The following is a 41,471-nucleotide window of genomic DNA, read 5'->3' as shown; positions in this document are numbered from 1 at the left end:
CCTGTGTCGCGCCAAATGATTATTGGAGGCAACCCTCTACATATAGTGGGCGGTTGAGTTAACTGCATACCCAGTAATCTTTAAAACCCAAACCCGGAACTTCCCCCTTAAAACCCAAGGCGCGAAAACTGACGTCACACATACTCAATTTGGCTTTTCCGATGAGCTTGATAAAATCCGGCGACTGGGTGAGGCGGACCCCATTGCCGGTAAAGAAAATCTCAACTTCTTTACCTTTAGCATGTGCTGAGGTGGTCAAGTTGATGATATGATCAAGGTGCTTGTCTGAACTCACCAGAATTCCCAAAGTTTTATTCATGGTGTTCTTCTTCCATTTATTGTCTAAGCGATCGATTCAAGAAAAATCCCATGCGTCCAGGAGGCATGTTGGATAGCAGACGCAGTTAATCCGATAGCGACAGAACAAATTACCACCAGGAAATGACTTTATCATGCGAGAAAATTTCATCTACTAGGTGTGACCAGTCCACTTTGCCACCATTCAGGGAAACAACGTTGACCATGTTGTCTTTGGAAATGACTTCCATAATTTTGTTTACGGTATCATCAGGTTCATTTCTGAGAATATTGAGTATCTTCATGTTGTTTCCCCTTTAGAAAGGAATGACGAGGTCAGCCTCCCGAAGCATGGCGGCGATCTCGTCAATGGTTTTAAATTTAAATCCGTATTTTTCAACATTTGCGAGATTATTGGAGAATCGTTCACCTTCCATTTCATCTAAGAATCCCATGTTGTCTTCATAGGCCTCGTCCATGCTGGCGATTTCGTGGTTGAGGACAAACATTCGAACCTGAGTGTTGTAAAGCAGCATTCCCAGGCTGGAACGCAATCCCTCATACTGCTGGTTTACATCATTAATGAGCACCGCTACCTTGCGCATCTTTTGCAATTTCCTCCATTATTGAATCGGACTGACCCTTTTGATCTTACGTTGATAAAATACCACATAGTGACATAATAGTCAATCCCCACATATTCTGGTTCGACGGTCTATTCGCGCTTTTTTGAACGGTTTGGTCAGGGGATCGCCGCTTGTTAAGCCTCGGGTTCTACGGCTCAGTAACAACCCGGACTGTTTCGGCATTGGCAGTCTGTAGTCGGGTTTTCCCTACTCTCTCACTCTGGTGATGTTGCCGGCAAAAGGTAAGTCGGTGAGTCAGGGATTGACAGCCATAAAATTCATTTGATTATTCAGGTTGATCCTGATACATATACGTTCCATTTGACGGGATGGTCCCGTCTTAGGGCCGGAGTTAGCCTACTTTTACAGTCTGCTGCATCGTGCCGAACAAAAGCCTTCCTTGCTAATGGCCTCCTTTCGGCCGGTCCGTTTTGTCTGGAACAATTTTCAGGTGATCAGATCGGTTCGTCTATATTCCCAATCAACATTTTTACCACTTGCACTTATGCATCGTTTGATCTTGGCTGGTAAAAGTATGGACCGGACGATGCAAAGAGTACAAGAAGCATAAAACCCGTGGCATGAAATATCTGAGCATGACGCGCAAGGAGACGAGTTACGATGGATACTATCAGCATTATCATTCTTATGATTTTGTTAGGGGGGCTAGCGGTTTACATTCCGGTGGGTATTTGTCTGTTTATGACCGCGACCATTGGGATATTGATCTTTGGAGGCATGCCCATGCTGATGCTGGTGCAGACCATGTTCCGCAGCATGGACAAGTTTGCCCTGGTGGTGGTGCTTTTTTTTATTCTGTGCGGCAATATCATGACAGCCGGCGCCATTGTCTCAAAGCTCATCAAAGTTGCCAACGCGCTCGTCAGCTGGCTGCCGGCGGGCTGGGAATGGCCGGTGTTCTTGCCTGCGGACTTTACGGCGCCATCTCAGGATCCACTGTAGCCACTGTCGTGGCGCTCGGCGGATTCATGATTCCGGCGTTGCTGTCGTACGGCTATCCTGAGAAGTACACCATCGGGCTGATGACATCGGCGCCGAATCTTGGAGTGATCATACCCCCCAGCATCAGCATGATTCTTTACTGCATGGTCACCAACGTATCGCTTGAAGGCCTGTTTCTGACCGGGTTCCTACCCGGTATCCTGATCATGATCGGGACTTGTCTCTATACCTATTTTATTTTTAAAAATGACAATCGGATCCCGCGTTCATACCTATCAAGCCCAAGGGAACTGCTGCTCATTCTGAAAGATGGATTCTGGTCATTAACGTTGCCGGTCATCATTTTCGGCGGCATCTATTCCGGCATATTCACTGCCAATGAAGCTGCCGTGGTGGCATGCGTCTATGCTTTTTTCTTGGAGCTTTATATTCACAAAGCAATCAAATTGTCTGATGTGAAACGCATTACAGTGCAGTCGGCGGTTACTTCTGCAACCCTTCTCTTTATTGTTGCCGGTGCAAGTTCCTTTGGCATGCTGCTTACCATGAAAGACATCCCAAGCAAGGTTTCGGAAGCCATTCTTGCAACGGTTCATTCCCCGGTTGTTTTCCTGCTGGTTATCAATGTGATGCTGCTGGTGGACGGCATGTTCATGGATATCATCTCGGCGACCCTGATCCTTACCCCGGTGTTTTTGCCGATGCTCAAAGAATTCAACGTGGACCTGATGCACTTTGGTTTGATCATGACCGTCAACATGGCCATCGGAAATTGCACGCCGCCGGTCGGTGTCAGTCTTTACATAACCGGAGCAATTGCCAACCGTGATATCATCTACGTCACCCGTGCCGTGATACCCTTCCTGATCATTCAGTTGATTGTGCTTTTTCTCATGACCTATCTGCCGGATTGGGTTTTGTGGCTGCCGCGGATACTGGGTTTTTCAAGTGAGGGAGGTTCTGTTTAACTTTATTCCATGATACGTTCAGTCGGAATAAAAACCGTTCTGATTTTTAAAATACCTTGTTTAATTTTTCCTTATATTTACTGCAAAAAACCGAATCAAGAAAAGCCTTTACCTTTGTGAGGTCCTTTATGCCGGGAGCTTTTTCCACGCCGGAACTGACATCCACGGCTGCCGGACGGCAGGCGGCGATGGCCTGCGAGACATTATCAGGCGAAAGTCCGCCGGCTAGGATGAGGGGGTAGGTTTCGCTGATTTTTCGGGCCTGCTGCCAGTCCCATGTCAGGGCATTGCCGCCGGGCAGTATCCCGCTGCCGCATTCCACCAGAAAGGCCGATGCCCGGTATTTTTGAGCGTCCGAAAAGGACGGGACGCCTGCGGTAAAAAGGGCCTTGATGACCGGAATATTTTTATTGAGTATCTCATGGACCAATTCCGGTGATTCCTGACCGTGCAGCTGAACGACTGTTAATCCGCAGCGTTCCACCTTTTGCATGATATGCAAGTAAGTTTCGTTTACAAACACGCCCACTTTCTTAACTTCCGGAGGCAAAACAGCGCAAATTTCCCTGGCCTGCCTTTCGCTCAAATGGCGTGGGCTTTTGGGAAAAAATACACACCCGATGGCGTCGACACCCAGTTCCGCGCAGGCCAATGCTGCTTCCGGGGAGGTTAGGCCGCAGATTTTGACTTGAGGTCTATATAATTCAGTTGGTGAAGGTTTCATATTGTTTGTTCCAGTATAGAAAAACTGGTCCTCGGGCCACGTCAGAGTTAACCGGTTTATCCTTGGTTTTTGTGTATAAAAATTCAAATTTCAAGTACCAAATTACAAACAAATCTCAAATTCGAATGTTGATGAATTCGTAAAAAGTACTCCAATTGTCATGCCGGACTTGATCCGGAATCCAGAACCGTCTGAAATTATTGGATTCCCGCCTTCGCGGGAATGACGAAAGAGGCGCATTTTCGACTTTTTACAAGATCATCAATGTTCAAAACTTTCCGGAACGAATCATTATTTGGATTTTCGAATTTTGGTCATTGGTAATTATTTGACATTTGGAATTTGATACTTGTAATTTTAACAAGTGATGGAGATTACATCAATGCGAATCCCCTCCGGGGGAAACAAAAGCCGGCATTTTTGATGCCTGATATTTCAGCCTGTATCCGGCATCAGTCTCTTAAGAAACCTTTCCGGATCATTGGCCCGTACCAGGCTCTCACCGATCAGAAAATTCCATATACCGGCCTGTAGATTTTTTACGATGTCCAGGCGCGTGGCGATACCGCTGGCAGCAATAGCCACTTGCTGCGGCTGCAGGAGCGATTTTATCCGGACGGCGGTTTGGATGTCGGTTTTAAAAGAACTTAAATTGCGGTTGTTGATACCGATAAGTTCGGCGCCGGACCAATTGGCTGTTTCAATATCCTTTTCAGAATGCACTTCCACCAGGGCATCCAGTTGAAGCAGGCGGCAAAGATCAAGATATTCCTGCAATTGCTGCCGTGAAAGGATTCGTACGATCAGGAGAACCGCATCGGCGTTGAGCAGCGCGGATTCATATAGCTGGTAGGTTGAGACGATAAAATCCTTTCGCAGGACCGGCAGCGAAGTCGCTTCGCGTGCGGCAGTCAGATCTGTGACGCTGCCGTGAAAATAGTGCTTTTCCGTCAGAACCGAGAGCGCGGCAGCGCCGCCGCGCTCAAAAGCCCGGGCATACTGCACCGGATCCAGGTCCGGACGGATCACCCCCTTTGAAGGTGAGGCCCGTTTGATTTCGGCGACGATGTTAATGCCCGCCGGACCGGGCTGTGTAAAGCGTTCCCTAAACGGTCGGCGCGCTCTGGGTTGGAAAGCATCGTCCCGCAGGCGGTTCTCAGGGGTTTTCTTTTTGGCTGCCGCCACGGCCAGTTTTTTATCTTCAATGATCCGGGTTAAAAAATCTGTTTTCATGTTTTAAGCGTTGTCTTGGGTAAAACGGACCAGCGCTTGCAGCTTGCCCAGCGCGGCGCCCGTATCAATTGAATTTTCAGCCAACCGAATACCCGCTTTGAAGTCTTGGGCCTTGCCGGCGGCCACCAGGGCGGCGGCGGCATTCAGTAGCACAATGTTCCGTTTGGGGCCTTTTTCGCCTTTCAGAATCCTGTTTGTGATATCGGCGTTTGTTTGGGGATCCCCGCCGGTTAATTCAGCGGGGCCCGCCTGCTTGATATCGAACTGCGCGGGGGTAATATCGTATGTGCGGATCATACCACCCGTGAGCTCGGAAACCCGGGTAGGAGCGCAGGTGCTGATTTCATCCATGCCGTCATGGCCGTGAACAACGAAGGCTCTTTTGGCCCCCAGCAGCTTCAGGGCATTTGCAAACATTTCCGTCAGTTCGGGCCGATACACGCCTAAAAGCTGGCAGTTGGCTGCTGCCGGATTGGTGAGGGGACCCAGCATGTTGAAGATGGAACGAAGCCCGACTTCTTTTCTGGCTTTGGCGGCAAAGCGCATGGCGCCGTGGAAAATGGGTGCAAATAGAAAGCCGATGCCGATTTCAGCAACCGCTTCTTCCACCAGTTCAGGTTCCGTATCGATCTTTACACCCAGGGCTTCCAGCAGATCGGCACTGCCGCACCGGCTTGAAACCGAACGGTTGCCGTGCTTGGCGACGGTTACACCGCAGCCGGCCACCACAAAGGCGGTGGTGGTGGATATGTTGAAGGTGTTGGCGCCATCGCCGCCGGTTCCGCAAGTGTCCACAACGGTAGCTGAAGAATTCTGAATCCGGCGGGCCTTGCGCCGCATGGCTTTGGCTGCGCCGGCCAGTTCTTCAAAAGTTTCGCCCTTGGTTGCCAGAGCGGCCATGAATGCGCCGGTTTGGGCATCGGTTATGTCGCCGGAGAATATTTCCGTTATCATTTGCGACATTTCTGTTTCATTCAGGTTTTTTCTTTGAATAATTTTATTCAGATTTTCGCGAAACATGCGGGGTGTCCTCCTTTGTCAAATTAAAAAAATTTCTGAGCAGCCGTTTACCCACCGGCGTCATGATGGATTCCGGGTGGAATTGAATCCCTTCAGTGGCGTGTTCCCGATGACGGATTCCCATGATTTCGCCGTCTTCGGATTCCGCGCTGATCATCAAACAGTCCGGCAAATTATCCCGGGAGACGGCCAGCGAGTGATAACGCATGGCCTGGAAGGGATTATGGATTCCCTGGTAAATGCCCTTGCCGTCGGCACTGATTGTGGACGTCTTTCCGTGCATCAGTCTTTTAGCAGGGACAACCTTTGCGCCAAAGGCCTCGCCAAAGGCCTGATGTCCCAGGCAGACCCCGAGAACGGGTATTTTGCCGGAAAAATGCTTGAGCACGTCTATGGATATCCCTGCGGATTCGGGGCGCCCCGGTCCCGGAGAAATGACGATCCCGGCAGGCTGCAGCGCCTCGATTTCGGCGACCGTGATCTTGTCGTTTCGAAAGACGCTTACCGGTGCACCCAGTTCTTCAAGGTATTGCACCAGGTTGTAGGTAAACGAATCATAGTTGTCAATCATAACAATCATCGGTTTTCCTCCATCAGGCCCGAATCAGCTGCAATGCTTTTTGAATGGCCATGGCTTTATTTTCAGTTTCAATGCGTTCCCGTTCCGGATCGGAATCCGCCACGATGCCGGCGCCGGCCCGAACCGTCAAATGATCATTCTCAACGCAGGCGGTGCGGATCGTAATGGCCATGTCCATGTTGCCGGAAAAGGATACATACCCCACGGCGCCGCCGTAGGGGCCTCTGGGGCCCTGCTCCTGTTCCGCGATAATTTCCATGGCCCTGACCTTGGGCGCACCGGACAGGGTCCCTGCCGGAAAGGTTGCCTGTAATAAATCCCAGGCATCGAATTTCGGTTTGACGTCGCAGCAGATGTTTGAGACCAGATGCATCACATGTGAATAACGCTCCACAACCATCAGGTCCGTCACCTGAACGGTTCCGGTTTCAGCCACGCGCCCCAGGTCGTTGCGGCCCAGGTCCACCAGCATGAGATGTTCGGCCCGTTCTTTTACATCGGAGAGCAGTTCATCCGCCAGGGATCGGTCTTCCTGCTCGGTTTTGCCTCTGGGTCGGGTTCCGGCAATGGGGCGCAGGGTGGCGATGCCGTTTTCCAGGCGAACCATTGTTTCCGGAGATGAACCGATCAGGGTGGTATCGTCCAGATGGAGAAAGTAAAGATAGGGGGAAGGGTTGATAAATCTCTGGGCGCGGTATAGCGACCAAAGATCAGGGGCCGGGCTGCAGCCAAACGGCTGGGAGATGACCGTCTGGATGACATCTCCTGCCAGAATGTATTCCTTTACCTTGTGGACCAGCGAACAATAGCGGTCATCTTCCCACAGCGCCGCAAGATGACATCCGGCCGGGTTCGGATGTTTTTGTTTTTCCGGCAAGTGCTGTTCCATTTTGTCCAGGAAGGCGTTGATTTTTTCCCGGGCTTCCCCAAAAACCTTATCAAGATTTACCTGCTCGTCCAGAAAACAGATTCTCACTGCAAGCAGGGTGTGGCGGATGTTGTCAAAAATCAGGAGGCCGTCCGGTATAATAAAATGGGCAATGGGCTTTTCCGGAGGCATTCGGTTGGGGATCGCTTCAAAGAAGGATACCATTTCATAGGTCATATACCCCACCAGCCCTCCCCAGAAACGGGGCAGGCCGGGCACCTGGGCTGCCCGGTATCGGCTCATCAGCATCCTTAAAACCGAAAGCGGATTTCCCCCATGGGGGAGTTGTTGTTTCTGACCTTCCTGCTCTATTTCAACGTATTCGGCGTATACCCGCACATGGCTACGGATGGAAGTGCTCAGAAAACTGTAACGCCCCCAGCGTTCACCGCCTTCAACACTCTCAAAAAGAAAAGCGGGCTTTTGGCTGTGGTGTACTTTTCTGAGCAGCGAAACCGGCGTTTCAGTATCCGCCAGAATTTCAACACATACCGGTATGACATTAAACTGTTGTGCCAGTTTTTTAAATTCGCTCAGTTCCGGAAATTGTGAAAGCAGCATGGTGTTCCTTTCTTTTAACGACAAAAGGCCGTGTGGTTTTCCACGGCCCTTTGACCAAACAAAAAGGACCGTGGGGTTGACTGCCCACGGTCCTTGAATTGTTTGCCTATGTGTTGCATCAGGCTTAAGCGGTTCCGTCGGCAGACCCCTCCCTGTGGTTCCACCACCACCAGCCCTTAAAAGTATTTCTGCTGTTTCTGCTTGCGCTCATCGTTGAAATCAATTAGTTTTACTCCTGAATTGAATGTGACCATATGAAGTTCAGGTGAATTTGTCAAGTATATATTTTACGATCTGCAATTATCGGTGAAGACGGCCAACACATAAAGAGCACCGGTTGATCGCGTTTTGAAATTCGCTGAAAATTGCTGTTACGGTCGTATCACCAGATAATCGGGGTATAAATTCAGCTATGATTGCGGAAATACTTTCAACACGCGAAGAAATCCGGTCGGGTGCAACAGTGGACACCAATTCCGCTTATATTGCCCAAAAACTGGAGCAGGCAGGAATGGATGTGGTGCGGCATACCTGTGTGGGTGATGATATGGCAGCCCTGGTTTCGGTGTTGCAAGAAATCGGTCGCCGAGCGCAAACCGCTGTGGTTACCGGCGGCCTCGGGCCCACGGTTGACGACTTGACCGCTGCCGCTGCCGCCCGTGCCGCCGGGGTTGAACTGGTGCTCAATCCTGGAGCGCTCGATGCCGTCAGGTCGTATTTTAGCTCGCGCCAACGGACGATGAGCCGTTCCAATGAAAAGCAGGCGTTCTTCCCCGCAGGCGCTGAACCCCTCATGAATCCGATCGGGACAGCCCCGGGATTCTGCTGTCAAATTGATGGCTGTCGCTTTTTCTTTCTTCCCGGAGTTCCTGCTGAGATGCGACGAATGCTTTCGGAGATTGTACTGCCGCGGCTGGAAATCATTCAAGGCAAAGACAAGGCGTATGCCCTTTCACGAACCATAACGACGTTCGGGTTGACCGAATCGGCCACCGGTGAGCGTTTGGCCGGATATGAAGCAATGTTCCCCGGGGTGAAGCTGGGGTTTCGGGTCAAGTTTCCGGAAATTCATGTCAAACTCTATATGCGCGGTCAGGATGAGCGCTCCCTTGCCGCAACGCTGCAAACAGCCACGGATTGGGTGACAACGCAGCTGGGGGAAAAAGTGCTTTGTGTTGACGGCAGCTCCATCGAAAAGGTGGTGGGCCGTCTTTTAAAACAACAGGGGGCTACTCTGGCGGTTGCGGAAAGCTGTACCGGCGGACTGATATCGGACTGGCTGACAAATGTTCCGGGAAGCTCGGACTACTTTCTCTTTTCAGGCGTCACCTATTCGAATGATGCCAAAACCAAAATTCTGGCTGTATCTCCGGATACGTTAAAACAATATGGCGCCGTCAGCGAAGAGACGGTCAAGGAAATGGCGGCAAGCGTTCGACGAATTGCCGGGGCGACTTACGGCCTTGCCACCAGCGGCATTGCCGGACCGGACGGCGGAACCGCAGAGAAACCGGTGGGGACGGTCTGCATCGGGCTGGCGACACCCGATGCACTCACAGGGCAGCGCTACTATTTTCCGTTCGGCCACCGGTTGAGAAACAAAGAGGTCTTTGCTGCAAGCGCATTGGATGTGCTGCGGCGAGCGCTGATGAAATCCTTTTTGGACCGGTACGTCTTTTAACGGGATTCTATGAGCAGCCCGCAAAAATCCAAGGACTTGCTGACGATTTGCGCCGGATGGGTGATTGACGGCAGCGGAGACGCTGTTCAGGAAAATGTTAGGCTTCGTATTCAAAACGGGTTGATTGCGGCCATCGGGGCATCGGCGCAAAGCTGTGAAGAGCGGTCGGCAGTTCTGGACCTGAGCGGAGATACTATTTTACCCTGTCTGGTGGACAGCCATGTCCATCTCTTTATGTCGGGCACATCGGATTTGAATATTCGGGCCCGGCAGATGGATGCCCCCTTCAGCGACACAAAAAAAGTGATTGCCCGTCATATCGCGGCCCATCTGATGTCCGGTGTCACTGCCGTCAGAGACGGCGGCGACCATCACGCCCATGCGCTGCGCTACAGAGATGATTGCCTGGATAAGGACGCAACCCCCTTTCAGCTTCAAGCGGCCGGCAGGGCCTGGCATCGTCAGGGCCGCTACGGCAGGCTGATCGGCCGGGCGCCTGCTGACGATCGTTCACTTGCAGAAGCCATCGCCGCAGAAGATGCAACAATCGACCATGTTAAAATCGTTAATTCCGGGTTGAACAGCCTGGTCAAGTTCGGGTATCAAACACCCCCGCAATTCAGTCTCGGTGAGATGAAAGCGGCTGTTGGGGCCGCTCGGCGTAAAGGGCTTTTTGTCATGGCTCATGCCAATGGAAAAATTCCGGTTGAAATATCAGTTTCAGCCGGCTGCCATTCGATTGAACATGGGTTTTTCATGGGAAATGAAAATTTAAAGCAAATGGCTGAAAAGGACATATTCTGGATTCCCACAGCCGCAACCATGAAGGCCTATTGTGAGCATTTGGAGCGGATCGGTGAAAATCAGGATGTGGCCCGCCGGAATCTGGAAGACCAGATGGAACAAATCGCTGCTGCAAGGAATCTGAGGGTTCCCATTGCGGTTGGCACAGACGCCGGCAGCATCGGCGTTCAGCATGGCAGTGGGATTGTTCAGGAGTTGATCATTCTGAAACAGGCCGGTTTGTCTATCCAGGAGGCGATCCAGTGCGCCACCGCCAATGGCGCCCGGCTTTTAAATCTGCCGGCCCCCTCTTTGCTGTGCCGGGGTTTGCCGGCGTCGTTTATTGTTGTAACGGGCGGCCCGGATGGATTGCCGGACAGCCTGCTTTCAATAAAAAAAATATGCATTAAAGGGGTTTTTTACGATTCCGCAGCTGTGCCGTCCGGGACTTACTAAGGGGTACATAATTAAATGTACATAAGGCGACCGGGGCGGCCGCGTTTCGAATCGTGAAAAACTCACGCATAAGCGCGCGTAGGGCCGAACAGGACCCGGACCGACAGAGGGTATTAGGAGGTTCATTGACGCCAGTCTTTTATGCGGGAATCCGTCGCGCTGTTCGGCCCAACGCGCTCTAATGCGTTCAAACAGTTTCCCGCTCCGAAACGCGGCCGCCCCGGTCACCGCTTACGCGGCCATGTCTAAATAATTTCGCACCCATTAGTAATTGACTGAGACGGGGTAATAAGACGGTTTAGTTCGGAATTTCATAAATACGACAACATTTTAAAATCTCTCCCGGCCTCCACATTCGGCGAGCCCTTCGGCCGTGAGCTCAGGGCCGAACGGCTAATGTCGAGCCGCTTTATGAAAGGGAGCAAGGGGGATTTTTTCTGAATATTAGATTTATTTGGAGATGAAGATATGTCCCATCATATTGTTGAAGTGCGTGACCTTGAATATGCCTATCCGGACGGAACGCCGGCCCTGCAGGGGGTTTCCTTTCGGGTTGCCCATGGTGAATCCATGGCCATCGTCGGCGCCAACGGCGCCGGCAAGTCCACCCTGCTGCTGCACTTAAACGGATATCTGGCGCCGGCAAAGGGCGCCATCCAGATCGGGGATTTTCCGTTGACCAAGGAGACTCTCAAACTGGTCCGTCGGACCGTCGGCATGGTATTCCAGGATCCGGACGATCAGCTGTTTATGCCGACCGTTTATGATGATGTGGCCTTCGGTCCTCTGAACCTGGGGCTTACCCCCCGGGACGTCGATGCCCGGGTCACGAACGCTCTTTCCATCGTAGGCGCCGGCCATTTGAAAAATCGTCCGCCCTACAAACTTTCCGGCGGTGAAAAACGGGCTGTTTCGATTGCAACGGTTCTTTCCATGTCACCGGATATCCTGGTGATGGATGAACCCACTTCGAATTTGGACCCCAAAGCCCGACGGCAGCTGATCGAACTTCTGAAAACATTCAAGCATACCAAAATCATCGCAACCCACGATCTGGACATGGTGATCGATCTGTGTGAACGCACCATCGTGATGCACAACGGGCGCGTGACCGCCGACGGACCGACTACTGAGATATTCCAGAACGATGCGCTTTTGGCGGAAAGCCATCTGGAAAAGCCGCTGCGGATTCAGGGGTGTCCGGTGTGTTGTAAATAGGAAATAGGGATCAGGGGTCGGGGCTAAGGTTTTGGATGCCAGGGATTCAAAGCGAATTTTCCTTTCCCTGACACCCGACCCCTGATCCCTATTTCCTATTACCCCTTGTACATCTTTTCAATCAAGTCGCTGAACGCCTTATTGACGTACTTGCGTTTGACCTTCATGGTGGGGGTTACTTCGCCGTCTTCCTCGTAAAGTTTTTTGGGCAGCAGCGTGAATTTTTTTACCTGTTCCACCCGGGAAAGGGATTGATTGACCTCTTCCACTTCTGCGTGAATCAACTTGATGATTTCCGGGTGCTGGGTGAGATCTTTGTAGGTTGAGAACTGGATTTTATGATCCTGGGCGTATTTGACCACGTTGTCTTCGTCGATCATGATCAGGCTGGCAAGATATTTGCGGCCGTCGCCGATAACGACGGCATCATTGATATAGGGGCTGAATTTCAGCTTGTTTTCAATGTATTGAGGCGTGATATTCTTGCCGCCGGCCGTAACAATGATGTCCTTTTTGCGGTCGGTAATCTTTAAGAAACCGTCTGCGTCAATCTCGCCCACATCGCCGGAATGGAGCCAGCCGTCTTTAATGGTTTCGGCCGTGGCTTCCGGGTTTTTGAAATACCCCTTGAAAACGCCGGGGGATTTCAGCAGGATCTCGCCGTCCTCGGCAATCTTTATCTCTGCCCCCGTGAGGGGAGGTCCCACATATCCGAATTTTATTTTCCCCATCCGGGAAATACAGGTGACACCGGTGCCTTCGGTCTGGCCATATCCTTCGATCAGGTTGACGCCGATGGACTGAAAAAACAACAGCACGTCGGGTGAAATGGGGGCTGCCCCGGAATAAGCCACCCGCAGCCGGTCAAAACCCAGCCGTTCCTTTAATTTGCGGAAAACCGCCAGGTAGGCCAGCCGGTATAAGAGTTCCAGGGGAAGGGGGATTTTTTGAAAATTCATTTTTAACCCCGCCCGTTTTTTTCCGATCTTAAGGGCCACATGAAAGATCATCCGTTTAAACCAGGTGGTGTCCGACATTCTGATGTAAATGGCGGAATAATATTTCTCCCAGATGCGCGGCACGGCATATCCCACCGTCGGTGAGACCTCCTTCATGTTGTCGGTAACGGTGTCGACGCTTTCGATGAAATTAACGATGTATCCATGGGTGATATGGCCCATGACCGAAAAAAGCTGTTCAAAAACGTGGCAAAGGGGAAGAAATGAAAGGACCTCATCCTTGTCAAACATGGGATTGTCGGTGGTGATGGCCTGACCCATCCACATGAGATTGCGGTGGGTCAGCATGGCGCCTTTGGGCGGACCGGTGGTGCCGGAGGTATAAATCAGCATGGAAGTGTCTTCCGGCGCGATCCCATCGATGCAATCTTCAATCAACCGGGGATTTTTTTGGAGGACGCGGCTTCCTGCCGTCAGCAATTCATCGAAGCTGATCACCATGGGGTCATTAAAATTCCGAAGGCCTTCCAGATCCCAGACGATCATCTTTTTCAGATGAGGCGCGCTGTCCCTGAACATCAACCATTTGTCCAGCTGCTCCTCATTTTCCACAAAGAAAAATTTGGATTCGGAATTCTGGACGATGTAGGCCACCTGCTCCCAGGCATTGGTGGCATAAACACCGGCGGTTATCCCGCCGGCGCACTGGATGCCCATATCGATAATGACCCATTCCGAGCAGTTGTCTCCGATGATCGAAACGCAGTCGCCCTTTTCAAGCCCCATGGAAACCAAGGCGGCGCCGACCTGGGCGGCCATCCGGTAATAATCGTTCCAGCTGATGTCGTGCCAGAGGCCGAATTCCTTTTTACGCATGGCGGTGCGGTCGCCGTATTTTTGGACGGTGTCTTTAAAAACCCGGGGAACGACGGTTTCGACGGTCACGGTATTATCTCCAGCGTTTCTTTCTTTTCCAGCGTTGATACCCTTTGGCGGACGCTTCCGAGCGGACACCCATATAAAATTCCTTAACGTCCTTGTCATCCATGAGTTCCCGGGCGCTTCCTTTCATGACAAAGCGGCCGTTTTCCAGAATGAGACCAAAATCGGAAATGGACAATGCCATGCGGGCGTTCTGCTCCACCAGCAGAATGGTAACGCCTTCATTCCGGATGGCGGTGATGATACGAAATATTTCTTTAACCAAAATGGGTGACAGGCCCAGAGAGGGTTCGTCCAGAAAAAGAAGTTTGGGGCGGCTCATCAGGGCGCGGCCGATGGCCAGCATCTGCTGTTCGCCGCCCGATAGGGTTCCGGCCCATTGATGCTGTCTTTCCATAAATATGGGGAAATAGCGGTACACCCGCGCGATGTCTTCTTTTATTTCCGACCGGTTTTTGCGGGTGTAGGCGCCCATCATCAAATTTTCTTTGACGGTGAGCTCTTCAAATACCTCGCGTCCCTCGGGAACATAGGAAATGCCCATCCGGACGATTTCATCCGTATCCCTGCCATCGATGCGGTTGCCCATAAACTCGATGGTTCCCTTGTCCGGCTGGTCTTTCAGCAGCCCCATGACGGTTTTTAATATGGTGGATTTGCCGGCGCCGTTGTTTCCCAGAATGGTTGTAATGGTCCCTTCGACGACCGTCAGGGAGACGCCGCGGATTGCGTAAATTAAATCATAATAGGTCTCAATATTTTTAATTTGGAGCAGTGCGTTCAAGCTCTTCTTCTCCCAGATACGCTTTGAGGACCTCCGGGTGCTGCTGCACGGCCCGGGGCGGTCCTTCCGCTATCTTGCTGCCGAAATTTAAAACGATGATCCGATCGGAAATGTCCATGACCATGTTCATGTCGTGCTCGATCAGCAGGATGGTGACACCCAGTTCATCCTGGATATCTTTGACCCAGAAGATCATGTCCTGCTTTTCCTCCGAATTCATGCCGGCGCAGGGTTCGTCCAGCAATAGCAGCTCCGGTTCCAGGGCCAGGGCCCTGGCCAGTTCAATCTGCTTCTGGGTGCCGTAAGGAAGACCCCCCACCAGCTTGTTTCGAACGGACTGAAGATCCAGCAGGTCGATGATTTCCTCAACCTTGCGCCGGTGTATAATCTCTTCCCGGCCGGCAAAGGAGCGCCTGCCCCACATCAAAGCGCCCCGGATGAGGCCGGTTTTGATGTAAATGTGGCGCCCCAGCATGATATTTTCCATGGTGTTCAAGTGGCTGAAAAGCTCGATGTTTTGAAAGGTGCGGGCAATTTTCATCCGGGCGATTCTATCCGGTTTTCGGCCCTGGATGGATTGTCCCTTAAAGCGGATCTGCCCTTTGTTTGGGCGGTAGATGCCGTTGATACAGTTAAACAGGGTGGTCTTGCCGGCGCCGTTGGGGCCGATAATGGCAAGTATTTCACCCTGCGCTGCCTTGAAGGAAATATCGTCCAGGGCCATCAGGCCGCCGAATGAGATCGAAAGATTGTCGACTTGAAAAAAATCCACAATTGGTTCCTATAGCGAATTTCGCGAAACGTGCGATGTCCGTTGTCAGTTGTCCGTAGCAAATTCCTTTAGAAGGTGAAAGTGACGAGTAACGAGTGACAAGTGACAAGGATCAGACGCCCGGTTTTTTCTCGTCACTCGTCACTATTCACTTGTCACTTTATAAATTTGATAAACCTTCAGCCTTCAGTCTATCCACCTTCAGCCCAATTGCCTTTTCCTGGCCCCTGAACCCCGACCCCTGGATCCTGTTATTTGATCTCCATCCAGTCGGTGAGTTTCTTGCCCTTTCCGTCCGCTTCGCATTGAACCAGGAAAACTTCCTTCATGCCCTGCCGGGACATGGGATCTTTGGGATCAAAGGGTTTGTAGCTGATGCTTCCGCCGATTCCCTTAAAATTGGAAAGTCCCTCCATGGTCTGCACCAGTTTCTCCCGTGTCAGATCCCGGCCGACACGCTTGAGACCCTCCACCAGCGGTTCGGCAAAGAGGATCCCGGCATAGTAGAATAATCCCCAGCGTTCGTCCTTGGCGGCAAATTTATCAAAAGCTTCCTTTTTATACTTCTGCAACAGCGGATCGGTTGAATCCGGCAATTCGCCGAACGTGGCCGCAATCACGCCGGCCCACAGGCCTTTACTGATATGGATCATGAGGGGAAAGTCCGAGCAGGTGCTGGTGCTCATAAATTGCGGTTTAAACTGCATGGCGGCGCTGGTTCCCACAAGCCGAACCGCATGACTGACGCTGGTCCATAAAAGAACCACATCGGCGTCGGAATTTTTCAGCTCCATTACATGGGGTTTTACGTCCGTATCGGTTATTTCCACCGGAACACTGGCCACCAGCTTCAGCCCCAGGCGGGCCAGTTCTTCCGTGGCCCCCTGCAGTCCATTCTTGCCGTAATCATCGTTCTGATAGGCCATGGCGATCCGCTTTTTACCCAGATTGTTGACGGCATAGCGGCACAGGGCCTGGGCTTCGATGTAATAGAGGGGGTAGACCGCAAACAGATTTTTTTGCGGCGGGGTAATCCAGTGCTGGGAACCGGCCGATGGACCCACCCACGGGATTTTGCGCTCCATCAGATAGTCCTTTACTGCCAGCCCGGGGGCGGTGCCGACACCGGAAACCCAGGCGAACATGCCCGTGCCTTCCTGCAACTCCTTGACACCGGCCATGGTCTTGGCCGGGTTATAGGCATCGTCAAACATGTGGTGAATCAGCTTGCGGCCGTGAATGCCGCCCTGGTCATTGATCATTTTAAAGTAAGCATCGGTGCCCCTGGCCACCGACCCCCAGGCCGCGGCCGGACCTGTTTGGGGCCCCCACTGGCCGATGTGAATTTCGGTATCGGTCACGCCTTCTTCGGCGACCGCGGCAACGCCTAACCCGGCGATCATGGCCACAACCAACAGTATCACCCAAAGTTTCTTTTTCATGGCTGCACTCCTTTCCTGATAAGTGGTTAAGAATGTAAAGGACCATTATAACAATACGTCAGGGCTTAAACCTTTTTAGTATAATGCCGCGCGAAAAGCCCGCTGGGTTTAAAACAAAGCACCAAGACGATAATGACAAAGGCCACGATGGATTTGAACTCAATGGACACATAACCCCCGAACAGGTTTTCGATTATCCCCAGCAGATAAGCGCCGAAAACCGACCCCGGCAAAGAGGTCATGCCGCCCATCACCGCCGCTGCAAAGCCCTTGAGCATCGGATCCCACATCATGTACGGGTGTAGAATAACCGGGGCGATCAAAAGCCCGGCGCAGCAACCCACTAGGGAGGAGATGCCCCAGGTGATCATCAAGATCCGGTTGGTGCGGATTCCCATGATACGTGCGGCCGTGAGGTTTTGCTGGGTCGCTTTCATGGCAACTCCCAACTTGGAAAACCGGAAGAATAGAAAGAGGGTCAGCATCAGGACCAGGGCGACCAGCAGCGTCAGTAATTCCAGCTTGCTGATGAAAATCTTGCCCATGGCAAGGCTGTCGTATGGTGAAATCGGAAAGGGCATGGATTTATGATCGGCGCCGAATTTCCAGGAGACAACGCCCATCAGTATCATCTCCAGCCCGATGGTGATGATGATCATCCCCAAGACCGTGGGCTCCTTGGCGCGCCGCAGGATCGTGAATTCAAGTAAAAATCCCAAGAGAACGGAAAAGACGAGGGTAATGGGAATTGTCAGGTAAAAGGGGATCTGGTGGTATTCCAGCAGCATAAATGTAAAAAATGATGACAGCAGCGCCATTTCCCCCTGGGCGAAATTTACGACCTCGGAGGTTTTGTAGATGATTACCATGGCAAGCCCCATGAGGGCGTAAGAACTTCCCACGGCAATTCCACTGACAATCATTTGCAAAAAGTCGATCATGTTGCTCCTTAGAACGGCCAGGTTTTCCAGTATTTTTTCGTTCGTATCCAGAACCCGAATATTCCATAGGGCTCAAACAGCATGATCAGCACCATTATCAGCCCGAAAATGATAAATTGAATGTTGGACACCCCGGTAATGGAAAAGTAGCTTTTGGATAATGCTTCCAGCCAGTCTCCAACATAGGGGATGCTCAGGATGTTGCGCAGCTGCAGATCCAGCCAGCTGAGCAGGCAGGCGCCGGTAATGGCGCCGAAGATGGAGCCCAACCCCCCCACGACAACCATGGCCAGAAAAAGAATGGACATGAGCAGGGTAAAAATTTCCGGTTCGATAAACCGCAGGACAAAGGCATACAGTCCGCCGGCGATGCCGGCATAAAAAGCGCTGACCGCAAAGGCCATGGATTTATAAAGCATCAGGTTGACCCCGATGGTTTCCGCAGCGATATCGGCATCGCGGATAGCGATAAATGCCCGACCGACGCGGGTTTTTACCAGGTTTCTGGCACCCAGGGCAAGTATGACCGTTAGGGTCATCAACAGATAGTAAAAGTCGCGGTCGGAATCGAGATGCCACGGACCGATCCATAATTCAGGGGCGTGCAGACCCTGCCGGCCGCCGAAAAGATTGATTCTGCCGATGACCTGGGTAATGGTCAACCCGAAACCGAGGGTGGCAATGGAAAGATAGGGCCCCTCCAGCCGCAGGGCCGGCAGCCCCAGCAGCAGGCCGAAAAGCGCCGCCACCAGCGCCGCCGCCGGCAGGGCAACCAGAAAGGGGAGGTGCAGTTTGGTCATGAATATAAGCGTACCGTATGCACCGATGGCGAAAAAGCCGGCATGTCCGAGGGATATCTGGCCGGTATAGCCCACTAAAAGATTGAGGCCGATGGCGACGATCACATTAATCGCCATGTAGTTGGCCACATAAACGTAATAGTTTTTAAATAAAAAAGGGAATGCGGCCAGGAAAACAATCAACAAGCCAAACCAGAAGACGGCAACCCCGGAGGTAAACAGTTGCACATCTTCATAATAGTCCCGTTTCATGTCCATGGCCAACGTCTCCTACATAAGATTTTCAAAAAGAAAAAGTTTCGCCGAAAACGTAAATATGAACGATTGGGAATTAAAAGCGAGGGTCTTGTCCTTTATAGAAAGAACGGATTGAAATGTCAATGGGATATCTGCCGGCGGCAGCATGGATTTAAGGCGGGTTCTATAAATCTTTTCTTCTTTTTTCTTCGCTGCGGATTTCACGGCGCAGCAGTTTGCCGACTTTTGATTTGGGAAGCATGTCGCGAAATTCGATGTACTGGGGGACCTTGTAGGAAACCAATGTCCGGCGGCACCACTTGAGGAGATCATATCCGGTGATTCCCTTGATGTCTTCTTTTAAAACCACATAAGCCTTGATTCGCTCTCCGACCTTCTCGTCCGGCACGCCCACCACACAGGTGCTGATAACGGCCGGGTGTTCCTGGAGCACGGCTTCGATCTCCGAGGCGGAAACCCGGTAGCCTTTGTGTTTGATGGTGTCTACCGTGCGGTCCACAAAAAACAGGTTGCCGGCTTCGTCCATAGTCATGATGTCCGCGGTACGATACCAGCGGCAGCCATCCTGCTCAATAAAAGACGATTGGGTTTCCTCGGGTTTGTTCAAGTAGGCCGACACCATGTGTTCGGAATGAACGATCAATTCTCCGGGATCTCCCGGGGCCACCGGTTCCAGGAAGGCCGGGTCAACGATTTTAACCCGCTTGCTCGCCACAATTTTGCCGACGCTTTTGGGCGGGTTGTCGCAGTCCGCGGGGCACATGGACACGCCGCCGCAGGTCTCGGTGGCGCCGTACCCCTGGTAGATGCATTTGCCGAATTTTTCAAACCAGCGTTTGCCGACCTCAACCGGCAGAACGTCGCCGGCGCTGTACCAGTATACAACGGAGCTGAGGTCATATTGATCCAGGCGAACATGTTCCAGCATCATGCGATACAGGGTGGGGACGCCTATCATCGTTTTGGCTTTAAACCGCCGGATGGCCTCAAAGGTCGCATCCAGGTTGATCTTTGGCTGAATCAACAGCGTCCCGCCCACCAGAAGGGTTGCCAGGCTGCAGGTCTGTCCCAGAATATGAAACAGGGGCGCGTTGCCGAAAATTATGTTTTGCGCCACCGGCACGAGGGGTTCGCTGACACGGATTTGCTCCAGGGCCGACACCAAAAACAGGTCATGGGTAATGGGGACGCCTTTGGGGAATTTGGTGGTTCCGCCCGTGTAGAGAATCTCGGCCGCTGCCTGGCCGTCGGGAGGGATATGCGGGGGAGTTACGTCCTTGTATTTGGACAACAGTTTGCGGATCGAATGGGTTTTTTCATCCCGGGCCACTTTGCCGGTGGGGGCAACATCAAAGAGTGTTCCGAAAAACCGCTTCCACCAGGGGAGCAGGCCGGTCATGCGGGCGACGATGATCCGTTTTAAACTGGTTGAGGCCATCACATTTTGAACGTAACCGTAGTTGGCGTCGGCGCAGATGATGGTTTCGGCGTTGCAATCCGTGGCGATATAGTTCAAGTCATGGGGGGTGTAGATGGGGGTGATCGGTACACAAACAGCACCGGCGCGCAGCGCCCCAAGCCAGGCGACAACCCACTGGATGCTGTTGGGAAGGTAAATAATCACCTTTTCCCGGGGGGCCACGCCCAGATCGATCAGCGCAGCTGCGAATCTTTCGGAAAGGTCCTTTACCCGGGCATAGCTGAAACGGGTTCCCAGATAGATGACGGCCGTGGCCGTCGATCGTTCGGCCGCCATCCTTTCAAAGGTCGTGTATATGTTGCGTTCGATATTTTCCTGCATGGACTAAACCCCGAAATAGGCTGCCTTTATTTCCGGATTGTTCATCAGCTCCGTTCCCGTTCCACTTAACGTCAGCATGCCGTTTTCGACGACGTAGCCCCGATCGATGATGGGCAGGACGGGTCTGGCGAACTGCTCACAGATGACCACCGTAATTCCGGAAGTTTCTTTCAGTCTGACAATGGCATCGACAACGGCCTTTTGCAGGAGCGGGCTCAGACCCAGCAGCGGCTCATCCAGCAGCAGCAGCTTGGGACGAACCACCAGGGCCATGCTGATGGCCAGCATCTGCTGCTCTCCCCCGCTTAAAAAACCGGCTTTTCTTTTTTGCAGTTTTTTAAGGGCGGGAAAGAGTTCAAAGGCGTAATCGATGGACTCGGCGATTTCGTGTTTTTTTCTCAGGTATCCGGCGATTTTGAAATTCTCCAGAACGCTGCTTTCCGGAAAGACCGGATGCCGTTCCCTGGAGAGCACGATCCCTTTGCGTACCCGGACGTCCGGGGGAAGCTCGGTTATCTCTTCACCGTTGTACGTTACCGAGCCGTATACGGTAATGCGCTCACCGCCCTTGCGCTTTTCCTTGATCCGCATATCAATGATGAGTCCTGAAACGGTGTTCATCAGAGTGGTCTTTCCGGCACTGTTGGGCCCGATGACCCCCACAATTTCATCCTTGTGGACGGTCATGCTCAACCCGTTTACCGCCAGGGCGTTTTCAAAGAATACCATTAAGTTTTCGATAACCAGCACGGCGATACCGTTTCTTTCTTCGCAAACGTAAAGTTGTTAAAACTATCTATTTATAATTGAATTAAAAACCTAATTAACCAGATGTCCGTGGTCAATTGTCAGTTGAAAATTTATATTTTTCCTCCAGCCTAAAGATAATTCTGAGGCTGGAAATAACTCAAGTCACGCTATCTCAGTTACGGACAACAGACAACCCACAACGGACATTGATATCGCTTTGCTCGATTGGGGTCTTAATAAAATGATAGCGCGAAGTCTGTAAGTTAAGATAACGTACTATTATTCACTCCCCAAATAAGCGCTTTTGACCGCGTCCTGCTCCATGACATCCTTGGGCGCTCCGTCGGCGATTTTCTCCCCGTAGTTCATGACCAGGACGCGATCAGCGATCCTAAACAGCTCCTTCAGGCGGTGCTCGATCATAATGATGGTTTTGCCCTGATGCCGGAGCTTTTCAATGATCGGAACCATACCGGCGACTTCGGCCAGACTGAGTCCCGAGAAAAGCTCATCGAGAATGATCAGATCCGGTTGCAGGGCGATGGCTTTTGCCAGTTCCAGGCGCTTGAGATATCCTTGGGGGAGGGCGCCGGCCGGTTTGTAGGCAACAAACGCATCGCGTTCAAAACCGACCTCCTCCAGCAAGTCCAGGGCTACGGCGTTCCGATCTCCATACTTGCCGCCCACAAGTTTCTTCACCCGCGGCGAATACAAAGGAATGATCATGTTTTTGTACGCCGGCAACTGGTAAAAGGGACGTACCATCTGAAAGGTACGGGCGATTCCCAGCCGCACAATTTCAAATGGGGCCAGGTGCTGAATCGGCCGGCCTTTGTACAGGACCTTGCCTTTGCTGGGCTTAACAAAGCGGGTAATCAGGTTGGCCAGCGTGGTTTTGCCGGATCCGTTGGGACCGATTACTCCCAAAAGTTCGCCTTCATAAAGGTCAAAATTGACCAAGTGTACCGCCTGAACCCCTCCAAAGGACTTGCATAACTCCATAACCTGCAAAAGCGGCGTCCGGTTCATTATTCAACCTCGACCCATCGTTCAAATTGATGATATTTTCGCTGGATGTAATGAAAAATGCCTTCGGGCAGGGCCACGATGAAGACGACCAGAAATATTCCGTAAAAAACAATGCGCAGCCCTCCGATGCCTCTCAGCAGTTCCGACAGGGGTACCAGTATGGCGGCGCCCAGGGTCGCACCGGCAAAGCTTCCAGGGCCGCCGACAACTGCGGCGGCAATGGGAAGAATAGAGTAGTCCAGCGCAAAGACCGGCATACCGGTGAACAGGTACACATGGGTCATGCACGCTCCGGAAAAAGCGCCCACGGTACTGGCCAGGAAAAGCGCCTGGGCTTTAAACCAGTATATGTTGATGCCGGCATTGGTCACGGAACGATCATTGTCACAGATCCCTTTCAGCACCAGCCCGTAATCCGACGCCATCATGCGCCTGAATCCGAACAAGAGGCAGAGTAGAACAATGATAACCAGATACAGTTCTACCCATTTTGACGGCAGCGGGGTCATGCCGGTCAACCCTTCGGTTCCGCCAAAGATACGGGTTGCCTCGATAATGCGCACCAGCATGAGCGGGATGACCAGGGTAACCATGGAAAAATAGATTCCCCGAAGCCGCAGCACCGGCAATAGCAACAGGGTGCTGGCTGCGCCGCCCAGTATGGATGCCAGCGGGATGGCAACCAGGGGCGTTAGCCCGAAATAGTGATCGGCGATACCCGAAAGATAGGCGCCCATACCGAAAAAGAGGGCCTGGCCCAGAGATATCATTCCGCTCTGGGCCAGCAAATCCCAGCTGATCGCCAGGAGGGCAAAAACCGCCAGAGAAATGAACACTTTCTGCCAGTATACGCTCAATAAGGGCGGAAGGAGCAGAAAAACGATGATGGGCAGAAGCCGCGGGAGGGCCAGATAAAGCATCTCACGCCAGGAACAGAGGGTGAAGACGTCTCCGGAACGGGCTTTAATTCCCCGATCGATGCGTTCTTTGCGCTTTTTCAATCCGTCTAAATCCTTTCCTCTAGTTCTTTTTGCTTTCCGAACAGACCGGACGGCTTGATCACCAGGACCAGCAGGATCGCCATCAGGCTGATAATCATGGTCCAGTGGCTGCCGATGTAAGTGTCTGTGAAACGTTCAGCAAAACCGATGACGAAGCCGGCCACAATGACGCCGCCGCTGCTGCCGAGCCCCCCGATGATGCAGACGGCCAGGGCCTTAATGAGCACATCATAGCCTTCGGCCGGAGCGATGCTTCCCAGGGGGAAGATGATGGTGGCGGCGATGGCGGCCAGGCCGGCCCCCAAAGACATGCTCAGGGTGGCGATGCGGTCCGAGTCGATCCCGAACGTTAACGCCGTGCGTTCGTCCTGGGCAATGCCGCGAAAGGCCAGACCGATTGACGTATGATGCGTGAACAGCCACAGGCCCAAGACCAGAACCAGACCGATGCCCACGATAAAAAGCCGCTGGGCGTCCACGTAAGTTCCGGCAATCAGGAAGCTGTGGTCTATAAAGACCGGAAGGGTATATTCAAAACCGACCAGGCCGAAGTAGCTGAACAGTTCCACAATCGCCAGGCCGATGCCGAACGTGGCGATAACTTCAGACAGGGCCTGCCCGCGGACCCTCACCAGTACCAGGCGGTATATCAGGCCGCCGAGGAGCGCCGTCAGCAGGATTGAAATCATCACAGATAGTAAATACGGCATTTTCAGCAGGTTCAAGAGAATCCAGCTTGTATAGGCGGAAAGCACGTAAAGGGCGCCGTAGGCAAAATTGGCAACACCGCTGATGCCGAAGGTGAGATTAAAGCCCATCGCCAGCATAATGAGTATAAAACTGTTGATGACGGCGTAGATGATCGTACCGATAAACATGAACAAACTCCATCGCAGGGTCGGACCCAAGCGACCGCCGGCACCATCAGAGGCCGGCGGCCGCCGGAGTAAGGCAGGCTATTTTAAAGATTTAAGCCCCTTGGGGAGTTGAATTTTGCCTTCGGCAATCGTTTCGGGAAAGACAATGACCCGCCGGCCGTTGTCGTTCCATTGAAAAACGGTCGACACGCTGGCTTCCTGGGGATCAAAGGCGTAGACCACCTGATGTCCTGCATCGAATTTGACGCGGCCCATCACGCCGTTGCGGTCGGTCTTTTCCAGTTCAGCCACGATTGCGTCCGGATCGAGACTTCCCGCCCGCTCTATGGCCTCCTTGAGGATATAGACCGATTCATAGGAGGGGGCCGGGCCGTGGCCGGCCTGGATTTCTTTGCCGTATTTTTTCATGTAGTTATCGTAGAAATCTTTGGACGGCGGGTGTTTGTCGGAACCGATTCCGCTGCCCAGTTCGAAAATCGTGTTGGTGGCGCCGCCGATTTTTCCGTCAAACGTATTCCATGCGCCCGAACCGGCCAAAGGTGAAATAAACCCGGAAAGAATAGCAGGGACCTTCATGGCGTTCCACTGTTTGACCAGGGTGCCGCTCTGGGGCATATCAAAAACCGGCATGATGACTTGCGCCCCCTGGGACCGGATCTTCATTAAGGCGGAAGAAAAATCGGACGTGCCGGTGGGATAGCTTTCCAGTCCCACGACGGTCCACCCGGCCGTGTCGAAATAAAGTTTTTTTACAAGCTCGGCGGTGGCCCGGGCCCAGGCCACGTCCTGGTGCATGATATAGACCTTGTTGAATCCGAATTCCTTGTTGATCAGTCCCATGGTCCCGGAAAGATATTTGACCAGATGGACCGCGTTCAAGCAGGTCCGAAAAACATACTTGTACTTTGCCGGATCTTCCTGGATCTTTTTCTCGGACCCCGGCGACATGGCGATGGTGCCCAGCAGGGGGACCTTATATTTTGCAATAATGTCCATGCCGGCCATCAGGGCCTCGGAGCGAAAGGGACCCACCACGAGGGCCGCGGGCTTTTTTTCCAGAATTATCTTTTCAAGACCCAAAAGCGCTTCGGGAACCGGAACGCCGGGGGCTGCATCACGCAGGTCGATGGACTCGACTTTAAAGGGCTTTTTTGAAGCTCCCACCTTGACGCCGCCGGCAGCGTTAATTTCATCCACCGCCATCTCAACCGCGCTTAAAGACTCTTTGCCCTCCAGAAATCCCAGAGAGGTTGGGATACCGATAACAATCGGCTCCTGGGCATTGCCGACGCTGCTTAAAACAGAACAGACCAGTACGATTGAAAATAAGAAACCCAACAACCTTACATGCATTTTCATGAGCGTTCTCCTTTTTTTGTATGCTTCGGTAAAGTGTGAGGGAATTCACGTTTTAAAAATGAACAAGTATGTTGCAATAAAAGGAATGCGCCTGCAATCAGAAGCGTGCAGTCTATAATGTGCGCTGTTTATTATAAGTTCTATTGTGAAGAGGCCCCAATAGTTCTTGAGAACAATGAATATTTTTACTGGATGCTATGGTCTTCATAAATGTCAATTCCATCTGTTTTTGTCAAGAAGAATTAACTCTACAAAGTGTCACCTGAATGAGCGTTCCAGATTATAAAAAAACAATTTTGTTATATATTCAGTGGAACCTATCGATCTCTTAGCCGATCAGCCAGCCGCGACAGGCGTCGGCGGGGCTTGTCGTTTGCCAGGGCCAGCTGGAGCGCTTTGGTCGAACCGACGAGCACGACCACCTTCTCTCCCCGGGTCATGGCCGTGTACAGCAGGTTGCGTTGCAGCAGCGGAAAGTGCTGTGTGGTGAGGGGCACAATCACGGCAGGATATTCGGAACCCTGGGATTTGTGAACGGAGATGGCATATGCCAGGGCGAGTTCATCCATTTCGCTCATTTCGTAGGGCACACTTCTACCGTCATAATCCACCGACAGCAGGCCGTTTTTCCTATCCATGGCGGTGATGACGCCGATGTCACCGTTAAAGACATCCTTTTGGTAGTTGTTTTTCAAATGCATGACCTTATCGCCGGGTCGAAACGTGCTGCCCATGTTTTCAATGCCGGCGGGGTTCGGATTTAAAACTTTTTGCAGGACCTGATTCAGGTTGATGATTCCGGCGGCCCCTTTGTGCATCGGGCTTAAAACCTGAATGTCGTTGAAGGGGTCCAGGGAAAACCGTTGCGGAATGATTCGGGTAGTCAGCTCAACAATGGCGTCAACCACTTTTTGGGGATGAGGTTCTTCCAGAAAACAGAATTCTGAAACCGCGGCGGGGTCCGTCAGGGCTGTCAGATCCAGGGGGTTTCCCTGGCGGACCCTGTGGGCGTTCATAATAATGGGACTTTCTTGCGACTGCCGGAAAATCTGGTTGAGGTAATATGCCGGAATTCTGGCTGAGGAAATGATATCGGCGAGCACATTGCCGGGACCCACCGGCGGCAGCTGGAAAATATCTCCCACCAGAACCAGGTGGGCCGTAAGCGGCATGGCCCGCAGCAGATGGAACATCAGGAGCGTATCCACCATTGAAGCTTCGTCGACAATTAAGGCGTCTGCCTCAAGGGGGTAGTCCGGATTTCTGTCGAAATGCCCGGTTTCAAAATTATATCCCAATGCCTTGTGAATGGTCCAGGCCTCCCTGCGGGTGATCTCCGACAGGCGCCGGGCCGCCCGGCCGGTTGGCGCAGTCAGCAGTACCTGTTTGGACAGCGTTTCAAATATGGCATTGACGGACCGTATCAGGGTCGTTTTGCCGGTTCCAGGGCCGCCGGTTATGACCACCGCCCGACGGGAAAGGATTGCTTCCAGGGCGTTGAGTTGTTCGGTCGAAAGCTTGATGGTCAGTTTTTTCTGGACGGCATGCAGAATATTTTCAGCATCAATGCCAACCGGTGGAACCGGAACCGACAGCAGGGCCTTCAATCGGGCTGCCAGGCCGGTTTCGGCCAGGTGAAGTGTTTTAAGGAATACGGCGGCGGTGTTATCTTCCCCGGCAGCTTCTAAAACAAGCTCCTGGGAAGCGACCATGGCGCTGACGGCGGCTGCGGCGGCATCCGGGGTAACGTTGAAAAGCTGCAGAGACTGTTCCTGGAGGCGTTCCTGGCTTATAAACATATGACCGTCTTTTACGGATTGCGCTATGAGATGGCGGACACAGGCTTGGATGCGCTCCGGTTCGGTTTCCGCCATTCCCAAATTCTGTGCAACCGCATCCGCCATAAAAAAACTGATGCCGCCGATGTCATGGGCCAGACGATATGGGTTGGCGCGAATGATTTCCATGGCTTCGCCACCGTATGCCTTAATGATTTTGGCGCAAAAAGCATTTTTAAGACCGACGGTCTGTAAAAACTGCATTAAGCTGTCGATGACGTGATGGTCGTTCCAGGCTTTGGCGATAATTTCGGCAGTTGCTTTGCCGATACCGTCCACTTCACATAATTTTTGCGGATGTTGCGCGATGATGTCGAGGGTATCGGGTCCAAAACGGTCCACCAGTCGTCGTGCAGTGACCGGACCGATACCCTTGATGATACCCGATTCCAGATATATTCGAATGTCTTCGGAAGCGTCCGGCAGGACCGTGGCGTATGAAGAAACTTTAAACTGCTGGCCGAAACGGGGATGGGTCTCCCATGTTCCGGTGATTTTCAGCGTTTCGCCGGGGCGCAGCGTCGCCATGAAGCCGACAATCGTTACCGGGTTTTGGGACTGGTGGGGTTTTAAAACTGCGATGGTATAATGGTTTTCCGGATTAAAAAAAGTGATCCGTTCCAGCCGTCCTTCAAGCGTGCTCTGGGTCATGAGCTATTATCCAGCTTGCAGCGTCATCGAGGTCAGCGGCTACATAATCAGGCAATATGTTTTTTCGGGTTAAAATCGTTTCAGCTTCAGCGCCGTTGCCGGTTTGCACCAAGATTGCATAACCGCACCCGGCATTTCGAGCGCACTCGACATCCTTGGCGCTGTCGCCCACCATATAAGCGCTTTTTATATCAAGGGCATAACGGCTTTGGGCCTGGTGTATCAGTCCCGGTTTGGGTTTGCGGCAGCTGCAGTGATCATCGGGGGTATGGGGGCAGAAAAAAATATCGTATACTTTGCCGCCGTTGGCGTTGACGGCCGAACGCATATTGGAATGCATGAATTCCAAATCTTTAATCGGGATCATCCCGCGGTTGACAGCCGATTGGTTGGTAATGACAATGATGGTAAACCCTTTTTGTGTCAGCCGCTTTAAGGCCCCCAGGCTGCCGGGCAAAAAATCGAATTCGGACCAGCTTTTGATGTAATCGGGCGAATCCCGGTTGATCACGCCGTCGCGGTCGAGGAAGACAACCTTGTGAGGCTTTTGTTTGGCGGTTTTGCGGCTTTGCATAATTCTTAATATTTCTTCCCTTGGATAAATAGGAAAAAGGGTTCAGGTGTCAGAATTAAATAGTCACTCCAGCCCCGCATCAAGTGCGGGATAAACTGCGGAGGGGGCCCAGAAAAATGATAACTGGATTCCCGCCTGCGAGGGAATGACGGACTTACTTATTTCAAGAACAGTCAGGAATAATTTACACCAAAAATCTGGGACGCGACACGAACGCTCCTGATCCCCGGCCCCCGACACCTTTATTTCAGGTCTTCGGCAACGGCGAATGCGTCCTTAAAGCCTTCCTTGATCATAACGGCTTCATATTCGTCCGCCTGTTGCAGGGTTGTGCAGAGGCCCACGCGGACGCGGTAAAAAGTCTCTTTGCCGGTGTCATAGACGGTGATATGCGCATTTTTAAATTTTTGATCCAGCTTGTTTTTAAGCCGTTCGGCGTTGTTGCGGTCCCTGAAGGCGCCGACCTGGATCGTAAAGTTGCCGGAGTAATAATCCACCGGCAGATACATGCCGCCCGGTTTGCCGGCCGACTCCGGCGTCACCCTGGTTCCCAGGGCAACGACTTCAACCGGGGCCGTCCCCGGTCCGACCACCTCGAGGGTTCGGGCCGCACTGTAAGACAGATCAATGATGCGGCCGCGCACAAACGGCCCCCGGTCGTTAATCCGGACCTGCGTTACACGGTTGTTGGATAGATTGGTTACCTGCACATATGTGCCCAGGGGCAAAGTTTTGTGGGCGGCGGTCATGGCATGCATATCATAAATTTCACCGTTGGATGTTTTTTTGCCATGGAAATCTTCACCATACCAGGAAGCGATGCCGCGCTGGCTGAAATATTTGGCGTGGGGCAAGGGCTGATACCATTTTCCCAGGACTTTATAAGGTTTGGGATAGCCTGTCGGGGCCGGCGGCGGCGGTGGCGGTTCAACCGTTGCACAACCGTAGCCAAGTGTCAGCAGGAGAACCCAAACGACAGCCGGCCGGCGATAGCGTGAGATGTAACACTTTAACGAGCTCAGGTGGTGGGAGTGGGGGTTAGATTTTTTTGGGATATAGTTCATTTAAAACCATTGAATGTCTAAAATTACAATTTCCAAAAACCAAATTACAAACAATACTCAAATTCCAATGTTCAATGAGCAAAACTTTCAAGGACGACATATTGTTTAAATTTTCGAATTTCGGTCATTTGAATTTTCCCTTCGACCCGGCTCAGGGCGGTGAGCCGGCCGAACCGTTAGATATTTGGAATATAACATTAGGAATTTCAATAAGTGAATGAAATTCTAATAAAGCAAATCCCCCTGGGCATAACCAATGCCGGCCCCTTCGAGTTGGTTATTTATTAAGGGCGATTTTCAGCACATCCATCATTTTTTCAACAAAGTGAAACTTGATATCCTTTTGGACCTTTTTGGGGATTTCGTAAAGATCCTTTTCATTCCATTTAGGTAAAATCAGCGTTTTAATCCCGGCCCGGTGGGCGGCAAGAATTTTTTCCTTAACCCCGCCGACCGGCAGCACTTGGCCGCGCAGCGTTATTTCACCGGTCATGGCAAGGTCTTTTCGAATGGTTTTATGCGTCAAGAGCGAGGACAGGGCCGTCAGCATGGTCACCCCGGCAGAGGGTCCGTCCTTGGGAATGGCGCCTGCCGGTACATGGACGTGAATGTCGTACTTGTCGAAAAAATCTTCATCGATGCCGAGTGTTACAGCGTTTGTCCGGATAAAGCTTAAAGCGGCAGTGACGGATTCTTTCATGACGTCGCCCAACTGACCGGTCAAGGTAAGTCCTTTTTTGCCTTTCATGGCGGTGGCTTCAATAAACAGAAGTTCTCCGCCTGCCGGGGTCCAGGCCAAGCCCATGGCCACGCCCGGAGTCGAAACCCGGGACCTGGCTTCGTTGGACAGGCGCACCGGCCCCAGATACTTGAACAGGTTGACGATTTTGATGGTTACGGACTTGGCTTCGCCGGCGGCGACCTTACTGGCAACGCCGCGACAGACGTTGGCGATTTCGCGTTCCAGGTTACGCAGACCGGCTTCACGGGTATAGCCGGAAATCATCTGTTTGACCGCGGCTTTGGTAAAGTTGATCTGACCGGCCTTTAAACCGTGGGCCTTTCGCCGGCGCGGAATCAGGTAGCGATTTGCGATCTTGATCTTTTCGTCTTCGGTGTACCCCAGAAGCTCCAGCACTTCCATCCGGTCCCGCAGGGCCGGCGGGATGGTATCGAGAATATTGGCCGTTGTGATAAACATGACTTTCGACAAGTCAAAGGAAACATCCAGATAATGGTCTGAAAAGGAAAAGTTCTGTTCCGGATCCAGCACTTCCAGCAGGGCGGATGAAGGATCCCCCCTGAAATCGCTGCCGACTTTGTCGATTTCATCCAGCATGAAAACCGGATTGTTTGATTCGGCCCGGCGAAGACCTTGAACAATTCGCCCGGGCAGCGCACCGACATAAGTGCGGCGATGGCCGCGGATTTCAGCCTCATCCCGGACGCCTCCCAGTGAAATCCGAATAAATTTCCGTCCCAATGCCCGGGCGATGGATTGCCCCAGGGACGTCTTGCCGGTGCCGGGGGGGCCGGCAAAGCACAAAATGGGTCCTTTGGACTCCGGTTTGAGTTTGCGCACCGCTAAAAATTCGACGATCCGTTTTTTGGCCTTTTCCAATCCAAAATGGTCTTCATCAAGGATTTTTCGTGCCTTCTTGATATCGAGATTATCCACGGTACTATCATTCCAGGGTAGCGATGTCAGCCAATCCAGGTAGGTTAACGCCACCGTGTATTCGGCCGAAGAAGGGTGCATGCGGGAAAGCCGGCTGATTTCACGCTCTGCTTCTTTCAGTGCTTCCTGGGGTAGATTCTTTTCCTTTAACTTGGCCTTGTATTCGTCCAATTCAACCGAGGGTTCGTCCTTTTCGCCCAGTTCTTCCTTTATCGCTTCCAGCTGCTGGCGCAGATAATATTCGCGCTGGCGTTTATCCATGTCCCCTTTCACCTGAGACTGGATTTTGTGCCCCAATTCAAGAATTTCCAGTTGATAATTGAGCAGGCGGGTAACTTCTTGCAAGCGGTCTTTGACATCATTGGTTTCAAGAATCTTCTGCTTTTCTTCAAGGGAGGAGTTGATGGTGGAAGCAATCATGTCCGCCAGTATGCCGGGCTCTTTGATGGTTTTGGCCATTGCAGCTATTTCCGGGGGCAATCCCGGGGACAATTCCACAATTTTTGTAAACTGGCTGAGGATGTTCGATACCAGGGCCTGGGATTCTTTGTCTTTGGGTTGTGTTTCCCGGATATGCTCAATCCGCGCTTTTAAGTAAGGTTTGCTCTCTACAAACTCGGCGGCTTTGAACCGGCCGAGCCCCTGAACCAGCAATTGGGTCCTATTGTCCTCTGTTTTGGCCATTTTGAGTATCAAGGCGCTGGTACCGATGGTGTATAAATCATCCTGGGGAAGTTTGCTTTTCTCTTCAGGCTTTTTTGATACCAGCAGCCCAATCATCCGGTCCTTTGACATGGCTTCATCAACCAGCCGGACCGACTCACCCTGCATCACCATCAACGGCAATACCATTTTGGGAAACAAGGCCGCATCAAAAAGCGGCATAATCGGAAGGATGTCCGGCAGTTTTTCAGCATCAATATCGGTGAACGGTTTTGGATCAGTCATGATACCTCCAAAGGTAAATTCAAGCAATGTATCGTAAATGGGGGGTTGTCATATTCATCAGCGCATGTCCGGCAGCAGCACCAAAAATCCATCATCCATCCGAGATGGGGATCTTGTGGGTTTTGTCCAGTTGAAGCTTGGCCAGGCGAATCTGAAGAAAACCATTGGAGTAGGCGGTAGACACCACTTCGGTGTCAATGGGCGCCGGCAGATATAAAATGCGTTCAAACCTGCCATACTGAATTTCAGCCAACCGATACGTGCCGCTGTCAACCCGGGGAAGCTCGGAACGGTGTCCGTAAATCCTAACGGCTTTCCCGCTGATCTCCACTTCGAGATTTTCCTTATCCACTCCGGCAATTTCAGCCCGGATAATGATTTCTTCGACTGTTTCATAAATATCCATTTGAGGTTTCCAGGACCGCTCGGATAGGGTGAACATCGGTTTCATGGAGCGGAAGATTTCCTCAAAGGATTTATCCAACTCGGAACTCAAATCTTCAAAATCATTAGAAAAACGTATTTTAATAAAGTCCATTTGCCTTGCTCCTGCCTGTTTTAGCGATTCTATCGGTTGAAAAAAACGTTCAGTTTCGCCGCCGGACAAATTTGTTTTGTTGGGCAAAAACTCGCAATTAACACGCTTAACCATTAGACCCGAACCGGGTGCAATGTTCAATTTTCCGAGCAAATTGTTGCGGATGCGATATTTTTTGGGTGGCGCAATTGGGTTAAAAAATTAACATTCCCGGCAGGTTTTGTAAAGAAAAGAAATCAATATCAAATTGCGATTTTAGCCTAAATGCCGTATGACCGGGGTATGCTGAAAGCCTTTAACCCCTCCGGAAGATTCATCATCGGTGCACAGTATTTCGTCTATTTTGGCGTGATGGGGATATTCCTGCCCTATTTTAATCTATACTGTTACCACCTTGGATTTAATGGGCTTCAAATCGGTGCACTGTCGGCCCTGCGTTCGATGGCGTTGATTGTGTTTCCGCTGTTGTGGAGCGGCCTGGCCGACCGATACCAGAAACGGCGCGCCATCTATGTCGGCTGCAACCTGGTGAGCGCTGCGTTGTGGTCTTTCTATCTGTTCACCGTCGATTTCTGGTTTATGCTGATGATAACCATGTTTTATGGAATATTTTACGCACCGATTATTTCCTTTCTGGAAGCATTCAGCATGGAAGTCCTTGGTCATGAAAAAAACAGCTATGGAAAAGTGCGCGCCTGGGGATCCATCAGTTTTATTTTGGTCGTTGTGGGGATCGGCAAAATCATCGACCTGTATTCGATCCAGATCATTATCGTGCTGATATTCGCCGGATCCGCTCTGATGGCAGCCATTTCAGTCCGTGTTCCGGCGGTGCGCAAGCATCAGGGAAAATCTTTCCGTAAACAGGTCGACGCATTTCTAAACCGACGGGTCCTGGTTTTCCTGATTTGCGGTTTTTTGATGCTGGTCAGTCACGGGGCCTATTACGGCTTTTTTTCCATTCATCTTGAAAAACTGGGTTACGGCAGCACTTTCATCGGAGCAAGCTGGGCCCTGGCATCGACAGCCGAAATTTTGGTGATGATCGCCTCGAATCGGATATTCAGGCGATTTTCACTGGTCAATGTGCTTTTTTTCTCATTTATGGCAGCTGCCATTCGATGGTTGACACTTTGCTATGTTCAGTCACCGCTGCTGATTTTAGTGACCCAGGTATTGCACGCATTTAGTTATGGAACCTTTCATATGGCCAGTATTCTTTATATTGATCTGCTGACGCCGATTGAAAATAAAACAATGGGTCAGGCGGTCAATAACGCGGTTTCATACGGAACCGGGTTGATGGTTGGTTTTTTGATAAGCGGGTATCTATATGAACGAATGGAAACAGCCGGTCTTTTTTTAATCAGCAGCTTGATTGCGGCGGCCGGGGGGGTGCTGATGAAAAGGTTTGCTATAAAGGAAAACCACAGGGAATTAATACGCTAATGAGGCAATCAACCCGCCCACTTGTCTTTACTCCCCTTTAAGCGGAAAAAGGAGATGACGCAGCCAGCCCAGGATCGAGTTGTTCCGCAACATGTCTCTGTCAAACTGATCAAAATCCTTAAACAGCTTGGCCGGATCTGAATAAAAATGCGCCCGGGTTGTGATCTCTTCCCGGGGGTCCAACTCTTTGACGACCTTTGCCGGGTTTCCGGCGGCAATGGTGTTGGGGGGCACGGAATCCACAACAATTGCGCCGGCGCCGATAATACTGTTTTCACCGATGGTGACCCCTTTGCAGATAATGACGCTGTCGCCGATCCAAACATTTTTTTCAATCCGCACCGGGGCTGTTCTGCCGATGGCGACCCGGTTGTAAATATCGTGCCAGTCCGCATCGGTTATGTAGACGCTGCTGGCCAGCATGCAGTTGTCGGCAATGGTGATTTCAGCGGCGGAGCCAAGCCGGACGCCCGGGCAGATTAAACTGTAATTTCCGATGGTGATGCGGCCCAGGCCTTTTTTTTGAGACCAGATCGAAAGCCTGATTTTTTTATCGGGAGTGGCCACCACCATGGCATAGTCGCCGATTTCAATGGGCGCGCCGAAGATGTCCACGTGCCAGGGCTTGATGAAAAGGCAGCCCTTTCCCAGGGATTCCAGCTGCGGCTCTATAAATCGGCGGGTGTAAAACTGCTGAAACCCCAGATGTAATTTTTTGATAAAATAGGGGCGATGATCTCTTCGCATATCATAAATCAATTGTTTGCCAGAACCGGTGATTGAACAACTGGCCGGCCGGTGTCAGGTTATACAGGGCATCGGCTGCCATCAGTACGACCGCGTTGGTCCAGGTGGTTTTGTCTTCGGGCCAGATCACCAGGTCCGGAAAAGTAAAGCCGCACCAGTAGGAACCGTCTTCATAGGTTTTATCACAAATCCAGCTGAACACGATTTTGGCAAGACCCGGGTTTCCCATGGCGGAAAGTGCGAGTGACAGTTCCGAGGTTTCCGCCACCGTCACCCAGGGCCGGTCGGATACACAGCGGACACCCTGGCCGTTGATGACGAATTTTTTCCAATACTGATCGATTCGGCGCTGGGCCGCGGAAAGTGTAAAAATACCGCAAAGGACCGGGTAGTACCAGTCCATGGCGTAGCGCGATTTGGTCATGTTAAACAGGTGCGGGCGGGTGCAAATGGCTGTTTCGAGTTTTTTCAGCGCTGCTTTCCAGGCCGGCTGATGGCGGCCCAACTGGTTTGCAATCACCAGGGCACACCGCAGGCTCATACAAATGGAGCTTGATCCCGCCAGCAGCGCCATGGTGTCGATCTTTCCTTCCGGGCTGATCGCCCAATAAATCTCACCTTCGGTTGCCTGCATCCGCAGAACAAATTCCATGGCGGCAGAGACCGTTTCCCACATATCGTTTAAAAAGGAAATATCACCGGTTGCCAGGTAGAAATGCAACAGGCCGACGGCAACATAGGCGGACATGTTGGTGTCCAGGGTGGTGTCTTCCGGAATGCCGTCTTTATAGGCGGCGTACCAGCAGCCCTCCTTGAGCTGGGTGCTCGCAAGCCACCTGAATGCCATGCGGGCCTCCCGGTGGTACCCGGCGATACAGAGCCCCATGGCAGCTTCAACATGATCCCAGGGATCTGTTTTTAATCCCTTGCTCCAGGGGATTTCACCATTTTCCCTTTGGGCTTTAACAATCATGGCGGCGGCAAAGTCGATGTCAAGTGGAAGGATTTCCCGGTAGGGCGAGGTTTTGGTTATCGAAGTGCCTATATCTTTCATCATTATTAGCGAAAATCCGTTTGTTGAAGGTTAGATCGGCTGAGTTTCATGAAACCGTTTCAATCCATACTTTGGATTCCGGCGGCATGCAAGTACAATTTTGTTACACCTGTAACGATGTTGACCCGGCGAAGCGCTCCTGATAGGATATACCTGCTCGGGTGATCAAGGGGCAAAATTCCAGGGATCGGAAGTTAGGTTTTGGGTGACAGCGGAAAATTTTATTTTATAGATTCAGGGCGGGTTATGAAAAAATATATCCGGTTCGCCGGATTTGCTTTTTTTATGATTATTCTGGCAGGCTGCCGGTTGCAACGCGAAGTGCTCATTGAAGGCAACACCATGGGCACCACCTATCATATTAAGATTGTCGCCGGGTATTTTGATCGAATCTCCGACCTGAAGGAAAAAATCGATCGACGCCTGCAGGAAGTCAATGACAGCATGTCGATTTACAAGGCCGATAGCGAAATCAGCCGGTTTAACGCGATTCAAAATACGGAAGAGCGCTTTGCCGTTTCCGAGGACTTTTTTAACGTCACCAAAGCGGCTGAAAAATTGTATCGCCTGACAAACGGCGCCTGGGACGGCACGATAAAACCGCTGGTGGATTTGTGGGGCTTTGGCAGCCCGTCGGCTCAAAAAAAGATTCCCGCAAAACAACATATCGATTGGTTGCTGATCGATGTGGGTTTCCGCCACATTGAAATTTCGGACAGCCGGCATATTCGAAAAAAAAAACGCTCGCTGTCGCTGGATTTAAACTCGATTGCCAAGGGCTATGCGGTTGACCGGGTCGCAGCCGTGATCAAAGAAAACGGCATTGAGAACTTTCTGGTGGAAGTCGGGGGTGAAGTATATGCGTCCGGTACTAAAAAAAACAGACAACCCTGGCGGATCGGCATTAATCGACCGCAAAAAGACGCGTCCCCCAGCCAGGTTTACCGGGTGGTTACCCTGGAAAACTTAGCCTTGGCAACCAGTGGCGATTACCGCAATTTTTTTGAAATCGAGGGGCGGCGCTATTCCCATGTGCTGGATCCCCGGACCGGGCACCCGGTCCGCAATTCAGTAGTCAGTGCTTCCGTCATGGCGCAAACCTGCACATTTGCGGATGGACTGGCAACCGCCCTGATGGTCTTGGGTCCTGACAAAGGTATTGAACTGGTTGAGCGTCTTGAAAATGTTGAGGCCATGATCGTTGTCCAGCAGGCAGATGGGCGCCTGGCGGATTATTTCTCAAGGGGTTTTAACCCGGTTAAGGTACTACCATGAAATTATATTTGGCAAGTCTGGGCTGCGCCCGAAATCTGGTGGATAGCGAGGTCATGCTGGGCCGGCTGAAGCATTCCGGCTGGACCATTACCACAGAGCCGGCTGAAGCCGAGACCATCATCGTCAATACCTGCAGCTTTATCGAGTCTGCCGTCAATGAATCCATCGATACCATCCTGGCGCTGGCAGCGCAAAAAAAAAGCGGGAACTGCCGCAAGCTGATAGTCGCCGGCTGCCTCCCGGAAAGGTACCGGGAAGATATTGTCGGGGCGCTGCCGGAGGTCGATATATTTATGGGCACCGGCGCCTATGACAAAATTATTCAGGCGGTCGACGGGACCCTGAGAACACCGGGATGTATTTTGCCGGACCCGAATTTATCCCTTCTGCAGACGCATGATCTTCCCAGGGTTCAAAGCAGCACGCATATGGCCTATATCAAAATCGCCGAGGGATGCGACCGCCATTGTACCTATTGCATTATTCCGACGCTCCGGGGGAAGCAAAAAAGTCGCCCGCCCGGATCGATTGCGGCTGAAGCCCTTCGCCTGATATCATCCGGTGTTAAAGAGCTGATTTTGGTGGCACAGGACACCACGGCCTATGGGCGGGATTTAAATCCGCCGACAGATTTAAGCTGTTTGCTGGAAGAACTTGCAGCGCTGTCGGATCAGACATGGTTCCGGGTGCTGTACGGACATCCGGAAAGTATCCGGCCGGCCATGATCCAAACCGTTGCAGATCACCCGAATATATGCTCATATTTCGACATCCCCATTCAACATGCCGATCCGAAAGTTTTAAAACGGATGGGGCGACAATATACCGGGAACGATCTCAAACGGCTTTATGAAAAAATTCGAACCCTTTGTCCGGACGCTGCCCTTCGGACCACCGTTATCGTCGGGTTTCCGGGTGAAACGGACAGGGCCTTCAGGGAGTTGATGGATTTTGTCAACCATGTTCGGTTTGACCACTTGGGGGTATTCACCTATTCTGATTCTGAAGACCTCCCTTCCCACAGGCTTTCCGGCCATGTTTCAGCCCAGAAAGCCCAGGACCGCATGGACCAGCTGATGTCCTTACAGGCCGAAATTTCTTACAGAAACAACTGCAAACACGTCGGCAAGACCTATCAGGTCCTGGTCGAAAAAAAGGAGGGAGGGAAAACATTTATCGGCCGCACCGCTTTTCAGGCGCCTGAGGTTGACGGCATCACCACCCTTCGCGGCGGGGGGGTGAAGACGGGCTGCTTTTGCAGCGTCAAAATAATCGACGCCCAGGATTATGACCTGACCGGAGAGGCAATATGAGCGATATAAAACAGAAAATTTTGGACAGGGCCGAAAATGATCTTGTTGAAATTGAAAACGCCCTGACAAATAATTTAAGACCGCATCTTGACCTGGTCGCCCGAACGGCAAAGCACATTCTATTCAGCGGCGGCAAACGGTTAAGGCCATTGCTGATGGTTCTTTCGGCACGGCTGTGCGGCTATCATGGCGATTATGACAAGACCTTTTCGTGTGTATTTGAATACCTTCATGCCGCCACCCTTTTGCACGATGATCTGGTCGACGGTGCTGAATTCCGGCGGGGCAGTCCGGTCGCCCACACGAAATGGGGCAACGCGGTTGCGGTTTTGACAGGTGATTATCTGCTGGCGCGCGCGCTTTCCATTACCGCGGCGACCGGATCGCTGAAAAGCATCAAGATCATTGCAGAAATTACGGAACATATGTCCCAGGGCGAGATCCAGCAGTTAATCAATAAAGGCGATTTGAACCTTTCAGAAGAGGACTATCTGACGGTTATTTACCGCAAGACCGCCGTGCTCATAGAGGGGGCCTGCCGGGTGGGCGCTATATTCGCCGGCGCTCCGGAGAAGGAGGAGCAGGCCCTTTCCGTTTACGGTCGGCATCTCGGTCTGGCTTTTCAAATGGTCGATGACCTGCTTGACTATACCGCTGATACAAACGCACTGGGTAAAAAAACCGGTGCTGATTTAAGGGAAGGCAAACTGACATTACCTCTTATTTATGCATATTCAAAGGCCGGAACTGATGATCGCGCCTTTATTGAAAAGGTTTTGAACCAAAAAAAATTTTCTGTTCAAGTCTTTGAAAAGATGATAAATATATTAAAAAAATATAAGGGGCTTGATTACACTTATCAAGCAGCTGCCCAGAAGGTTTTGGCCGCGAAAGAGGCTCTGTCCGTGTTTGGCGCAACAGAGACCAGGGACCTCCTGTTAGATATTGCCGATTATGCGCTGATTAGAAAAAACTGATGTACTGAGGGCGGCGCCTCCTTTTTTATCTGTGAGCCCTTTAATACAACTCCATATTATATGGGGAAACATAGGAATATTTCAAGGTGAAAAACAACATGGCTTTTTTTGCAGTCTCCCCTAAGAGATGCATAGGGGTAATCCTGGCGGTGGGTGTGATGCTCAGCAGCCTGTCGGTTTTTGCTGAAGCGCCGCCGACAACAAAAACTTTAACGGTTATGGGTACCGGTTTGATCCGGGGTGAAAATGTCGAGGCCGCCCGTGACCAGGCCATCTCCAGCAGTCTGGATGGGGCGGTGGGCCGAATGGTGGTGTCTGAAATCCCCCTGGAGACGCTGCTGAAAAATTTTCAGCCCATCAACCGGCTGGTTCATACCCATAGGGATAAATTTATTCAGGATTACAAGGTTTTAACGGAAACCAAAGCGGGTCAGATATACAGTGTATTGGCACAAATCACCGTTTCACTGGCCAGTTTGGAAGAACAGTTATTGGGCGCCGGGATTATGTTCGGCCGGAAAGCGTTGCCTAAAATTCTGTTTGTTGTCGCAGAAAAAAACCGCAGCGACATGCCGCCCCAGTACTGGTGGGGGCAAACCATTGCGGCGGGCAAAGGTTTTGCGGAAAGCAAGGCGGCGGAAGCAATGAAACAAAAGGGCTTTACCATCATCGAACCGGCAGCAATGGACGCTTGGCAGGATATCGGTATGGACCTGAACAAACCCGATTTGAGCAACCCGGAGGCAATTGAACTGGGGCGTCGGCTGCAGGCGGAAGTCGTCATCATCGGCCGGTCCATTGTTCATCTGATTCCCAACACGATGAGGGGAAATGTCAAATCCTACCAGGGCATGGTAACGGCCCGGGCGGTTCGGCTGGATACCGGCGAAGAAATTGCGGCTTCCATGCAGACGGCGGTTACGGCAAGCGCCGATGAGTTTGCAGGGGTCAGAGCGGCCTTCTCTAAGGCGGGGGCCCAGGCAGGAACAGATCTGGCTTCTCAGATTCTGAGCGTCTGGCATAAAGAATTGAGCCAGCCGACCCTGGTGGAGGTTGTCATTCAAGGCAGCAGCAACCTGTTGTATTTTGAAAGGTTTCGCCAGGCCCTGATGGAGCTGCAAGGGGTCAGGGGCCTTCAAATAAAGGAAATGCGGCCGGATGAAATAAGGCTGATAATTGATTTTGAGGGAAACGGCGAAAAGCTTGCCGCCATCCTGATGCTGAAAGCATATGGCGCATTCGGGATTAACATAACCGAAATCGCGTTGAATCATTTGAAAATTCAGTTGATACCCAGATAGTCGCCTTAACGCGAACTTGGATCTGGCGACGTTTTCAAAGAACTCCAGCAATTCTCGGTCATTTTGTAAAGTGCCGATTGATGGGACTTGGGAAGCAATCGGCAAACTATTTTTCGTAAAGCCAGAAGTGGCGCTGACCATGCAGACCAGTACCCACCCCCACCCCAAAAACACCACAACATATAGTAATTATTTATAAAAATAAAAAACTAGGCTTTTGCATCTAGATGTTGTATAGCCTCTGCAAAGACACTGATTATGTAGGGGCTAACACCGTTGCACACCAAAAAACACTTGGGGTTTAAAGCGC

The 41,471-nt window shown here is 51.7% G+C and carries 37 protein-coding genes; 10 read left to right on the top strand and 27 right to left on the bottom strand.

Annotated features, from left to right (window positions below; genetic code table 11):
* Nucleotides 1-58: 58 nt before the first annotated feature.
* The 3 genes from P1P89_09635 to P1P89_09625 form a co-directional block, all read right to left on the bottom strand.
* Nucleotides 59-319, bottom strand: a complete 261-nt coding sequence (locus P1P89_09635; GenBank protein ID MDF1591761.1) for a hypothetical protein — start codon at nucleotides 317-319, stop codon at nucleotides 59-61.
* A 109-nt stretch (nucleotides 320-428) separates the two neighbouring features.
* Nucleotides 429-602 (bottom strand): hypothetical protein, encoded by a 174-nt coding sequence (locus P1P89_09630; protein ID MDF1591760.1) that lies wholly within the window; start codon nucleotides 600-602, stop codon nucleotides 429-431.
* 12 nt (nucleotides 603-614) lie between these two features.
* On the bottom strand, nucleotides 615-902 hold the full coding sequence (locus P1P89_09625; protein ID MDF1591759.1) for a hypothetical protein: 288 nt from the start codon (nucleotides 900-902) through the stop codon (nucleotides 615-617).
* Nucleotides 903-1,544: 642 nt separating this feature from the next.
* Here P1P89_09625 and P1P89_09620 point away from each other — a divergent pair.
* Nucleotides 1,545-1,886, top strand: coding sequence for a TRAP transporter large permease subunit (locus tag P1P89_09620; protein ID MDF1591758.1), 342 nt, complete (start codon nucleotides 1,545-1,547; stop codon nucleotides 1,884-1,886).
* Nucleotides 1,832-2,854: a TRAP transporter large permease gene (locus tag P1P89_09615; protein MDF1591757.1), complete on the top strand. Its 1,023-nt coding sequence runs from the start codon at nucleotides 1,832-1,834 to the stop codon at nucleotides 2,852-2,854. Before P1P89_09620 ends, P1P89_09615 begins: the two co-directional genes overlap by 55 nt.
* 46 nt (nucleotides 2,855-2,900) lie before the next feature.
* On the opposite strand, the gene P1P89_09610 is transcribed toward P1P89_09615, so the two are convergent.
* The 5 genes from P1P89_09610 to P1P89_09590 all read right to left on the bottom strand — a co-directional run bounded on the left by P1P89_09610 (nucleotide 2,901) and on the right by P1P89_09590 (nucleotide 7,900).
* On the bottom strand, nucleotides 2,901-3,578 hold the full coding sequence (locus P1P89_09610; GenBank protein MDF1591756.1) for a phosphoribosylanthranilate isomerase: 678 nt from the start codon (nucleotides 3,576-3,578) through the stop codon (nucleotides 2,901-2,903).
* Nucleotides 3,579-4,013: 435 nt separating this feature from the next.
* A complete protein-coding gene (gene trpC / locus P1P89_09605; GenBank protein ID MDF1591755.1) occupies nucleotides 4,014-4,811 on the bottom strand; it encodes an indole-3-glycerol phosphate synthase TrpC in 798 nt (265 codons plus the stop codon).
* 3 nt (nucleotides 4,812-4,814) lie between these two features.
* Nucleotides 4,815-5,831 carry an anthranilate phosphoribosyltransferase gene (gene trpD / locus P1P89_09600; protein ID MDF1591754.1) on the bottom strand — a complete coding sequence of 339 codons (1,017 nt, stop codon included), beginning with the start codon at nucleotides 5,829-5,831 and terminating at the stop codon, nucleotides 4,815-4,817.
* The gene (locus P1P89_09595; protein MDF1591753.1) at nucleotides 5,809-6,411 is read right to left on the bottom strand and encodes an aminodeoxychorismate/anthranilate synthase component II; all 603 of its coding nucleotides are present in this window, start codon (nucleotides 6,409-6,411) and stop codon (nucleotides 5,809-5,811) included. Before P1P89_09595 ends, trpD begins: the two co-directional genes overlap by 23 nt.
* A 13-nt stretch (nucleotides 6,412-6,424) precedes the next feature.
* Nucleotides 6,425-7,900, bottom strand: coding sequence for an anthranilate synthase component I family protein (locus P1P89_09590; GenBank protein MDF1591752.1), 1,476 nt, complete (start codon nucleotides 7,898-7,900; stop codon nucleotides 6,425-6,427).
* Between the two features lie 412 nt (nucleotides 7,901-8,312).
* Between P1P89_09590 and P1P89_09585 the strand changes: the two genes are divergently transcribed.
* From P1P89_09585 to P1P89_09575, 3 genes are all read left to right on the top strand, one after another.
* Complete coding sequence (locus P1P89_09585; protein ID MDF1591751.1) at nucleotides 8,313-9,581, top strand: CinA family nicotinamide mononucleotide deamidase-related protein; 1,269 nt, start codon at nucleotides 8,313-8,315, stop codon at nucleotides 9,579-9,581.
* Nucleotides 9,582-9,590: 9 nt separating this feature from the next.
* The gene (locus P1P89_09580) at nucleotides 9,591-10,820 is read left to right on the top strand and encodes an amidohydrolase family protein (protein ID MDF1591750.1); all 1,230 of its coding nucleotides are present in this window, start codon (nucleotides 9,591-9,593) and stop codon (nucleotides 10,818-10,820) included.
* A 468-nt stretch (nucleotides 10,821-11,288) separates the two neighbouring features.
* Nucleotides 11,289-12,038: an ABC transporter ATP-binding protein gene (locus P1P89_09575; protein MDF1591749.1), complete on the top strand. Its 750-nt coding sequence runs from the start codon at nucleotides 11,289-11,291 to the stop codon at nucleotides 12,036-12,038.
* Between the two features lie 98 nt (nucleotides 12,039-12,136).
* On the opposite strand, the gene P1P89_09570 is transcribed toward P1P89_09575, so the two are convergent.
* From P1P89_09570 to P1P89_09490, 17 genes are all read right to left on the bottom strand, one after another.
* A complete protein-coding gene (locus P1P89_09570; GenBank protein MDF1591748.1) occupies nucleotides 12,137-13,942 on the bottom strand; it encodes an AMP-binding protein in 1,806 nt (601 codons plus the stop codon).
* 4 nt (nucleotides 13,943-13,946) lie between these two features.
* Nucleotides 13,947-14,723, bottom strand: coding sequence for an ABC transporter ATP-binding protein (locus P1P89_09565; protein ID MDF1591747.1), 777 nt, complete (start codon nucleotides 14,721-14,723; stop codon nucleotides 13,947-13,949).
* Nucleotides 14,701-15,495, bottom strand: coding sequence for an ABC transporter ATP-binding protein (locus P1P89_09560; protein ID MDF1591746.1), 795 nt, complete (start codon nucleotides 15,493-15,495; stop codon nucleotides 14,701-14,703). The genes P1P89_09565 and P1P89_09560 overlap by 23 nt, the downstream gene beginning before the upstream one ends.
* 251 nt (nucleotides 15,496-15,746) lie before the next feature.
* A complete protein-coding gene (locus P1P89_09555; GenBank protein MDF1591745.1) occupies nucleotides 15,747-16,937 on the bottom strand; it encodes an ABC transporter substrate-binding protein in 1,191 nt (396 codons plus the stop codon).
* Between the two features lie 65 nt (nucleotides 16,938-17,002).
* The gene (locus tag P1P89_09550) at nucleotides 17,003-17,878 is read right to left on the bottom strand and encodes a branched-chain amino acid ABC transporter permease (GenBank protein MDF1591744.1); all 876 of its coding nucleotides are present in this window, start codon (nucleotides 17,876-17,878) and stop codon (nucleotides 17,003-17,005) included.
* A gap of 8 nt (nucleotides 17,879-17,886) precedes the next feature.
* Nucleotides 17,887-18,936, bottom strand: a complete 1,050-nt coding sequence (locus P1P89_09545; GenBank protein MDF1591743.1) for a branched-chain amino acid ABC transporter permease — start codon at nucleotides 18,934-18,936, stop codon at nucleotides 17,887-17,889.
* 163 nt (nucleotides 18,937-19,099) lie between these two features.
* A complete protein-coding gene (locus tag P1P89_09540; GenBank protein ID MDF1591742.1) occupies nucleotides 19,100-20,737 on the bottom strand; it encodes a class I adenylate-forming enzyme family protein in 1,638 nt (545 codons plus the stop codon).
* Between the two features lie 3 nt (nucleotides 20,738-20,740).
* Nucleotides 20,741-21,487, bottom strand: coding sequence for an ATP-binding cassette domain-containing protein (locus P1P89_09535; protein MDF1591741.1), 747 nt, complete (start codon nucleotides 21,485-21,487; stop codon nucleotides 20,741-20,743).
* A gap of 279 nt (nucleotides 21,488-21,766) precedes the next feature.
* Nucleotides 21,767-22,516, bottom strand: coding sequence for an ATP-binding cassette domain-containing protein (locus P1P89_09530; GenBank protein ID MDF1591740.1), 750 nt, complete (start codon nucleotides 22,514-22,516; stop codon nucleotides 21,767-21,769).
* The gene (locus P1P89_09525) at nucleotides 22,516-23,517 is read right to left on the bottom strand and encodes a branched-chain amino acid ABC transporter permease (GenBank protein MDF1591739.1); all 1,002 of its coding nucleotides are present in this window, start codon (nucleotides 23,515-23,517) and stop codon (nucleotides 22,516-22,518) included. The genes P1P89_09530 and P1P89_09525 overlap by 1 nt, the downstream gene beginning before the upstream one ends.
* A gap of 5 nt (nucleotides 23,518-23,522) precedes the next feature.
* Nucleotides 23,523-24,395, bottom strand: coding sequence for a branched-chain amino acid ABC transporter permease (locus tag P1P89_09520; GenBank protein ID MDF1591738.1), 873 nt, complete (start codon nucleotides 24,393-24,395; stop codon nucleotides 23,523-23,525).
* A 78-nt stretch (nucleotides 24,396-24,473) separates the two neighbouring features.
* Entirely contained in the window at nucleotides 24,474-25,754 is a 1,281-nt protein-coding gene (locus P1P89_09515; protein MDF1591737.1) for an ABC transporter substrate-binding protein, read from the bottom strand.
* A 317-nt stretch (nucleotides 25,755-26,071) separates the two neighbouring features.
* A complete protein-coding gene (locus tag P1P89_09510) occupies nucleotides 26,072-28,243 on the bottom strand; it encodes an ATP-dependent RecD-like DNA helicase (protein MDF1591736.1) in 2,172 nt (723 codons plus the stop codon).
* Nucleotides 28,224-28,817 (bottom strand): D-glycero-beta-D-manno-heptose 1,7-bisphosphate 7-phosphatase, encoded by a 594-nt coding sequence (gene gmhB, locus P1P89_09505; GenBank protein MDF1591735.1) that lies wholly within the window; start codon nucleotides 28,815-28,817, stop codon nucleotides 28,224-28,226. The genes P1P89_09510 and gmhB overlap by 20 nt, the downstream gene beginning before the upstream one ends.
* A 242-nt stretch (nucleotides 28,818-29,059) precedes the next feature.
* Nucleotides 29,060-29,881, bottom strand: a complete 822-nt coding sequence (locus P1P89_09500; GenBank protein MDF1591734.1) for a septal ring lytic transglycosylase RlpA family protein — start codon at nucleotides 29,879-29,881, stop codon at nucleotides 29,060-29,062.
* 277 nt (nucleotides 29,882-30,158) lie between these two features.
* Entirely contained in the window at nucleotides 30,159-32,507 is a 2,349-nt protein-coding gene (gene lon, locus P1P89_09495) for an endopeptidase La (GenBank protein ID MDF1591733.1), read from the bottom strand.
* 91 nt (nucleotides 32,508-32,598) lie between these two features.
* Complete coding sequence (locus P1P89_09490; GenBank protein MDF1591732.1) at nucleotides 32,599-33,045, bottom strand: Hsp20/alpha crystallin family protein; 447 nt, start codon at nucleotides 33,043-33,045, stop codon at nucleotides 32,599-32,601.
* Nucleotides 33,046-33,327: 282 nt separating this feature from the next.
* Between P1P89_09490 and P1P89_09485 the strand changes: the two genes are divergently transcribed.
* Nucleotides 33,328-34,494 (top strand): MFS transporter, encoded by a 1,167-nt coding sequence (locus P1P89_09485; GenBank protein ID MDF1591731.1) that lies wholly within the window; start codon nucleotides 33,328-33,330, stop codon nucleotides 34,492-34,494.
* Nucleotides 34,495-34,521: 27 nt separating this feature from the next.
* Here the strand turns inward: P1P89_09485 and P1P89_09480 are convergent, their stop codons facing one another.
* Both P1P89_09480 and P1P89_09475 read right to left on the bottom strand, forming a co-directional pair.
* Nucleotides 34,522-35,241 (bottom strand): acyltransferase, encoded by a 720-nt coding sequence (locus tag P1P89_09480; GenBank protein MDF1591730.1) that lies wholly within the window; start codon nucleotides 35,239-35,241, stop codon nucleotides 34,522-34,524.
* 1 nt (nucleotide 35,242) lies between these two features.
* Entirely contained in the window at nucleotides 35,243-36,298 is a 1,056-nt protein-coding gene (locus tag P1P89_09475; protein MDF1591729.1) for a phenyltransferase domain-containing protein, read from the bottom strand.
* A 243-nt stretch (nucleotides 36,299-36,541) separates the two neighbouring features.
* Between P1P89_09475 and P1P89_09470 the strand changes: the two genes are divergently transcribed.
* The 4 genes from P1P89_09470 to P1P89_09455 all read left to right on the top strand — a co-directional run bounded on the left by P1P89_09470 (nucleotide 36,542) and on the right by P1P89_09455 (nucleotide 41,161).
* The gene (locus P1P89_09470; GenBank protein MDF1591728.1) at nucleotides 36,542-37,570 is read left to right on the top strand and encodes an FAD:protein FMN transferase; all 1,029 of its coding nucleotides are present in this window, start codon (nucleotides 36,542-36,544) and stop codon (nucleotides 37,568-37,570) included.
* Nucleotides 37,567-38,883, top strand: coding sequence for a 30S ribosomal protein S12 methylthiotransferase RimO (gene rimO / locus P1P89_09465; GenBank protein MDF1591727.1), 1,317 nt, complete (start codon nucleotides 37,567-37,569; stop codon nucleotides 38,881-38,883). The genes P1P89_09470 and rimO overlap by 4 nt, the downstream gene beginning before the upstream one ends.
* Nucleotides 38,880-39,860, top strand: a complete 981-nt coding sequence (locus P1P89_09460) for a polyprenyl synthetase family protein (GenBank protein MDF1591726.1) — start codon at nucleotides 38,880-38,882, stop codon at nucleotides 39,858-39,860. Before rimO ends, P1P89_09460 begins: the two co-directional genes overlap by 4 nt.
* Before the next feature lie 98 nt (nucleotides 39,861-39,958).
* On the top strand, nucleotides 39,959-41,161 hold the full coding sequence (locus tag P1P89_09455; GenBank protein ID MDF1591725.1) for a hypothetical protein: 1,203 nt from the start codon (nucleotides 39,959-39,961) through the stop codon (nucleotides 41,159-41,161).
* Nucleotides 41,162-41,471 lie beyond the last annotated feature (310 nt).

Source organism: Desulfobacterales bacterium, assembly GCA_029211065.1.
In the GTDB taxonomy this organism is placed as follows: domain Bacteria; phylum Desulfobacterota; class Desulfobacteria; order Desulfobacterales; family JARGFK01; genus JARGFK01.
The sequence above is the reverse complement of the archived record's forward strand: the minus strand, read 5'-3'. Positions and strand labels throughout refer to the sequence as shown.

What these genes read in the sequence shown, in the direction of transcription:
- P1P89_09515 (MDF1591737.1), bottom strand. Translation starts at nt 25,754, where the DNA reads ATGAAAATGCATGTAAGGTTGTTGGGTTTCTTATTTTCAATCGTACTG.
- P1P89_09520 (MDF1591738.1), bottom strand. Translation starts at nt 24,395, where the DNA reads ATGTTTATCGGTACGATCATCTACGCCGTCATCAACAGTTTTATACTC.
- P1P89_09460 (MDF1591726.1), top strand. Translation starts at nt 38,880, where the DNA reads ATGAGCGATATAAAACAGAAAATTTTGGACAGGGCCGAAAATGATCTT.
- P1P89_09530 (MDF1591740.1), bottom strand. Translation starts at nt 22,516, where the DNA reads ATGAACCGGACGCCGCTTTTGCAGGTTATGGAGTTATGCAAGTCCTTT.
- P1P89_09540 (MDF1591742.1), bottom strand. Translation starts at nt 20,737, where the DNA reads ATGCAGGAAAATATCGAACGCAACATATACACGACCTTTGAAAGGATG.
- P1P89_09510 (MDF1591736.1), bottom strand. Translation starts at nt 28,243, where the DNA reads ATGACCCAGAGCACGCTTGAAGGACGGCTGGAACGGATCACTTTTTTT.
- P1P89_09630 (MDF1591760.1), bottom strand. Translation starts at nt 602, where the DNA reads ATGAAGATACTCAATATTCTCAGAAATGAACCTGATGATACCGTAAAC.
- trpD (MDF1591754.1), bottom strand. Translation starts at nt 5,831, where the DNA reads ATGTTTCGCGAAAATCTGAATAAAATTATTCAAAGAAAAAACCTGAAT.
- P1P89_09475 (MDF1591729.1), bottom strand. Translation starts at nt 36,298, where the DNA reads ATGATGAAAGATATAGGCACTTCGATAACCAAAACCTCGCCCTACCGG.
- P1P89_09550 (MDF1591744.1), bottom strand. Translation starts at nt 17,878, where the DNA reads ATGATCGACTTTTTGCAAATGATTGTCAGTGGAATTGCCGTGGGAAGT.
- P1P89_09620 (MDF1591758.1), top strand. Translation starts at nt 1,545, where the DNA reads ATGGATACTATCAGCATTATCATTCTTATGATTTTGTTAGGGGGGCTA.
- P1P89_09590 (MDF1591752.1), bottom strand. Translation starts at nt 7,900, where the DNA reads ATGCTGCTTTCACAATTTCCGGAACTGAGCGAATTTAAAAAACTGGCA.
- rimO (MDF1591727.1), top strand. Translation starts at nt 37,567, where the DNA reads ATGAAATTATATTTGGCAAGTCTGGGCTGCGCCCGAAATCTGGTGGAT.
- gmhB (MDF1591735.1), bottom strand. Translation starts at nt 28,817, where the DNA reads ATGCAAAGCCGCAAAACCGCCAAACAAAAGCCTCACAAGGTTGTCTTC.
- P1P89_09580 (MDF1591750.1), top strand. Translation starts at nt 9,591, where the DNA reads ATGAGCAGCCCGCAAAAATCCAAGGACTTGCTGACGATTTGCGCCGGA.
- P1P89_09485 (MDF1591731.1), top strand. Translation starts at nt 33,328, where the DNA reads ATGCTGAAAGCCTTTAACCCCTCCGGAAGATTCATCATCGGTGCACAG.
- P1P89_09625 (MDF1591759.1), bottom strand. Translation starts at nt 902, where the DNA reads ATGCGCAAGGTAGCGGTGCTCATTAATGATGTAAACCAGCAGTATGAG.
- P1P89_09575 (MDF1591749.1), top strand. Translation starts at nt 11,289, where the DNA reads ATGTCCCATCATATTGTTGAAGTGCGTGACCTTGAATATGCCTATCCG.
- P1P89_09595 (MDF1591753.1), bottom strand. Translation starts at nt 6,411, where the DNA reads ATGATTGTTATGATTGACAACTATGATTCGTTTACCTACAACCTGGTG.
- lon (MDF1591733.1), bottom strand. Translation starts at nt 32,507, where the DNA reads ATGACTGATCCAAAACCGTTCACCGATATTGATGCTGAAAAACTGCCG.
- P1P89_09455 (MDF1591725.1), top strand. Translation starts at nt 39,959, where the DNA reads ATGGCTTTTTTTGCAGTCTCCCCTAAGAGATGCATAGGGGTAATCCTG.
- P1P89_09545 (MDF1591743.1), bottom strand. Translation starts at nt 18,936, where the DNA reads ATGGACATGAAACGGGACTATTATGAAGATGTGCAACTGTTTACCTCC.
- P1P89_09470 (MDF1591728.1), top strand. Translation starts at nt 36,542, where the DNA reads ATGAAAAAATATATCCGGTTCGCCGGATTTGCTTTTTTTATGATTATT.
- P1P89_09480 (MDF1591730.1), bottom strand. Translation starts at nt 35,241, where the DNA reads ATGCGAAGAGATCATCGCCCCTATTTTATCAAAAAATTACATCTGGGG.
- P1P89_09555 (MDF1591745.1), bottom strand. Translation starts at nt 16,937, where the DNA reads ATGAAAAAGAAACTTTGGGTGATACTGTTGGTTGTGGCCATGATCGCC.
- trpC (MDF1591755.1), bottom strand. Translation starts at nt 4,811, where the DNA reads ATGAAAACAGATTTTTTAACCCGGATCATTGAAGATAAAAAACTGGCC.
- P1P89_09500 (MDF1591734.1), bottom strand. Translation starts at nt 29,881, where the DNA reads ATGAACTATATCCCAAAAAAATCTAACCCCCACTCCCACCACCTGAGC.
- P1P89_09615 (MDF1591757.1), top strand. Translation starts at nt 1,832, where the DNA reads ATGGCCGGTGTTCTTGCCTGCGGACTTTACGGCGCCATCTCAGGATCC.
- P1P89_09585 (MDF1591751.1), top strand. Translation starts at nt 8,313, where the DNA reads ATGATTGCGGAAATACTTTCAACACGCGAAGAAATCCGGTCGGGTGCA.
- P1P89_09490 (MDF1591732.1), bottom strand. Translation starts at nt 33,045, where the DNA reads ATGGACTTTATTAAAATACGTTTTTCTAATGATTTTGAAGATTTGAGT.
- P1P89_09635 (MDF1591761.1), bottom strand. Translation starts at nt 319, where the DNA reads ATGAATAAAACTTTGGGAATTCTGGTGAGTTCAGACAAGCACCTTGAT.
- P1P89_09610 (MDF1591756.1), bottom strand. Translation starts at nt 3,578, where the DNA reads ATGAAACCTTCACCAACTGAATTATATAGACCTCAAGTCAAAATCTGC.